The organism is Rhodophyticola sp. SM2404 (assembly GCF_053570515.1).
The window spans coordinates 1-55,825 of the sequence record NZ_JBSEDL010000010.1; the positions used below are offsets into that span (position 1 = coordinate 1).

Genomic DNA, 55,825 nt, shown 5'->3' on the forward strand with positions numbered 1-55,825 from the left:
GCCTGTCAGCACCTCAACTTGCCTCAGCTTAACAACAATCTCTTCAGGCTTCGGTCTCGTAATTCCCATCTTCGATTCTCCGTTTTCCTAACTATAGGGACGGACCAATTCAAAGGGGGAGGCTCAGTTTTTGGCGCCCTATCGGCAGGCGGTGGTATCGGGGCGATGCAGCTTGGCGCTGATGGTAGCTTTCAATCGGCACAACGGGTCAGCGGGACAACCTCGGGCGATTATGCGGCTTTGGCGCATCTCGAAACAGGTGCGGTACAGCATCTTTATGCGGCGCGCAGCGATACGGATGAGATTGAACATTTCACATTGTCTTCTGTGGGCGAATTAAGCCTGCAGGCCACATACGGACCAGACGCTTCCGTCTTTCTGGGCCAAGCCAGCCAGATGACCACCGCTGAGATCGCGGGCGAGGAGTATCTGATTGTTGCAGATGCCGGTGCCTCCAGCTTGACGGTTCTCGCGGTTCAACCCAATGGCGCGTTGTCTGTCGCGGATCATTTGCGCGATGATGGTGTGACCACACGCTTCCAGAATGTGACTGAGATCGAGGTCGTGTCGCATGGGGATCAGGTATTTGTTGTCGCGGCCGGCTCGGATGATGGGGTGAGTGTGTTTCAGGCTTTGCCCAGTGGTCGGCTTGTGCATATGGCCAGCCGTGGGGATGATTTTTCATCAGGGCTGCAGAATATCTCGGCGGTTGAGGCCGTATCGACGGCCACTGGCGTCAGGATTTTCGCGGCCAGCAGTGTTGAATCGGGGCTGACCGTTCTTGAGTTCGATTCGGGCCCTGCAGGGCAGTTGTTATTTGCGCCGCAAACGGGCGGGCAGGTCACGGGGGGCAGCACCGCTGATACCTTGATCGGGCGCGATCAGAACGATGTTTTATCGGGTGCGGGCGGCGATGATGTTTTGATTGATGGCGCAGGGTCCGACGTGATGACGGGCGGCGCGGGACGCGATATTTTCGTGATGTCTTGGGATCAACAATCCGACAGGATCACGGATTTCACTTTGGGCGAGGATGTCATCGACTTGAGCGGTTGGGTCTATCTCTATTGGCTCAATAATGTTGATATGACGCCAACTGCACTAGGGATCACCCTATCTTATCAGGGTGAAACCCTTGTGATCGAGACGGCCAATCAAACATCCCTGACGGTTGAGGATATCACCCCATCGCTGGTGTTAAGCCCGAACCGCCTTCTGCCTGATTGGGATGAGATTTTGCTCAACGGGTTCACAAGCGCGGATGAATTTCCGATGGCAGATACCTTTCAGGGCGCTCTGGGAAATGACCGCTACCGCATTGACCACCCCGAAGACGAAATTGTTGGCGAGATCGGATATTCCCTTGGCGGCGGGATCGACACGGTCGAGGCGTGGATCAGTTGGAACCTGATCCCCAATGTCGAGATTTTGCGGCTGCAAGGTACAGATGATCTCAACGGAGGCGGCACTTGGGCCCCTGAGGCTTTGGTGGGGCAAGCGGGCAATAACATCCTTGATGGGTCCCGTGGGAATGACGCCATCACGGCCAAGGCAGGTGATGACACGTTGATCGGCGGGCGCGGGGCCGACAAGCTGGTGGGCGATGCAGGGGCGGATGTTTTCCTTTTTCGCGAGGTTGAGGATAGCCCTGCAGGCCCCGCGACCCGCGATTTTATCAACGGGTTTGAAAATGGCACCGACCTGATCGATCTGTCCGCCATCGATGCCGATATCACCACCGCAAGCGATGACAGCTTTGTCTTTATCGACAATGCGGCTTTTTCGGGTACAGCGGGTGAGCTGCGGCATTTCACTTGGGGTGGAAATAATTTCAATATCGTCGAGGCGGATATTGATGGCGATGCTGCCGCCGATTTCCAAGTTTTTGTGAACCTGACGCCTGCCATGACGGCGGATGATTTCATCTTCTAAGGAGAAGACAAAAACCATCAAGCAGGAGGGGGAGGATGGTGAGCCGTGCAGGATTCGAACCTGCGACCCACTGATTAAAAGTCAGTTGCTCTACCAACTGAGCTAACGGCCCATCTTCCACGCCGAACCGAACATGTTCAGTTCTAATCCGATCTATCCCAAGAAGATGTCTCAAGTCTATCGGATATCAACAAATTTACGGGCAACCGCGTGCGGCCACTCGTGGCGCGCTACCTATAAACGACGGTCACAGCCGTCAAGCGAAAAACCCGACCGTTTGGATAAAAAGAAAAGAGTCTCGAATTGCTCATGGTCCGATCACGATCTGGCGGGTGTTTCCTCGGAAGATGCGACCATCGGTGGTGTCAGCACCGACACGTGCAAAATGTCGCTTGGTCTGAGCATGTCCTTCTAATCCAGTCGGATTATTTGGTAAGGAGAGAGCGGGCTTTGTGCCCGCTCTTTTCGTTTTGGAGGGTTCATGCCCCTAAGTGATATTCTCGATGCGGTCGCCAAGGCCGAACAGGATGCAGGACGCGACCGTGGGTCTGTGCGGTTGATTGCCGTCTCGAAGGTGCAACCGCTTGAGCGGGTTGAGGCCGTGCTGGAACTAGGCCACCGCGTTTTTGGTGAGAACAGGGTTCAGGAAGCCTTGGGCAAATGGCCCGATTTCAAAGAGCGCTATGCAGGTATTGAGTTACACCTGATCGGCCCGCTGCAATCCAATAAGGCGCGCGTAGCTATGGAGTTGTTTGATGCAATCCATTCCGTTGATCGCCCCAAGCTTGCAAGCAAACTGGCAACCGTCGCGCAAGAGATCGGCGCATGCCCTGATCTGATGATCCAAGTGAATACAGGCGAGGAGCCGCAAAAGGCGGGTATTTTGCCAGCTGATGCCGATGCCTTTATCGCCGAGGCCCGCGCCATGGATTTGCCCGTCAAAGGCTTGATGTGCATTCCGCCTGTGGATGAGGAACCAAGCCTGCATTTCGCGCTGTTGGCCAAGATTGCCGAGCGCAACGGATTGCCTGAATTGTCGATGGGGATGAGTTCGGATTTCAAAAGCGCGATTGCGCTTGGGGCCAGCTATATTCGGGTCGGCTCGGCCATTTTCGGTGAGCGTGTGCCCCCTCAGGCCAACTGAGGCGAGACAATCAGGCGTGTTCCGAAGCGGATGCGCGCCACGATCCAGCGCAAATCCTCAGGCGCGAAGGCAACACAGCCTTCGGTCGGGTATCCGGGCCGTCTCCAGCGATGCAGGAAAATGGCCGAACCGCGCCCGTGCTCGGCGCGGGGCCAGTTCCAATCGGTTAGCAAAACGATGTCATAGAGCGGGTCGGCGCGGCTGAGCCGCTCATGGCTATGCGGGTAGGGCGCGCGCACCATCAGGTTGTAATCCTCATCACGCGGATCATCGGACCACAGATCGCTAGGGCCAATGGGAACCGCCCAGTCACATGGTTTCGCAAGACGGTCGGGGCGGTAAAGGCAGCCGACCAATCCGTGAATGCCAGCGGGCGTGGCACCATCGCCCTCGCGCTTGTCGCAGGTGATGCCGCCCTTGCCCAAGCTGCAGGGAAAATGCCGCCCCCTGAACCGCGCCCCCATCGGCGTGATGACAATATCATTGGGGGTCACAGGAAATGTCCTGATTTCTTGCGTTTTACGTCGAGGTAATGGGCATTATGGCGGTTGGTGCCCGTGACCAAGGGCACGCGCTCGGTCACGTGGACGCCCTCTTTCTCCATCATCTCGACCTTGCGGGGATTGTTTGTCATCAGCTTGACCGAGGAAAAGCCCATCTGTTTCAGCAGATCGGCGCCAAGGCGGAAATCACGCTCGTCATCCTCAAAACCCAAGCGATGATTGGCCTCAACCGTATCAAAGCCCTGATCCTGAAGAGAATAGGCGCGCATTTTATTGGCAAGCCCGATGCCGCGTCCCTCTTGGTTCATATAGAGCAGCACGCCCGCCCCCGCTTTGCCCATCTCGGACAGGGCGGTTCGCAATTGCGGGCCGCAATCACATTTCAGGCTTCCCAATACATCGCCTGTGAAACAGGCCGAGTGCAGCCTTGCCAAAACGGGCGCGTCCCGATCTGGCCTGCCGACCTCAATCGCATAATGCTCGACCCCGCCATTTTCGGGGCGGAAGATATGCAGGCGTCCAGCCTCGGCGGCCTCCATCGGCAGACGGGCTGCTGCGACAGGGTGAAGGTCGTGATGCGCGGCAAGATCAGCCTCGGCCTCATGCTCGGAGATCACAGCGAGTTGGCTTTCTGCGGCAAACCCCGCAGCGTCCCTCAACTCTACCCCCAGAACCGCTGGCAAAAGCTGCGCCGATTTCGCCAAGGAAAGCGCAAGGCTGAGCAAACGCGCATCACCGCCCCGCGATGTTTGCAACGGGCCCTTCATCGGGGCCGAGAGGTCATCTTGCGGGTTGGCCACGGCCTTGATCCAAGCCAGATCGGCGTGATCAGGCAATTGGATCGCGGCAAGGCCCGCATGATAGGCCCGCGCTTTAAGGGTTTCGGCCCGCCTTGCGGTGATCGCCAGCTCAATGGGCAAATCGAGGGCGCGCAATGCCGTCAAACGCGCCTGAGTTGTGGTTTCTGCGGCCAATACCAGAAGCCCTTTCCCAACCCCATCTGCAATCACCACAGGCAAACCCATTCGCAAATCTGCGCGGGCGCGGGCGACGCGTTCGGTTGAGGTGGGCAGCAGGCTCATAGAGAATTCCAAATCGAGTTCAGTGTTGATGTAGACCTTGGCAAAGAAATTTGAAACATTCGCCCCTAATCCGACACGGCTGCGTGAAGATTTTTTCAAAACCTTGCCAAACAAGGCCTTACGCTACACTTCGTCCTGTAAGACTTGCTCAGGAGGCATGCAAATGGCGACGTTAAAGAAAATTCTTCTTGTGGATGATGATGAGGACCTGCGCGAGGCGCTGTCCGAACAATTGGTCCTGACCGAAGATTTCGACGTGTTCGAGGCTGGGAACGGCCAAGAAGCGATGGAGAAGGCTAAGGCCGCGATCTATGATCTCGTGATCCTTGATGTCGGCCTGCCCGATACGGATGGGCGTGAGCTTTGCCGCCTGATGCGCAAGCAAGGCGTCAAATGCCCGATCTTGATGCTGACGGGCCATGACAGCGACGCCGATACCATTCTGGGCCTTGATGCAGGTGCCAATGATTATGTCACCAAGCCTTTCAAATTCCCCGTTCTTTTGGCCCGTATCCGCGCACAGCTGCGCACGCATGAACAATCCGAGGATGCGGTATTCCAGCTGGGGCATTACACTTTCAAGCCTGCGATGAAGTTGCTGGAGACCGAAGATAGTAAGAAAATCCGCCTCACCGAGAAAGAGACGAATATCCTGAAATTCCTCTACCGCGCGCAGGAAGGGGTCGTGGCCCGTGATGTGCTGTTGCACGAGGTCTGGGGTTACAATGCAGGCGTCACCACCCATACGCTCGAAACCCATATCTACAGACTACGCCAGAAGATCGAGCCTGATCCCTCGAATGCACGGCTTTTGGTGACTGAAAGCGGGGGCTATCGCCTCGTGGCATAGTCTTTGCAGCTATAGCTTTAGTTCAGGTTCTTCCCTCGTTCCTGAACCGAAGCAACTCATTGCTTCCTCCCTGTTGGACTGGCCCTCACTTCGGTGAGGGCCTTTTTTTATCCACTCGCATTGTATGACTGCGCCGAGGGGCTTAGAGATTGGCGGCATTGATGAAACGGAGCCCCAAATGCCCTTCACACTCGCCACTTGGAATATCAACTCGGTCCGCCTTCGGGCGCAAACTGTGGCGAAGCTGTTGCAGCAGGAAGCCCCTGATGTGCTTTGCCTTCAGGAGTGCAAAAGCCCCGTCGACAAGATCCCTCTCGAGGTGTTCGCCGAGCTTGGCTATGGCCATATGGTTGCGCGCGGGCAGAAGGGTTACAACGGCGTTGCGATCCTGTCCAAGCACCCGCTGGAAGATGTGGGCCACCGTGATTTCGTGGGCAAGGGCGATGCGCGCCATGTGGCAGCGCGGCTCGAGAATGGCGTGACCATCCATAATTGCTATATCCCCGCAGGCGGCGATGTGGCCGACCGTGAGGTGAACGAGAAATTCGGCCATAAACTGGATTACCTGACCGAAATGCGCGACTGGTTCCGTGATGAGGCCCCGAAAAAGTCGATCCTTGTGGGGGATCTCAATATTGCTCCGCGCGAAGATGACGTTTGGTCCCATAAGCAACTGCTCAAGGTGGTCAGCCACACCCCGATCGAGGTGGAGCATTTTGAGGCGGCGCGCGAGGCTGGCAATTGGGTGGATATCACCCGTCAGGACATCCCCGAAGGGCTGCTCTATAGCTGGTGGTCCTATCGCGCGAAGGATTGGGATGCCGCAGATAAGGGCCGCCGCCTCGATCATATCTGGGGGACATCCGATATTTCGAATTCTGCCCATAGCAGCCGTATTTTGCGGGATGTGCGCGGTTGGGAACAGCCTTCAGACCATGTTCCTGTCTTTGCGACATTCGACCTCTGACCTCTAAAAACTTGGCTGTGTTATACTCATATACGGCTCAACACCCGATTTTTGACGGAGATACCCATGCTCGAGTTTGGACAAGCCCAAGACAGCGCCGCCGCTGATCTGATCAAGGACACCACCGATCAGGCCTTTATGCAGGATGTGGTTGAAACCAGCCGCGAAGTGCCTGTGATTGTGGATTTCTGGGCGCCTTGGTGTGGCCCCTGCAAAACCCTTGGCCCCCAGCTGGAAGCGGCCGTGACGGCCGCGCGTGGCAAGGTGCGCATGGTCAAGATTAATGTTGATGAAAACCCCGCCATCGCGGGCCAATTGCAGGTGCAATCTATCCCCACGGTCTATGCCTTTTCGCAAGGCCAGCCCGTGGATGGGTTCCAAGGCGCGGTTTCGCAGGGCGATGTGCAGCGTTTCGTTGAAAAGATCGCCGCTTTGGGCGGGGATGGTGGCCTTGGAGAGGCTTTGGAGGCCGCCGAAGAAATGCTGGCGCAGGGCGCTGTCGATGATGCGGCGCAAACCTTTGCCGCGATTGTTGGTGAGGAGCCCGAAAACGCGGCTGCCAATGGCGGTTTGGCACGCGCCCATATTGCATTGGGTGATCTCGACACAGCCGAGGCACTTTTGAACAATGTCGCCCCAAGCATCGCAAACGCGCCCGAGATCGAAGTTGCGCGGGCCCAGATCGAGCTTGCCCGTCAGGCGGCTGACGCTGGTCCATTGGCCGAGCTTCATGCGGCGGTCGAGGCGAATGCCGATGATCATCAGGCGCGGTTTGACTATGCGCAGGCCTTGCACGCGGCAGGCAATGCAGAAGACGCGGTCGAGCAATTGCTGGAACTCTTCCGCCGAGACCGCGAGTGGAATGACGCGGCCGCCAAAACGCAGTTGTTTACGATTTTCGACGCGCTGACAGCCACTGACCCGATTGCCCAAAAAGGTCGGCGGCGTCTAAGCTCGATGATATTTGCCTGATTGGCTTTGCCCGCTACATAGGTGGTTATGATCCAACAGATTGACCTTCCCGATACAATTCCGGTTTTCCCTTTGCCGGGCGCGCTGCTTCTGCCGCGCGCGCAATTGCCTTTGCATTTGTTCGAGCCTCGTTATCTGGCCATGCTTGATGACGCGCTGAAAACATCGCATCGCCTGATCGGTATGATCCAGCCACGTGAAACCCCGTCGGGGAGTGAGCGGAAATTGCAGATGATCGGCTGTGCGGGTCGCGTCACCCAATTCTCCGAAACCGAGGATGGCCGCTATATGGTCACCCTGTCTGGCGTGTCGCGGTTCCGTATCCAGCGTGAGGTGTCAGGCTTCACCCCCTATCTCAAGGCGGATGTGTCATGGGACGGGTTTGATGTTGATCTGGGCTCGGTCGAGACGGATCGCGGCTTTGATCGCCCCGCCTTCCTTGATCTTTTGTCGCGCTATTTCAACGCTTTGTCCCTATCGACGGATTGGGACAGCTTAAAAGATGCCGAAGATGAAATGCTGATCAATTCCCTCTCCATGCTTTGCCCGTTCGAGCCTGAGGAAAAGCAGGCTTTGCTGGAAGCGCCATCGCTGTCCACACGGCGCGAGACCTTGATCACCCTGATCGAGATTGCTCTGCATAGCGGCGGGAGCGAGGACGTCTTGCAATGAGCGCAGATACGATCATTGACCGTCGTATGCTTGAGGCGCTTGTCTGCCCGCTGACCCAAGGGCCATTGGTTTATGATGCCCAGAAGCAGGAACTGGTCTCGAAATCGGCGGGGCTGGCCTTCCCGATCAGGGGCGGCATTCCCATCATGCTCGAAGAAGAAGCGCGGTCCATGAAAGACTAGAGCCGCTTGCCCTGCATCAGTTTTGGCAGATCACCCGTAAGCCCCGCGGCTTCGCGCATGAAACGGCGGCGCAAAGTTGGCATGGATGAAACGGCCCCCATGCCCAAATCCCGCATAAACCGCAGCGCCGGATTATCGTTTGAAAACAGTTTATTGACGGCATCCATGCCAAGCGCCAAGGCTGTCGTGTCGAATTTCCGCCAGGATTGATATCGCGCCAAAACATCCCGTGCCGCGATATCCTCGCCGCGCCGTTTTGCATCTGTCAGCACCTCGGCCAAAGCGCCGATATCCCGAAACCCGAGGTTCAACCCTTGCCCCGCAATCGGGTGCACGCCATGTGCGGCATCCCCGACCAAAGCCAGGCGCGGTGCGACATAGCTTTGCGCCAGCGTCAGGGTAAGCGGGTAGGTAAACCGCGTGCCTGTGAGTTTGATCTCGCCAAGGAAATCCCCGAAGGCGGGCCTGAGGGCTTCGAGATAGGCGGCGTCATCAAGGGCCGCGATCTGCGCGGCATTCTCGGAGGTTTCGCTCCAGACAATAGAGGAGCGGTTTTCAGGCAAAGGCAGGATGGCCAATGGGCCATTCGGCATGAAGAACTGATGGGCGATTGCGTTATGGGGGCGCTCATGTTCAATCGCGCAGACAAGCGCTGTCTGGCCATAATCCCACCCGCTGCGCTTGATGCCTGCACGTTCCGCCACACCAGATTGGCGACCATCGGCCCCAATTAGTAAACGCGCTGTCAGGCTTGTGCCATCGCTGAGCGTAACCTGTGCTGCCGCGCTGGTATCTTGTGCCGTGACGGTCACATTCGCGCGGTGGGTGATCAGTGGCTCGGCCTCGATCGCGGCCAGAAGGGTGCGCCGCAAGAAGCGATCCTCCAGCAAATACCCCATCGGGCCATCTTCCAACTCGGCGTGGTCGAAATGCAGGAAATAAGGGGCCGCCCCTTCGCCTGCACGCCCGTCCGAGGCTTTGACCTCGAGAATGGGTTGGGCGTTGTCCTCCACCTCAGGCCAGATATCGATCGCGGCCAGCAGGTTCTTTGAGGCCAGTGCCAGCGAATAGGCGCGGCCATCAAAGGCGTCTGCTTTGCGTTTAGGGGTTGGCAATGCGTCCAGCACAACGCTTGAAAACCCCGCCTGCGCCAGTGCCAAAGCAAGGCAGGAGCCGTTCAGCCCGCCGCCGACAATCAAGATATCTGCATCATAATCCATGTCTGGCAATATGCGCCTGTGTAAAGGATTGTCCACGCGTCATGGGGCCGTTAGCGTCATGCGCGACACTTTATCAAAGGATGTGCCCCGATGGATCAGCGGTATTTGGCAAGCGCGAGCGATCTTGGCCGTGCAATCGGCAAAGGCGAGATTGACCCTGTCGAATTGACCGAAACCTATCTGGAGGCCGCCACTGGCCATGAGCATGGCGCGCGTATCTACACCGCTTTGACCAAAGATCGCGCCATCGCCGAAGCAAAAGCCGCGGCTGAAAGGGCCCGCAATGGCGTGCGGCGCGGTTTGCTGGATGGCGTTCCCGTCTCGTGGAAGGATTTGTTCGACAGCGCAGATGTCGTGACCGAAGCGGGGTCGAAATTGCTGGAAGGTCGCGTGCCGAGCCGCGATGCCGAGGTTTTGGGCAAGGCCACGCAGGCGGGGCTGGTCTGTCTGGGCAAAACCCATATGTCGGAATTGGCCTTCTCGGGCCTTGGCCTGAACCCTGCCTATGGGGGAAATACCGATCCGAAACCTGCAACCCCGCCCAATGTGAACAACCCCGATCTGGTTCCTGGCGGATCCTCTTCGGGGGCGGCGGCCTCGGTGGCTTTCGGGCTGGCACCTGCTGCGATTGGGTCTGATACAGGGGGATCCGTGCGCGTGCCTGCGGCCTATAATGATCTGGTTGGGCTGAAAACCTCCCATGGGCGATTGAGCCTTAAAGGGGTTGTGCCACTGGCCGAGAGTTTTGATACGGTCGGGCCGCTATGCAAAACCGTGGAAGATTGCGCGCAGCTTTTGGCCGTGATGGAAAGTGGTAAGCCCGCCGATTTGCGTGGCGCGAGTTGCGAGGGCAAACGTTTCCTTGTGCTGGAGCCTTATGCATCCGATGTCCGCGCCGAGCCGTTGGAGGCCTTTAAATCCGCCCTTGACCGCCTGAAGGCTGCGGGGGCTGAGGTTGAGGCGAAATCTTTGCCCTCAATCGAAGCTGCAATGGATTTATCGCCTGTCCTGTTTGCGGTTGAGGCATACGGAACGTGGCGCGATGTGATCGAGACCGCCCCCGACAAGATGTTCCCGCGTATTCTGGAAAGGTTCCGTGGCGGGGCTGATTTCTCGGGCCCTGATTTTGTGGCGGCATGGCAGCAGCTGCACCGATTGCGGGCGCAATGGCAGGCCGAGACCGCCGCCTATGATGCCGTTGTCTTGCCAACAGTTGCGAATATGCCCGCCGATATGGCGCGTTTGATGAGCGATCAGGATTATTACGTCACCGAAAACCTTCTGACCCTGCGCAATACTCGCGTTGGCAACCTCATGGGGTTATGCGGTTTGACCCTGCCAACGGGTATTCCGTCGACTGGTATCATGTTCCTTTGCCCCGCGATGCAGGATGAACGCCTGCTCAGGATCGGCGCCGCCGTTGAGGCTGTCTTGGCCTGAAGGCCACAGGTTCGGGGTTTTGGCCAAGTTGCGCGCCTTTTGCTGGACCGCTGCCGCGTTATTCGGGTAAGGTCAGGAAAACGGGGCGAAAACAGATCCCGAACTTGAGGCAGACATGGTGTTCCCAGAGCGGTTTTCGAACCTGCCAGATTACGCCTTTCCGCGTTTGCGGAAATTACTCGACGTCCATGAAGCGGGCGGCGCTCCTATAAACATGACCATCGGTGAGCCGCGCCACCCTTTCCCCGATTGGGTGGCCCAGACCATCACCGATCATATCGACGGCTTTGGCCGCTACCCCGCAAATGATGGCACAGCTGATTTGCAAACTGCAATCGCGGATTGGGTGCAGCGCCGCTATGGCGTGACCATCGAGGCCGCCGCGCAGGTTCTGCCGCTCAATGGCACGCGGGAAGGGCTGTTCAATGCGGCACTGGCCCTGTGTCCTGAGCAAAAAAACGGCCAAAAGCCCGCGATCCTGACGCCCAATCCCTTTTACCAAGTCTATGCTGTGGCTGCTTTGGCTGTCGGGGCTGAACCGATTTACGTGCCTGCAACGGATGAAACCGGAAATCTGCCTGATTACGCATCTCTGCCCGAAGATGTTCTGAACCGCGTCTCGATTGCTTATATCTGCTCGCCCGCGAACCCGCAGGGCGCCGTGGCCAGCCGCAGCTATTGGCGGGATCTGATCACTCTGGCCGAGCGTTATGATTTCCGCATCTTTGCTGATGAATGCTATTCCGAGATCTACCGTGACACGCCCCCCGTAGGTGCGCTGGAAGTCGCGGCCGAGATGGGTGCTGATCCTGATCGCGTGGTGATTTTCCATTCACTTTCGAAACGTTCGAACTTGCCTGGTTTGCGGTCGGGCTTTGCGGTCTCGGGCAAGGGTAATATCGCGGCGATGAAGCAGCTTCGCAATTACGCGGGCGCACCTTTGCCTGCGCCTTTGCAGGCGGTTGCTGCGCGCGCTTGGCGGGATGAAACCCATGTCGAGGCGAGCCGCGCGCTCTATCAAACCAAATTCCGCTTGGCGGATGAAATTTTCGGGGATGTGCCCGGTTATCACCCGCCCGAAGCGGGGTTCTTTCTGTGGTTGCCTGTTCCAGATGCGGAAGCGGCAGCCCTCAAACTATGGCGTGAGGTCGGGGTGCGGGTTTTGCCCGGCCATTACCTTGCGCGAGACATAAATGGCATCACGCCAGGCGCGGACAGACTCCGCGTGGCGTTGGTGGCTGAACAAGAAGAAATGCAGCGCGGGCTCATCTTGCTCCGTGACTGCCTCTATCGGTGAGGTTGAAGGGTATGGCGTATCAAACACGGCAGCGGGATCCGCTTCTAGACAGCAATATGCAAGAAGCGCTTGAGCGGCGGGGCAAGGAAATCCTCGGGATTGTATTGACCTGTATGGGTTTGGCGATTGGTTTGATGCTGGTCTCCTATTCGCCCGATGATCCGAACTGGATGGTGGCCACGGATGCCCTTCCACAGAATTATCTCGGTCGCTTTGGCGCGTCCTTCTCGGCAATCCTGATGATGATCGTGGGCTATGGGGCCTATCTGCTGGCCATCGGGGCTGTGGTTTGGGGCTTGCGTTTTACCTTCCATCAAGGCTCGGAGCGCGCGATCTCGCGTGCGATTTTCCTTCCTATCGCCGTGGCACTTGCCTCGATCTATTGCGTGAGCCTTGTACCGGGTGAGGGCTGGGTTCACAGCTTTGGCTTGGGCGGTTTGTTCGGCGATACGATCATGGGTGCCTTGGTCAATATTTTGCCCGTAAGTGCCTCGGTTGGTCTGAAGATACTCGCGGCTACAAGTTTCTTTGCGATGATCGGGTTTTCCTTGTTTGTCTTGGGGGCAGATCGGGCTGAGCTTCGCATTGCGTTCCGCTTCCTCGCCATCGGTATGGTCACCACAATTGGTGCGATCGCGGCCCTTTTCGGCCATGCAGGTCGCGGAGCAGGTGGAGCCGCGATGAACCTTCGCGCCCGTCAGGCCGAACGCCGCGAAGCGCGCCTGCATGCTGCGGCGCAAGCAACACAAGATGACGGTGTTTATTTCGAGGAATATACCGAAGAGCCTGTGTATGACCCACAGCCTGCCCCATCGATGCGGGCCGCAGGTGGGCTGTTTGACAAGGTGCCGCTTCTGCGGGCTTTGACCCCGTCTGAGCCAGAAACCACGGATACCCCCGCCATTGGCCAAACGCAGGCCGTTGACCCCGATCAAGGGGATGACCGCATTCGTGGAAAAATCTCGGAAGTGATCAAGAACCGTGTCCGCCGCCAGCCAAGCGCTGTTGAAACGGCTGTTGCGGCCCGCCGTGGGCCCGAGCCATTGGTCGCCACCACAACCCGCGTGGAGCCGCCTTTGACCTCTGCCATGGCCCCACGCGTGCAAGCGCCACAGGCCAGCCCGATACCTGCGCCCGCGCCGCAGCCCTCAGCGATTGAGGACAATATGTTCCTTGATGAATTCGATGATGATTTTGCGCGCGAGGCCAATCAGGAACCAGCACCAAGCCCTGCGCCTGCTGCGTCCGTTATGCCGCGTCTTCAGCCGCAAGCGAGTGAGCCGCGCAAGGTTGTGCAACATACGCAGCGCAAACCTGCGGCCCCGTCACGCCAAGCGCTGGCCGATGCGCAACCATCGCTGCCTTTGGAGGCCAAAGCATCGGATTATGAGTTCCCGCCGCTGAACCTGTTGACCAGTGCAATCGGGATTGAGCGCCATCATCTTTCGGATGAGGCGCTGGAAGAAAATGCGCGCATGTTGGAAAACGTGCTCGATGATTATGGCGTGAAAGGCGAGATTGTCAGTGTCCGCCCCGGCCCTGTTGTCACCATGTATGAGCTGGAACCCGCGCCGGGCCTCAAGGCAAGCCGCGTGATCGGTTTGGCCGATGATATCGCGCGTTCAATGTCAGCCCTTTCGGCACGTGTTTCGACCGTTCCGGGCCGTTCAGTGATTGGTATTGAATTGCCCAATGTGCATCGCGAGAAAGTTGTTCTGCGCGAAATCCTGTCCAGCCGTGATTTCGGGGATGGCAACCAGCGCCTGCCTTTGGCTTTGGGCAAGGATATTGGTGGTGAGCCTGTCGTGGCCAACCTCGCCAAGATGCCGCATTTGCTGATCGCGGGGACCACGGGTTCGGGTAAATCGGTGGCGATCAATACGATGATCCTGTCGCTGCTTTACAAGCTGAAGCCCGAAGAATGCCGCATGATCATGATCGACCCCAAGATGCTGGAACTCAGCGTTTATGACGGAATTCCGCATTTGCTCAGCCCTGTTGTGACCGACCCGAAAAAGGCGGTTGTGGCGCTGAAATGGGTCGTGGGCGAGATGGAAGAACGTTACCGCAAAATGTCGCGAATGGGTGTGCGCAATATTGATGGCTATAATGGCCGTGTGCGTGACGCACTTGCCAAGAACGAGATGTTCTCGCGGACATTCCAAACGGGCTTTGACGACATCACAGGCGAACCCGTATTCGAGACTGAGGAATTCAAACCCGAAGTTATGCCTTTCATCGTTGTCGTCGTGGATGAAATGGCTGATTTGATGATGGTGGCTGGCAAAGAGATCGAGGCGTGTATTCAACGCCTTGCGCAGATGGCGCGTGCCAGTGGTATCCACCTGATCATGGCCACGCAGCGTCCATCGGTTGATGTGATTACCGGCACGATCAAGGCCAACTTCCCGACGCGGATTTCCTTCCACGTTACTTCTAAAATCGATAGCCGCACCATTCTGGGTGAGATGGGCGCCGAGCAACTGCTTGGTATGGGCGATATGCTTTACATGGCGGGGGGGGCAAAAATCACCCGCGTCCACGGGCCTTTTGTCAGCGATGAAGAGGTCGAGGAAATTGTCCGCCACCTCAAGAGCTTCGGACCACCATCCTATGCCGCAAGCGTTCTGGACGGGCCTGATGAAGACAAGGAAAGCGATATCGACCTTGTGCTTGGTCTTGGTGGCAATACCGATGGCGAAGATGCGCTATATGATCAGGCGGTGCAGATCGTCATCAAGGACCGCAAATGCTCCACCTCCTATATCCAGCGCAAACTGGCGATTGGCTATAACAAGGCTGCGCGTCTTGTGGAGCAGATGGAGGAGAGCGGTCTGGTCTCGGCGGCCAATCATGTCGGCAAACGCGAGATTTTGGTGCCTGAACAAGGATGATTTTCGCCGATCACGCGGTGTTGTTATTCAATGTCAGGCATGGATGACATAGATTGAGGTCATGAAAAAACTTCTCCTCTCCCTTGCTTTGTCGGCTGTCACGGCCTTTCCCGTCTTGGCCGAGCCGATCCCGCTGGCCCGCCTGTCGCAATATCTTAATGAATTGCAAACAGCCGAGGGCCGTTTCACGCATATCAATGCTGATGGCTCGGCCTCGGAAGGTACGATCTATATCCACCGTCCCGGTCGGATGCGTTTTGAATATGACGCCGATGATCTGCTTGTGATTGCCGGTGGCGGTCAGGTGGCGATCTTTGATGGCCGTTCCAACCAGCGGCCCGAGCAATACCCGCTTCGCCGTACGCCCCTAAACCTCATTCTGCGCCGCAATGTTGATCTTGCAGGCTCTGGCATGGTGACCGCGCTTGAGCAGAATGGAGACTTCACCCTTGTGACGGCTCTTGACCCTGACACGCCTGAAGCAGGGACAATCACATTGGTCTTCTCGGATAACCCTGTGCAATTGCGCAGTTGGATGATCACGGATCAAGCGGGTGGGCAGACCCAACTGGAACTGGGCGCATTTGAACAGGGCGTTCAAATCGGTGCGCGCCTGTTCAACATCCCGCAAGAAATTGAAGAGCGCAGTTTGGACTAAACGCCTTGCCCGCTGCAATTGAGCGCGCAGATGCTTTAGCGACAGCTTGCCAATTGTAATTGATAGGTCTGCGCGCGGGTGGCGACTTCGCCCGCGATGCGGATAAGCCATGGCTTGGAATTATAGCTGCCCCGCGCATAGCCTGTATGGCCTTCGTGATAGGCCAAATACTGGTTGCGTGCGTCATGCAAGGGGATGCCGTTCCTCTCGAGGGTATTGGTCATATACCACCCCATGAAATCGGTCGCATCGCGGATATTCTGGCGTCTTGCGCCAAAGCTTCTGGTGGCGCGCTGATATTCTTCCCAAGTGCCGTCAAGCGCCTGCGAATAGCCAAAGGCCGAGCTTTGCCGCCCGAGCGGGATCACGCCAAGCGCGTAGCGATGCGGGGTGCGGGCATTTCCGACAAAGCGGCTTTCTTGATAGATGGTCGCCATCTGAACATGGACGGGAACGCCCCATTCCCGCTCAGCCGCGCGCAGGGCACGGTAATATTGCGGACGCTCGTCAATGATAGCGCATGCATTGTCCAGATTGCGCGGTGCGGAATAATTCCCACCACAGCCGACAAGAAAAAAGGCCATTAAAAAAAGGGCTGCCCGAACCATTATTCAACTCTGCTCTATTGTTTTTATGCAATCGGTTATAGCGGATTACGGCAGGTTTGGGAATGGGTGGAAACCGCAAGGCGGGGTCTTGCCGTCACAAAGCTGTTATTCGAAGAGACCGCGCTATTGCGCAAATCTTTCGGTGTCGTTGTTGCAACTTCTGTTCACAGACTGTTTCCCAAATTCGGCTCTGTGACAATTTACAACCGCCAATCAGACGCGCTAGGAAAGCGCTGGGGGTATCACTGAATGCTACAAAGCCGTGCTAAATATAATCTTGGGGATGTTGTGAAACATCGCAAGCATCCGTTTCGCGGCGTGGTATTTGATATCGATCCCGAATTTTCGAACACGGAGGAGTGGTATAACTCCATTCCCGAAGGCAGCCGCCCTAAGAAAAAGCAGCCCTTTTACCATCTCTTGGCTGAGAACGATAATTCCTATTATGTCGCCTATGTCTCTGAGCAGAACCTGCTGCCTGATGAAACAGGCGAGCCGATTGATCACCCCGATCTGTCAGACTTGTTTGGTGAGTTTACCAATGGTCGCTACCCGTTAGAGTATCAGCTTAACTGATCTACTCGGTCGGTAGCCCCTCGGCTTTCCATTTCCCAAAACCGCCTTCAATCTCGGCAATCGCCTCGACACCCATATCCTGCAATTGCTTAACAGAAAGTGCCGAGCGCCACGCGCTGGCGCAAAACAGGACCAGTGTCTTATTGGTGGCAAGTTCCTGCTTGTGATAGGGGCTTGCAGGGTCGATCCAAAACTCCAGCATGCCGCGCGGCGCGTGAAATGCCGCGGGAATGCGGCCTTCACGGTCCAATTCACGCGGATCACGAATATCGACCAGAAGGGCTGTGCCTGCCTCAACCGCCGCGAGAGCGTCTTGAGGGGAAAGCGATGTGATCTCGGATTTGGCTTTTTCAACCAAGGATTTCACAGGTGTGATTGGCATGGGCTTTCCCCCTCAATTAACGAAAATACGGCGCGCGCATGGGTTAATACCCAAGCGCTATCCCGTCCTTGCGCGGGTCCGACCCGCCTTCAAGAAGACCATCGGGATGGATGCGGATGGCTTGGGCACCGCCAATGGCTTTCTCGGGGATGATCACATCATGCCCCATGGCTTGCAATTCGGCGCGAACCTCCTCTGAATAGCCACGCTCAACCTGCAACTGGCCTTGGTCAAAGAAGCATCTTGGCCCGTCGATGGCCTCCTGCGGGGACATTCCGAAATCCACAATATTGGTCAGGAAACGCCCATGGCCTGCGGCTTGGTAAGCGCCGCCCATCACGCCAAAGGGCATGAGCGAACCATCACCCAGTTTCAGGAAACCGGGGATGATTGTATGCATCGGGCGTTTACCGCCTGCCGCTTCATTCGGGTGGCCTTCTTCAAGGGTGAAGCCCGCGCCGCGATTGTGGAACAAAATGCCAAACTTGTCGGAGGCAAAGCCCGAGCCGAAGCTGTGATAGATCGAATAGATCATCGAAACAGCCATGCCATCCGCATCGACCACGCTCAGATACACCGTGTCCTTATGGACGGCCTCAGACAGTTTATGCGCATCCGGCGCGGCCTTGCTTGGATCAATGAGATCAGCCAAGGCTTTGGCGGTGTCCATCGAGGTCATATGCTCAAGGCGGGTCATATGGTCGGGGTCAGCGATGAAACGGTTGCGCGCGTCATAGCCGAGTTTGACGGCCTCGGTTTCGATATGGGCGCGCTCGGTCCCGAAGGGGTCCATATTGGCGATGTCGAAATGCGACAGGATATTCGCGATCAAAATCGCGGTGGCCCCTTGGCCGTTTGGTGGCAGCTCAATCAGCTCGGCATCGCGGTAAGGGCTTCGCAATGGGGTGACATAATCGCAGGCGGTTGCGGCGAAATCTTCCAATGTATGGGTGCCGCCAAGTGCATTGAGGCTGGCGACCATGTCTTCGGCAACCTCGCCCTCATAAAAGCCAGCGCGGCCCTCCTTGGCGATGCGGCGCAGCACTTCGGCCTGTTTTGGTGCGCGGAAGATGTGCCCCAGCGGCAGAGGTTTGCCTTGATCAAGGAAGTAGGATGACCCCTCGCCTGAAAGTATTTCCCCCTCGGCGGCATAGTCAAAGGCAACGCGCGGCGCGATTGGAATGCCCTCATCAGCGTAATGGATCGCGGGGGCCAGAACATCGGCCAGCGGGAGCTTCCCATGATCGGCATGAAGGCGACAGAACCCGTCAACCGCACCGGGTACAGTGACGGCGGCGGCGTCATAAAGGGGAACGGTCTTATGGCCTTTGGCGCGCAAATCGGCGGCATTCAACCCAGCAGGCGCGCGACCCGACGCATTCAGCCCGATGATCTCATCAGATCCGGGTTTGGAGACCATGGCAAAAAGATCGCCGCCGATCCCTGTGGATTGTGGTTCGCAAAATCCCAAAAGGATGGCCGCCGCGATCGCGGCATCGACTGCATTGGCGCCATCTTCCAGCAAGGACACGGCGACGCGTGCTGCCAAAGGGTGCGATGTGGCGCACATGCCTTTGGTGGAAAATGCGGCCGAACGGCCAGGCTTTTGGAAATCACGCATATCTGCCTCCCTGCAGGTTTTGCGCGAAGGTAAGCTGATTGCGGGCGATGGCAAGGAGGAAGGTGAAGAACCTCGGCGTCGCTTACTGGGTGGGGGCTTGTAAAAACGCGACGCCGAGGGAAGCTTAGGCAGCTACAAGACCGAGATTGACGGTGTCGGGCGGCGTTGATTGGGAATGATCGGGGTTTCTTTGCGTCACAGTTTCCCATTTTGGAACAGTTTTTCTATTCTGCGGGATTGTTTCGGGGCCCAAGATCAAGGGTAAGGGTCGTGCGGTTTTGGGTGCCGATCCGTTGATAGCTGACCCCAGAGCACAAGCTCCGAATTAAACCCCAGCCGAATCCCCCTTCAGGTAGATCATCCAAAGCCATATTGGGATCGAAACCGTTGGCGGATGATGGGGGGCCATGTGGCATCGCCTTGCCATGATCGAGGCAGTCCGCTTGCAGGAAGCCGTTATGCAGCGAGAGTGAGACGGTAATATCGCCATCGGTATCACGATAGGCATGTTCAACAATATTATTGAAAACTTCGGCCAGAACCAGTTCCATGTTCTGGCTGTTATCTACATCAATGCATTGGCCTGCCATCCAGAGTGTCATGTCTGATAACAATGCGCGCACGTGTTCCGCATGGCCCCGACAGGTCCAGACATGTTTTTCGATGAGCCGACCCTGATCTTCTACCATGGGCGGTGAATACCTTTCCAAAATGCAGCTATCCTGCTGACGTGACCCCATGTGCTGCAAGCGCTGTGTCGCAAGTGCTGTGAATGGTGAAAACACTGTCCATATGCGTAAGCCGCATCACCTTGGCGACGATCGGCCTGAGCTGAGCCAGATCAAGGGCGCGATCCGTGCCCATGAGTTTGCGCGCAGCAACCAACGCGCCGAGGCCGCTTGAATCAAGAAAATCCACCTTCCCAAGGTCCAGCAGCACATCGCCCGTGTTTTCGCTTATCAAGCTGCGAAACCCTTCCTTGAAGGCAAGTGCGACCGAAGCATCGATCCGATCCTCGTCTACAGTGATGACCAAAAGGCCTGCATAGGCTTGCACATCCAGTTTCATAGGTGTTGTCTCTTCCTAAAGGTAAGGAGACACCTAATCTTAAATCCTTTAGAAAAGGTGACCCTGAGGACTAAGGGGAGGGTTCTGATATGGCTGATGATGTTGTGATATGCGGCGCTGCGCGCACGCCAATGGGCGGGTTCCAAGGTGCGTTTTCGACGCTTGCCGCGGCTGAATTGGGTGGCGCGGCGATCAAGGCGGCGCTGGAGCAATCAGGGGCGTCCCCGCAGGCAATCAGCGAAGTGATCATGGGCTGTGTTCTGGGCGCGGGTCAGGGCCAAGCGCCTGCGCGGCAGGCGGGTTTCAAGGCAGGGCTCGGGCAAGAGATACCCGCCACAACGCTGAACAAGATGTGTGGCTCGGGCATGCGAGCAGCCATGATGGCGTCGGATCAATTGGCCTTGGGTCAGGCGGACCTTATGATCGCGGGCGGCATGGAGAGCATGACCAACGCGCCCTATCTTCTGCCAAAAATGCGGGGCGGTGCCCGTATCGGGCATGGGCAGGTGATTGACCATATGTTCCTTGATGGGCTGGAAGATGCCTATGACAAGGGCCGCCTGATGGGCAGTTTCGCCGAGGATTGCGCCGAGGCCTTCCAATTCACCCGCGAGGCGCAGGATGCTTATGCAATCGGGTCGCTGACCAATGCGCTGGCCGCCATTGAGACAGGGGCGTTTGAAGGCGAGGTTGCCCCAGTCACCCTCAAGAGCCGCAAAGGCGAGAGCGTGATTGCCACCGATGAACAACCCGCTAATTCGCGGCCCGAAAAAATCCCGCATCTCAAACCCGCTTTCCGCGATGGCGGTACGGTGACGGCGGCAAACTCCTCCTCCATTTCCGATGGCGCGGCGGCGCTGGTTCTGGCGCGTGCAGATTATGCCGAAGCACAGGGTTTGAACCCGCTTGCACGCATCGTCGGCCATGCCTCGCATGCGCAGGAGCCGGGCTGGTTCACAACAGCGCCTGTGCCTGCCACGCGCAAGCTGCTCGACCGGATCGGCTGGAGCGTTGATGACGTGGACCTTTGGGAGGTGAATGAGGCCTTTGCCGTGGTGCCCATGGCCTTCATGCACGAGATGGATATCCCGCGCGAGAAGATGAATGTGAATGGCGGGGCCTGTGCCCTTGGGCATCCGATTGGGGCTTCAGGGGCGCGGATCATGGTGACGCTTCTTAATGCATTGGAAAAGCGCGGCCTCAAGCGCGGAATTGCCGCGATCTGTATCGGTGGTGGCGAAGGCACGGCCATCGCGGTTGAGCGGTTTTGAACGGATAGCCTTGGCCCAATGCGCGTTAACTATGATGACTTGAGCAAAACCGTCGAGAGCCTCACCTATGGAGAACGTGACGAGGTCGCTTTGATGGCCACTTTGGCCTGCGAGGTTTTTCATAGTGATGCGCGGTTCGATTGGGTCGGGTTTTACCGCGTGACCGAGCCGAACCTGCTCAAGATCGGGCCCTATCAAGGCGGTCATGGGTGTCTGGTGATACCCTTTGACAAGGGGGTTTGTGGGGCTGCGGCCCGCAGCCAAGAAGTGCAATTGGTCGCCGATGTGGAGGCTTTTCCCGGCCATATCGCCTGTGCATCTTCCACCCGTTCCGAGATTGTTTTGCCCGTCTGGAATGCTGCGGGCGATTTGATCGGGGTGTTTGATATCGACAGCGATCAGCCCGATGCCTTCACGCAAGACGATGCCGAAGGACTGACAAAAATCCTGCGCGCGGTCTTTGGCGCTTAGGTTTTCGGCAGCGGCACCACATTGGCGGTCTCGGTTTGGGCGATTTCCTCAAAGTCGAAATTATCGAGCTTGGTGGCCCTTTTGCCCGCGCGTTCGGCGGCGGTATTGATCTCGTCGATATCTTTGCGGGCTTGGCCGAAATGAGTGTTCAGCTTGCCCACGCGCTCAACCACCAGTTCCACATCGCGATGAAGCATGGCCAATTGCTTGCGAATGGCCCCTGCCTGTTCGCGCATTCTGGCGTCTTTCAACACGGCGCGCATGGTGTTCAGGGTTGCCATGCAGGTTGTGGGCGAAACGATCCAGACCCTTGCGGCAAACCCCTCGCGGACGATCTCGGGGAAATTGGCGTGCAACTCGGCATAGACGGCCTCGGAGGGCAGGAACATCAAGGCACCATCGGCGGTTTCACCTTCGATGATATAGCGCTCGGAGATGGCCTTGATATGGGCCTTGACCGAGGCGCGCATCTGCTTGGAGGCCTCGTTGACCTCATAGGGGCTTTTGGCGTTGCGCAGGGCCTCATAAGCCTCGAGCGGAAACTTCGAGTCGATCACAATCGGCCCCGGAGGATTGGGAAGATGGACCAGACAATCGGCGCGTTTGCCATTGGTCAGCGTGGCCTGAAAGGAATAGGCATCCGAGGGCAGGGCCTTGGACACGATATCATTGAGCTGGATTTCCCCGAAGGCCCCGCGAGTTTGCTTGTTTGACAGAATATCCTGCAAGCCAAGTACATCGCCCGACAGTTTTTCGATATTGGCCTGCGCCTTGTCGATCTGTTCCAGTTTCTGCTGCAATTCCCCAAGGCTGCGCGCCGTGCGTGTCGAGGTGCCATGCAGCGTATCGGTCATGCCCTTTTGCACTTCTTCCAAGCGCCGCTCCATGGCTTCGAGCATTTGGGTCTGGGCCTTGGCGTTCATCTCGGCGACATGGTTGAGACCGCCCGAGAGTTGATGCTGCCCATCCGAGAGCGATTGCACCCGCTGGCCCAAACCGCCGATATGCTGCGCCAACGGGGCCACGATCTGCGCCGAGCGATTGGCCGCGCGCATGGCGATCACGATCAACACAAACATGATCAGCACAAGGACACCCGCAATGATCACCAGAAGCGTCAAAGGGTCGGAAAGATTGATCAATGTGTCGCCAAACTGGATCATGTGCGCCCAAACAGTTTCTCGATATCCGAGAGTTTCAATTCAACATAAGTCGGCCGCCCGTGGTTGCATTGGCCCGAATGAGGGGTGGCCTCCATTTCGCGTAGAAGCGCATTCATTTCCTCGGCGCGCATCATACGGCCCGAACGGATCGACCCATGGCAGGCCACGCGGCTGAGAATGGCCTCGATACGGGCCTGAAGGTTCTGACTTTCGCCCAGATCATCCAGTTCATCAAGGATATCCTTCAAGATCGCCTCGGCATTGATTTCACCCAAAATCGCAGGCGTTTCCCGCACCGCGATGGTGCCCGCCCCGAAAGCCTCGATCACAAGGCCAAAGCGCGCAAATTCATCGGCCAGTTCCAGCAGCCTGTCCGCATCGCCACCAAGCGAGACGATCTCGGGGATCAAGAGCGCCTGCGAGGCCACACCGTTTTCCGCCATTTGATGTTTGAGCTTTTCATAGACCAAACGCTCATGCGCGGCGTGCTGATCCACGATCACCACACCATCAGCGGTTTGCGCGATGACATAGTTTTCATGCACCTGCGCGCGGGCCGCCCCCAAGGGAAGATCGGTGGCCGCAGTCGCGCCTTGCGGGTCATAGGCAGGTTCGACCCGTGCCGAGGTAGGAGCGAAAGGGGCAGTCGCGTCTTCAAAACCGGGGGCTTGCCAATCGCGCGCGGCGGTGAGGGCCGATTGAGACGGGCGATCCATCTGATAGATGCGCGGTGGTTGCGGCCCGCTCAAAGCATCGCCAGTGGGCTCGGGCCTGAAGGCACCAAGCGTGGCGGAGGCGACAGTGCTTGAGGCGCGGTGGCCCGCCTCGGCCAAGGCATGACGCAGCGCCGAGACAATCAGCCCGCGCACCACGCCTGGTTCGCGAAAGCGGACCTCGGATTTGGCAGGATGCACATTCACATCGACGCGTTCAGGTGGGCAATCCACAAAGAGCGCCGCAGCGGGATGACGCTCGCGGCTCAGGAAATCGGAATAGGCCCCCCGCAAGGCCCCGATCAAAAGCTTGTCACGCACAGGACGGCCATTGACGAAAAGGAACTGCGCCACAGCCGAGCCACGCGAATAGGTGGGCAGAGCCGCAAAACCGATCAGGCGCAGCCCTTCGCGTTCGGCCTCGATGGGGACAGCGTTTTCGACAAACTCGCGCCCCATGACCGCCCCGAGCCGCGCCCCGAGGGCATCGAATAGATCGCCCTGTTCGGGGTCGGCGCGGAACAGATCGCGCGGGGCGTCGGTGACATCCTTGAGGGTGAACCCCACGGCAGGTTCGGCCATGGCAAGACGTTTGACCACATCAGATATCGCCTGCATCTCAGCGCGGTCGGTGCGCAGGAATTTCAGACGCGCAGGGGTGGCGTAAAACAGATCGCGCAACTCAACAACGGTGCCTTGGGATTGCGCGGCGGGGCGCACAGGGTCTGCACGTCCACCGCTCACGGCAATGCGGTGTCCTTCGGCCCCATCGGCGCGGCTGGTGATCGTGAGGCGCCCAACCGCCCCAAGCGATGGCAAAGCCTCGCCTCGGAACCCGAAAGACCGGATGTTCAAAAGATCTGTGCCATCGATCTTGGAGGTTGCATGACGGGACAGGGCAAGGGGCAGATCATCTGGCCCCATACCGCAGCCATCATCAATCACGCGGATCAGGCTTTTGCCGCCATGCGCAACCTCAATGGTGATCCTGCGTGCGCCCGCATCAATGGCATTTTCAACCAGTTCCTTGACCGCAGAGGAGGGCCGTTCAACCACTTCACCTGCCGCAATCCTGTTGATGGCGGCATCATCCAATTGACGGATAATGGGGCGATTTTCGCTTATATTGGGGTTGGGTGCGGCCATACCACCAGAACTAGCATGGCCGCCGCGATTCTGGAATATACCGCTTCATTCGGTCGGGGTGAGGCCCTCGGGCTGGCCCACCACCACAAACCGCAAGCCATCGGGCTGGAGCAGGCGGGCTGCGACGCGCCTGATATCTTCCATGGTGACGGCATTCACACGGTCATTTCGGGTGTTGATATATTCGGTCGGCATACCGTCTTGCTGCATGCCTGCAAGGATGCCCGCAATGGTGCCATTGCCGTCAAACCGCAAAGGATATGCGCCCGTCATATAAAGCTTGGCGGCTTCCAGTTCTTCCTCGGTCACGCCGTTCTCGGCCATGTCCTGCCAGATGCTGCGGGTGACCTCGATGGCCTCGGCCACTAGATTATTGGAGGATGAAAACTGCCCCAGCAGCATGGGCTGCCAATCGGCAAGGCTGAGATAGGAATAGATGCCATAGGTCAGGCCGCGATTGACCCGCACCTCATTCATCAAGCGCGATTGAAAACCGCCACCGCCAAGGATTTGGTTCAGAACAAAGGCAGGAAAGAAGTCCTCATCTGTGCGTTCAATCCCTTCATGGCCGAAAATGGTGACGGATTGTGGCGTGGGATAATCGACAACCGTTATCCCGCCTTCAAGCGCATACTCGGCAGGTCCTGGCAAAGCTGGGCCTTCCGCAGGAAGATCGCCAATCAGCCTGTCGATCAAGACACCCAGTTCCTCTGCTGTGATATCGCCAGCCGCCCCAATGAAAACCCGATCCCGCGTGAGGGCGGCACGATGGGCCGCGACCAGATTATCACGGGTCATCGTGGTGATCGTCTCCAAAGTACCTTGTTCAGGGCTGGCATAGGGGTGGTTGCCATAGGCTTGCGCATTGAAAGCTTGGGCGCCCAGTTCATCGGGGTCTTGTTGATGGCTTTCGATGATCGACAGAATTTGCGTGCGCACACGTTCGATCGCGCTTTCATCAAAACGGGGCGAGACCAGCGCATCCCGCAGCAAATCGGCTGCTTCATCGCGGTTCTGGCTGAGGAATTGCGCCGAAATCGCAACCGAGTCGCGATAGGAGGAGAAAGAGATTTGTGCGGCCAAGGCCTCGGCCTGCTGTGCATAGGCTTGCGCATCAAGATCACCTGCACCTTCTTCCAGAAGGCCCGTCATGAAATACACTGCCCCGCGTTTGCCTTCGGGATCAATCGAGGTGCCGCCCTGAAACCGGATATCAAGCGCCACAAAGGGGATCGTGTGATCCTCAACCAGCCAAGCCGATGTCCCTTGGGGTGAGGTTATTTCCTGAATGTCGATATCCGCCGCAGCGGGCAGAGCCAGCATCATGGCGGCAGCGATCGTCGAAAGACCGCGCAGGATCATACTCATTGGGAGGCCTCCTCGGTGGTCGCGACGGTTTGGGGCGGGCTGATATAGCCCGTGACAGATGGGGTTTGGGTAAAGATACGCTCGGCCATTGCCATGATATCTTCGGCGGTTGTTGCGGCGATGACCTCGGGCCATGCCTGCACATCCACCACCGTCAGCCCCGAGGTGAGCGCCATGCCATATTCCCGTGCAAGAGATTGCACGCTGTCTTGCTGATAGATATCGGCGGCGCTGTATTGGAATTTGATCCTGTCCAGTTGCGCGGGGTCGATACCCGTTTCAAGGAAATCTGCGATCACGCGGTCCAGATCAGCCTCGGCCTGTTCCAAGGACACGCCTGGTACGGGCACATTCACGACCGAAAAAGAGGAATCGTCATAGCTTGTGCTGGTGTAATAGGCCCCTGCAAAAAGCGATGCTTCGTCTTCGATCTGCAAGCTGCGGCTGAGCACAGCCGTAACGCCACTTCCCCCCAGAATTTCCGCAAGAAGGGAAAGCGCTGCGGCCTCTTCTTGCTGGCCTGTGTCGCGTTCAGGCGCGAGATAGGCGCGGCTTACATAGGGGCGCGCCACGCGCTGATCCTCAAAATAGATGCGTCTATCGGCCAGATGGGGTGGTTCTTGCGGGCGGCTGCGCGGCTCAAGGCCAAGGGTTGGCTCAAGCCCGCCATAATGTTCCTCGGCCAAGGCGCGAACCTCATCTGGGCTCACATCGCCCGCGACAATCAGGATGGCATTATTGGGTGCATAGAAACGGTCGTAGAAGGCCAGTGCGTCTTCGCGGCTCAACTGCTCCATCTCATGTCGCCAGCCAACGATCGGGATGCCGTAAGGGTGGTTCATGTAAAGCGCGGCGCGCAGTTCCTCGGAAAAGAGCGCACCGGGGTTTGAATCGGTGCGCTGCGCGCGTTCCTCGATGATGACACTGCGTTCGGTCACGATGTCGTCTTCGGTGATGCGCAAATTGCGCATACGGTCGGCTTCCATCTGCATCATCAGCCCCAATCGATCGGCTGCGACGCGTTGGAAATAACCCGTATAATCCCAAGAGGTGAACGCATTATCCGAGCCGCCATTGGCCTCAACCGTGGCGGAAAACTCGCCGCTTTCCAGCGTTTCAGTCGCTTTGAACAGCAGATGCTCAAGGAAATGCGCAATGCCTGAACTGCCCGCAGGCTCATCGGCGGCACCTGCGCGGTACCACAGCATATGCACCACAACGGGGCTGCGATGGTCTTCGATGACAACAGCTTCAAGGCCGTTATCAAGGGTGAATTCGGTCACTTCTCCAGCAGCAAAGGCCAAATTGGGCAGGCTGAGAGATAAGGTCAGACAAAGAACGGCAAGGCGCACAGGCGGCCCTCCTGAAACGAGGTAGTTATATCAGACAAGATAAGCGCGTGACCCCAAGCATCAAGCGGGCCTGACGCGGCTGTGATGAAGGCAGCTTATTCTGCTTCTGGGTTTGGAGGTGCTGCCACCGTGCGAATGCCTGCGCGGCGCATCCGTTCAAGCTCGGCATATCTGTCGAGCGAGACGTCCTCATAGGCATTGAAATAGGTGGTAATCGCAAAAATACGTTCTAGGAGCAGCGGATTATTGTCGCGGCGGAATTGCTCGTCTTCGCTGGCCAGAACGCCGCGAATATCTGGGGCAACGCCAAAGCGGGAAACATAAGTGACCACATCCCCTGCGCGGTTGCCGCGTTCCACATTGCCACCAAGGGCCGCAATTGCATCGGCTTCGGGGTCAGGATCGGCGCGGTTCATGCCGCCAAGCGTGGGCGGTGGTAGTTCTGCAAATGTCTCGGGCATTTCCAAGGGGCGCGTGGGAAGGATGGCAAATTCATCCGGCCCTTCCCCTGTTTGGCGAAGGTTCATCAAGGAGGGTGTTTCACCACGGCTACAGGCCGCAACGGACGCTGCCACTAACAAGATGCAAAAACTACTGCCTAGATGCTTCATTCGCCCCTCCATGCCACGGGTTTAGCGTAACTCATTCCCGCCGTCACGGGGTGATCTTCTTCGTATCTGCAAAGAGGATCAAGCCAAAGGCACCCGCAAAGATGCCGATATCAGCAATATTAAAGGTAAATGGGTTCTGGATGCCGCAACATGACATATTGAGAAAGTCGGCAACGGCCCCGTAAATCACCCGATCCAAAGCATTTCCAAGCGCGCCGCCAACAATCGCACCAGCACTGAGCAGCGCGATTGGCCGCTCCAATGAGCGCGCCCACCAGAACACCCACGCCGATATTCCCAAAGCCAGCACGATCAGGAACCAGCGCGAGGCCTCATGCGCCTCGGCGAATAGGCCGAAATTGATGCCTGTGTTCCAGCCCATAATGAAGGTCAAATAGGGCGGGAACACTTCGATCACGCGGACCGTCTCGAGGTTTAATCCATGCACCACGCCCCATTTGCTGCCCTGATCAAGCAGGAACCAGAAAACCGCTGAGATGTAGAACAGGCGCATGGATCAATACTCAGTGACGGAAATGGCGCATGCCAGTGAAGACCATCGCAAGACCCGCCTCATCGGCGGCGGCGATGACCTCATCATCCCGCATGGACCCGCCAGGCTGGATCACGGCGCGCGCGCCTGCTTCGGCGGCAGCCAGCAGACCGTCAGGGAAGGGGAAGAACGCATCTGAGGCCAGCACAGCACCAAGGGCGGGGCTTTGCGGCAGGCCAAGCACTTCGGCCATATCCTGCGCCTTGCGCGCGGCGATGCGCGAGCTGTCAACGCGGCTCATCTGGCCTGCGCCCACACCCACCGTGGCGCCGTCTTTCACATAGACAATCGCGTTGGATTTGACATGTTTGGCAACTTTCCAAGCAAAGAGTAGATCATCAAGCTGCGCTTCGGTCGGGGCGAGCTTGGTCACCACCTTCAGATCATCGCGGGTGATATGGCCGCTGTCTTTGTCCTGCATCAGATATCCGCCCGAGACCTGACGAATGGTCATCGCGGCCTGTTGCGGGTTGGGCAGGGTGTCGGTGGTCAAGAGGCGGAGATTTTTCTTGGCGGCAAAGATCGCCTTGGCATCCGCATCTGCACCCGGTGCAATCACGACCTCGGTGAAAATCTTGACGATTTCTTCCGCAGTGGCTCCGTCAAGCGGTTGGTTCAATGCAATGATCCCTCCGAAAGCCGAGGTCTGATCACATTGGAACGCGCTTTTATAGGCCTCCACCAAGCTGCTGCCTTGGGCTACACCGCAGGGATTGGCATGTTTGATAATCGCGCAGGCGGGGCCGTTTGCGGGGTCAAACTCGGCAACCAATTCAAAGGCGGCATCGGTGTCGTTGATATTGTTGTAGCTCAGTTCCTTGCCCTGATGCTGCATGGCAGTCGCCACGCCGGGGCGGTTGGAGCCATCAAGATAGAAAGCGGCGGCCTGATGCGGGTTCTCGCCATAGCGCAGGGTCTGGGCAAGTGTGCCTGCAACCGCGCGGCGGCGCGGCGCGGGCTCGTCTATTGCTGCGGCCATCCAAGTAGATACGGCCGCATCATAGGCACCCGTGCGGGCATAAGCGCGCTGTGCAAGGGTTTGTCGGAAGGCATAGCTTGTCGCACCATCATTGCTGTCCAGCTCGGCCAAAAGGGCTGCGTAATCCTCGACATCGGTTACGACGGACACAAAGCTGTGGTTTTTTGCGGCAGCACGGATCATGGCGGGGCCGCCGATATCGATATTCTCGATACAGGTGTCGTATTCCGCGCCCTTGGCGACCGTTTCTTCAAACGGGTAGAGGTTCACGACCAACAGATCGATCCCGCCGATGCCATGCTCTTCCATCGAGGCGACATGTTCAGGGTTGTCGCGCAGCGCCAGAAGGCCGCCATGCACCATCGGGTGCAGGGTTTTGACGCGCCCGTCCATCATCTCGGGGAAACCCGTGACCTCGGCCACATCCCGAACAGCCAGACCCGCATCGCGCAATGCTTTTGCCGTGCCGCCAGTCGAGAGCAACTCCACCCCGCGATCCGAGAGAGATTTGGCAAAGTCCAGAAGGCCTGTCTTGTCAGAGACGGAAATCAGGGCACGCGAGAGGGGGAGGTGATCGGTCATATTGGGTCCTAAACAGTTCCAGTGTCACAGTCGGAGAGGATCAGGCGCATAGTCACGATGCGCCAAAGGGGCATCGCTCGGCTTGGCCAAGCTCCAACTTATGGCGCTCCCATACTCCGTGAGGCGGGTAAAGAGAACAATCTGTTTTGTCGCGCGGGGCTTTATCCGCCCATTTTCGAGGTAAAATGACGGCTCGATCCGCAATTCGGCCTCACCGCCATGGCGAAAGACCCAAACCTCACCGCCCCTGAGGGTCAGCGAGGCCGCATGCCCGCCCAGACCAATCTCGGCCTCGACCTCGGGATGAAGATGGAAGCGAAGGGAAAAACCGATGCCGTTTCCGCCTGCATTGGCAAGCATATGGTCCAGAACTTCGCGGTCGGTATCCTCCATCGCGGCCAGACCATCTTCGCCTTGCAAGAACCTGCCGTCATTATCGAGGGTGAGCGAGCGAATATGCGTCAGACCATGGCTGGTGACATAGCCGTCATGGCTCAGCGTGATCTGGCGGCCGTTCTCAGACGGGAAATCCTGCATCTCCACCTTCTCTGGCCCCTCAACCACGTCTTGCCTCAGAATGCCGTCATCATTGATGCCAGCACCAAGCCGTGCAGAGGAATACCCGTCAATATTCAGCGTGGAATGCGAGAGGGTCGCGCGCCCTGCGCGCCGCCATTCGGGCCCGAAGCTCACGCCTGATCCGCAGCTTACAATCACGGGCCGCCGCCCTGATGTCATCTCCATAGCCAGTGTGGAGGCGTGGGCATTATAGCTTTTTGGCCCTTTATGTGGAGGGGCGGCATCCACGATAACGCTTACCCGTCCCGCCGACATCCGCGCATAGCCCATGGCCAGCCCGTTCATCACCGAGGGACGCACGCCTGATTGTGATAGCGCCTGATCCAGCCGCCCCGACACGCCGCGCCCGCCGCCATGGAAACGGGCAAGCCCACCATCGCTGTGGCGCAGATTGCGCAAGGTGGGTGCGATGCGCATGATGGCGGTTTGAACGGCAGGGGCCGGTTCGCGCCCTGTTTCCGCAAGGATCGCCGAGACCCAAGTCAGCAGCGTAAAGACCTCCAGCAATTCTTCGGGGTTGCGGGTTATGATCCCGCCTGAGGCATCTACCTCGCGGCTGCATTCGCGGGCCAAGGCGCGCATCGCGCGATCCAGATGGCGCTCCATTCCTGTCAATGTGCAGGCCGAATAGATAAGCCCCGTGAGGGCTTCAAAGCGGGGCAGGCCATGGCTGGTGACATGCCAGCGTCGGGCAAGGAACTGGGTTTGGCGCGCCAAGGCGGAGGTAAAGGCGCGGCTTTGCGCGGGTGCCTGCCCGCTGAGAAGAAAGAAGGCATGGCTGATCCAACGGATTTGCCTGCGCCCTGCCAAATCGGGCTCCCATCCCGGACCTCTGCCTTTGCCAAAGCGCGTGAGCCAATCGGCCAGCCATGCTTGCGCGCGTTTCTGGCCCGAGCCATCGGTGATCGCGGCGAGGTGGTCCATCCAACCAAAACCGTGCAATTCGTGCAGGAAAGCATCATTGGGCGGGTCGATATCCCAAGGCAGGGTGTCGGGGGCTTCAACCAGAACACCGCCAAACATGAAATTCCCCGCCAAAAGCTGGCGACCGCGCGGATCAAGCCCGATTGTTTTGGGCTCGGGCTTCCATGTGAAGCCCTTGGCCGATCCCGAAAAGCCCGCGCGCCACGCGGCCCATCTATTGGCCGAACTGCTCTGCCCTATGCGCGGTTTCTGCGCGGGGGAGGCGTTTGATGATTGGGGTTCGGACATTGCTCGGGGCCTGCTCTGGCGTCTTTTATGCAGCAGTCTTACCGTCCGAAGGCCACGGTGTCACCGCCTTTGCAGGCGCGCCATGTAAAAGCCGTCTATCCCACCCTTGTCCGCCCAAAAGGAGGGTAGGATACGCAGGCCACCCTCAGGGCTGGCCCATTCCGCATCACCGCCGACCTCTTCTGGGTCGATCGGCAGTATTTCCAGATTGGAATGGCGTTTCAACGCGGCCTTGATCTGGTTTTCACCCTCATTCGGCAGGATGGAGCAGGTGCAATAGACCATCACACCGCCCACGGTCAGCAAGCTGGAGGCATGGTCGATCATTTGCATTTGGAGCCGCGTCAGATCCTCGACCTCGCGGGCGGATTTGACGAAAGGCAGGTCGGGATGGCGGCGGATTGTGCCAGTGGCCGAACAGGGCGCATCCAACAAAATGGCATCGAACCCCTCGGCCTCAAAACTGAGGGCGTCATCAATGACCAGATTGGCCGTCAGCCCCGTTCGGGACAGGTTATCGCGGACGCGGTGCATGCGCTTGTTGGAGATATCGAGCGCCGTCACATCGGCCCCCATCGCCGCCAATTGCATGGTCTTGCCGCCCGGAGCTGCGCATAAATCCAGCACGCGTTTGCCCGCAACCTCGCCAAGCAGGCGCGCGGGCAGGGCGGCGGCTGCGTCTTGCACCCAGAACTGGCCTTCGGAAAATCCGGCCAAGGTCGAGACTTGGCCCTGTGCAAGGCGGTAGCTGCCGGTTGGCAGGCGGCTTGCCCCTTCAATCGTCAAGTCACCATCACGCGCGGTCAGATCAATCAGTGCGCCATTTTCATGTGCGGCCTCAATCGCGCGTGTGATGTCTTCGCCCCATTTGCCGCCAATGGTTTTGCGCATCCAGACGGGGATGCGTTGTGGCGGCAGCTCTTCCCAACGGTCGCGCGCTTCAGTGTCGATTTTGCGCAAAACGGCATTGATCATCCCCGCCCCGCGGGATGTGGCATGGCTGTATTTGGCGATGGTGACAGCGGCATTGACCACGCCATGCGCCTCGGCCCCGTCGATCAGCAATTCAGCGGCACCCAGACGCAGAATATTCAAGGTCGGCGGGTTTGGTCGGCGTTCGAAATAGGGGGCCAGCAATTGGTCGATACGCCCCAGATGGCGCAAGACGGTCGCGGCCAGCCGCGTGGCGCGGGCGCGGTCTTCGGGGGGCAGGTAATCGGGTTCGGGCAGATGGGCCAGCATGCGCTGTTCTTGCAGTACCGCTTTGAGTGCTGCCAGCGCGGCACGGCGCGGCTCTAGTCCTTCGCTCGACATGTTCAGCTTACCCTTGTTTGGCAGAGGCTGCGGCGTATATCACAGGGTAGGAAGTTGCAAGGAGGCGTGCCCGTGGCCGATACATCCAAACCAGAATTGCCCGAAGCCGCCAAGCGCGCTTTGGCCGAGGCCGAAGAGCGGCGCCAGAAGCAAAAGGATTTGGAGCTTCCCACTGAGCTTGGAGGCCGCAATGGCCCTGAACCCGTTCGCTATGGCGATTGGGAGAAAAAGGGCATCGCCATCGATTTCTAGGGTGCTGTCCTATTGCAGGGACAGATCAGCATAATTCCCTGCGCCACGATCCGAGGTGAAGCGGATGGTGCTTTCACGGATCTGCACCATCTGGCAATTGAACCCCAGATCGGTATCGCCCCAGAAAAGATCGCGGCAGAAATAGCCGCCATTCCAGTCCCAAGCCCCTGTGACGGGGGTGCCGAAGGCCCGCCCGTTGATTGCTCCGTCTGGGGAGACGGTTAGGCGAATGCCAAATCGGGTCAGTTCGCGTTGACTTATCAAGCCCACGAAACTTTCGCGCGATTGCACAATATCGAATTCTTCGGCTTTGGCGTGGTTTGCTTGCACTGAAATCAGCGCGGCTGCCACCATAACGATCCACCGCATCTTTTTGCCCCCATGACTCGATGATCACGAAGTATTACGCGGCAAAATCAGATATGGATCAAGAAAGCCCTAGAACATCGAGCATATCAAACTCGCCGGGGCCTTTATTCTGACCCCAAAGGGCGGCTTTCAGCGCACCGCGGGCGAAAATGGCACGATCCGTGGCGAGGTGGCGCAGAACAATCCGTTCGCCCGCTGCGGCAAACATCACGTCATGCTCCCCCACGATATCCCCGCCCCTGATGGCCGAAAATCCAATCTCGCCACGCTTGCGCGCGCCTGTGATCCCGTCACGGCCGCTTTCCATGGCATCCTTGAGGGAGATACCGCGCCCTGCGGCGGCTGCTTCACCCAGCATCAGGGCGGTGCCTGAGGGGGCATCCACCTTTTGGTTATGATGGGCCTCGATCACTTCAATGTCGAAATCCTCATCCAATGCGGCGGCAACCTTGCGGGTGAGTTGCACCAAGAGATTGACGCCAAGGCTCATATTGCCCGCGCGAATGATCGTTGCATGACGGGCCGCCGCTGCAATTTTTGCCAGATGCGTATCATCAAAGCCGGTTGTGCCAATCACATGCACACAGCGTGCCTGTGCCGTCAGTTGCGCATGGGCGATTGTGGCCTCGGGCGAGGTGAAATCGATCACGGCTTGGGCTTTGACAATCACGTCGAGCGGATCATCGTAAACAGGCACACCGCTTGGCATGCCGCCCATGACCTCGCCCAAATCCTTGCCGACCCAGTCATGCCCGCTGCGCTCGGTCACGCCGACCAGATGCGCCTTGTCGCTTGCGGTGATCGTATTGATCAACATTTGGCCCATGCGCCCCGAGGCGCCCATGATGGCGATGCCTGTGCTATCGGTCATGTCTTTTCTCCGGTAAACTCAGGTTTCTCCTAGCCCAAGGGCGCGGATTACGAAAGCGTTGCTTGCGAGAAGGCGGGTGTTCCCCTAGATGCTGGGGAAAGGATGGTGTGATGGCAAAGAACAAGTTTCATGATGGGCCCGGCCCCTCGCAGCGGCAATTAAGGGTCGGTGAATCGCTTCGCCGGACCTTGTCGGATGTTCTCAACCGAGGGGATATCCACGACCCCGACCTCAACCGTATGTCGATCACGATCGGCGAAGTGCGCACCTCGACGGATCTCAAAATTGCGACCGTCTTCGTGATGCCCTTGGGTGGCGGTGACCGCAAGGAGGCGATTGAGGCGCTCAAGCGCAACAAGCACGAGCTGCGGCGGATGGTCGGGCGCGAGATGAGCCTGAAATACGCCCCCGATCTGCGTTTCCTGATCGACGAGACCTTTGACCGCATGGATGAGACACGCCGTCTTTTCGCGGATGAACGGGTTGCACGTGATATAGCATCAGGCGGCGAGGGAGAGGACGCATGATCAGAAGCGCCATTCTGGCGTTATTTGGTTTGGTCGTTTCCAACGCGGCTTTTGCGTCATGCACAAGTTTCGAATTTGACGGGGCAGATTTTTCGGCCTGCGAGGTTGATGTGCCTGCGGCTGATCTGCGCCTTTGGCTGCGCAATGAAGAGGGTGAGGTTTTTGGCAGCTTCACCCGTCTGAACAGCAGTTTGCCTGACGGGCAATCCATCGCATTCGCGATGAATGCAGGCATGTTCCACGATGATCGCAGGCCCGTTGGCCTCTATATTGAGGATGGGGCGCAGGAGATGCGGGTTGTCACCTCTGAGGGGCCCGGGAATTTCGGTTTGCTGCCCAATGGGGTGCTTTGCGTAAATGATGACCGCGCACAAGTGATCGAAAGCCGCAATTATGCGAGCGCTTTGCCTGAATGCCGCTTTGCCACCCAATCGGGGCCAATGCTGGTGATTGATGGCGAATTGCATCCGCGTTTTCTGGAAGACAGTAGCTCGTTGAATTTCCGCAATGGCGTTGGTGTGGATGAAACAGGTACGCGGCTTGTGGCTGTGATCTCGGATCAGGCGGTGAATTTCCATCACTTCGCGCGCGTCTTTCGGGACCATTTTGACCTGCCCAATGCCTTGTTTCTAGATGGTCGTGTCTCGCGGCTTTATGCGCCTGAGCTGGGGCGCTCGGATTTCGGTTTTCCAATCGGACCGATCCTTGGGGTCGTGGTTGACGAGGACGCCTTGGGCGGGTAGCAGCTCGGCCTTCCGATAAAGGGCAAAGCGCATATGGCACGCAGGAAAAAAGGTCGTGATATTTCGGGGTGGCTGGTGGTGGATAAACCCGCTGGGCCGACATCGACCGCTGTTGTGAATAAGGTAAAATGGGCCTTGAACGCCAATAAGGCGGGCCATGCAGGCACGCTTGATCCTGAGGCGACGGGTGTTCTGGCCATTGCCCTTGGTGAGGCGACAAAAACCGTTCCCTATATCACCGATGCGATGAAGGCCTATGTTTTCACGATCCGCTTTGGGCAAGCCACCAATACCGATGATGCCGAGGGCGAAGTGATCGCGACAAGTGAGACCCGCCCAAGCGATGCGGATATCACAGCCGCGCTTGGCCAGTTCACGGGCGATATCCAGCAGGTGCCACCGCAATTCTCGGCTGTGAAGATCGACGGGGAGCGCGCTTATAAACTGGCGCGCGATGGCGAAGACCTTGAGCTGGCCGCCCGCCCGCTCTTTGTCGAAAGCCTCAGCCTGCTGGCGCGTCTGGATGATGAGCATGCGGAATTGGAACTGGTCTGCGGCAAAGGCGGCTATGTCCGCTCTATCGCGCGGGATCTGGGCGAGGCGCTTGGCTGCTATGGCCATGTCCTCAAGTTGCGGCGCATCTGGTCGGGCCCATTCGAAGTGGAAGACGGGGTTAGCCTTGAGACAGTCGAAGAACACGCCCGAACCGAAGGGCTGGACGAGTTTCTGCTGCCTGTTGCCACTGCCTTGGACGAGTTGACTGAATTGCAATGCACTGACCAAGGTTTCGCTCGCCTGAAAAACGGCAATCCGGGGCAGGTGGTTCCAACCGCTGATCTGCCCGAATATGGCGAAGAGGCTTGGGCCTCGTATCAGGGTAAACCCGTGGCCGTGGGCATCTACCGCTCGGGTGAATTGCACCCCGCACGGGTGTTTAATCTGTGATTACGCGCAGTCATCAAAAGGGGGATGCCGATAGTGTGGCGGTTTATTCTCCTTGCGAGAAATACCGCTACTCGCTGACCCGTATCTGGGAGGGGGAGGGCGCGCGTGCGCTGTTCATTATGCTCAACCCCTCTACTGCGACCGAAGTACAAAACGACCCGACTGTCGAGCGATGTGAGCGCCGTGCGCGCGCGCTTGGATTTGGTGGGTTTCGTGTGCTCAACATCTTTGCATGGCGCGATACCGATCCGCGATTGATGCGCAAAGCGGTTGATCCTATTGGCCCCGCGAATGACGCCGCGATTATTGAAGGCGTGGCTTGGGCCGATCAGGTGATCTGCGCTTGGGGCACCCATGGGGCGCATCTTGGGCGTGGCCCCGAGGTAGAGGCGCTGCTGCGAAAAACAGGCGCGCCCTTGTTCCATTTGGGCCTGTCGAAAGACGGCCACCCCAAACATCCGCTTTATATCGGATATGCCGTTCAGCCCGAGATTTGGCCCACCAGCGATTGACCCGCCGCGCCCCGCAGGCTTTGATCGGGCGAATTGGCAATCATATCGAGGAGCGGCCTATGTCTGATACCGAGGGTTTTACCCACAGCATGATTGCGACAAACGGCACCCGCTTATCGGTGCATCAGGGCGGGCAGGGCGCGCCCTTGATCCTGATCCATGGCTATCCGCAAAACCATATGTGCTGGTCCAAGATAGCACCTGAACTGGCTAAGCATTTCCATTGCATCATCCCTGATCTGCGCGGTTATGGCGATAGCGATATCCCCGAGAATACGGCGGATAACCAAGCCTATTCCAAACGCGAAATGGCCAAGGATATTTTGGGTATCATGGATGCGCTCGGGATTGAGCGCGCGCATATCCTCGGCCATGATCGGGGTGGGCGCGTCTCCTATCGCTTTGCGCTTGATCATCCAGACAGACTGGCGCGGCTTGGGATTATCGAGATCGTCCCCACAGGTGATTTCTGGGAATCTTGGACGGCCGATCTGGCGCTGAAAGCCTATCACTGGACCTTTCTTGCCCAACCCGCGCCCTTGCCCGAGCGGATGATCAGCGCCGATGGCGTGGCCTATATGGATTGGACCTTGGCGTCTTGGACCCATGTCAAAAGCCTCCAGCCCTTCTCGGATCAGGCTTTGGCCAGCTATCGCAAACAAGCCGCTGATCCTGCCCGAATTGCGGCCATGTGCAATGATTACAGGGCAGGGGCGAGTTTTGATCGTGCTTTGGACAATGCCGATAAGGCCGAGGGCCGCAAGATTGCAGCGCCTTTGCTATTTGTCTGGGCGCAAAACGGGTTTCCCGCCAATACGGGCGATCCGCTTGGGCTTTGGCGGGAATGGGCCGATGATTTGCATGGGATCGAAGTGGTCGAGACAGGGCATTTCGCCATGGAGGAGGTGCCCGATGCGGTGCTGGCAGCCGTGCTGCCCCATTTTGAGGGCTATCCTGCGGGTTGATCTTCAGGCGGCGTTGTCGATGCTGCGCAAGGTGATGGTTTCGGGATCAAGGCCTTGGCCACCCGTCACCCGCAGCACGATCTGACCATTCAACAGGATATTGGCCCCAGACCCATCGGGGAAATCCTGCACCGAGAGGGTCGGGTCGGGGCTTTCACTGGGATTATAGAGCAATTCGATCCTGTCCTCGCTTGGGTTGAAATCAAGGATATGGCTGGCTTGTTCGGCCTGTTCGATATGGCTGCCTGATATAAAGTGATCGGCCCCCTCGCCGCCAGTAACGGTGTCATCGGCGCCTGCCAGAATGGTGTCATTGCCCGCACCGCCATCCAGTGTATCGCCCGTGTCCAGATCAGGGCCGCCATCGGGTGCGACGCTTCCATCGATCAGGTCATCGCCCGCGCCGCCTGCAATATTGTCAGCCCCCAGCCCGCCTTGCAGGATATCGCCGCCATCGCCCCCATCCAGGCTGTCATTCCCCTCGCCGCCAAAAAGCGCGTCTTGGCCCGTATTGCCGCTAAGCTGGTCATTGCCTTCGCCGCCTGCAAGAAAATCATGCCCCGCACCGCCGCTTAGGCTGTCATCGCCCTGATCGGCGTAAATCTCGTCATTTCCGCCAAGGCCTGACAAGGTATCATCGCCCTCATCCCCAAAGATCGCGTCATTGCCGCTGCCGCCGATGATGACATCTTCCGAGGCCGAGCCTGTCAGGGCATCGCCTTGGTCAGGATCAAGCACAGGGGCCATCGCATCGCGGATGTTCAACGCATCCGAGGAATAGGTGTTCTCGACCTGCCCTTCGAAAATCGAGGCTTCGGGCGCGTCAGAAAAGCGTAGTTCGACATCATCAACGGTCAGCCCCGATACGCCTTCCAGAAAGGCAGTGGCGACCCCTTCGGCCATGACAAGCGTGTTCCCAGGCTGGCTTGAGTCATCAAAGCTGATCTCGGGCGGGGCGGTTCCATCGCCGTCGAATTTCAGAACCAGCATGTCCTCGCCCTGTTGAAAGTCGAAAATCTGCGGAATGGCCGCGCCCTGATCCGGCGTGCCGCTGGTTTCGAACTGGTCGGCCCCCTCACCGCCAAAGGCAAGGTCGCCGTCTTCAAGGCGCAGGATATCATCGCCTGCCCCGCCATTCATCAGATCACGGCCAAGCCCGCCATCAAGTGTATCATTGCCATCGCCGCCAAACATATCGTCATCGAGAAAACTGCCCTGAAGGGCGTCGCCATCTTGGGTGCCGATGATGGTAGTTTGAACGGATTGGGTGCTGCCCGCATCGAATTCATTATTGCGGATGGGCGGGTCGTCCTCCGTATCTTCTTCACTGATCAGAAAGCTGGTCAGCGCGAAGCCTGCCATCAAGCTGGAGAATAGCCCTGTCAAAAGAAGCATCGCGCCCTCCGGCATCGAAACAAGTGAAATTCGGGGATGTTCCGAGGCGGGTAGAGCCCTCGCCGTGATGGCGATACCGCTGTATCAGGACAGATCGCGCGGCGCGTTGTGACACGGGCTTGTGCCGAATCTGTCGGCTCAGCAAACCAGATACCCCTCAATCTACGAGAAGCGGCGGCAATCTGAGAGAGGAAATTTCCCCAATGGTTAACGAAACATCCCCAAAAACCCTTGGAAATCGGGGATTGGGGGCGGGTTTCGAAGGAAACCTCTTTTCTTTGTCGATGTTTTCTCCTACATGCGCGCATCTGCATCGGAGTCATCTGGTGTAGCACTCCAAGGGCCTTGCTGGACGACATCCCGGCCTGCGCCATGACCCTTAACCCTTAAAGGAGCCCACGATGTCGATTACTGCTGAAGAAAAAGCACGCTTGATGAAAGAATTCGCGACCAAAGAAGGCGATACTGGTTCGCCCGAAGTACAGGTTGCTATCCTGACATCGCGTATCTCGACGCTGACCGAGCACTTCAAGTCGCACAAGAAAGACAACCACTCCCGTCGTGGTCTTTTGATGATGGTTGCACAGCGCCGTAAGCTGCTCGACTATGTCAAAGGCAAGGATGTGTCCCGTTACCAATCCTTGATCGAGCGTCTCGGCATCCGCCGCTAAACGCCGACAAACCGGATTTCTGGAAGGCCCGCTCATCTCGAGCGGGCCTTTCTTTTTGGCTCTGGTGCCAAGTTGCTTTCCAAATAGGGCAATCCAGTGTATGTGCCGCGCATCTGAGACGTGACGCTCTAGACCCCGGCGTTGTGCGAAGGATTGGGGTCGGTGGCAATGGGGCCACCCATGAAACGGGAGACCCGACAGGGGTCGGGAGTGCTCCCATACAGGAAACGATAATGTTCAACGTTACGACGAAATCTATTCAGTGGGGGGAAGAAAGCCTCACCCTCGAAACGGGCAAGGTTGCCCGTCAGGCCGATGGTTCTGTGATTGCGACCCTCGGCGAAACATCGGTCATGGCAAACGTGACCTTTGCAAAAGCACCTAAGCCGGGTCAGGACTTCTTCCCGCTTACGGTCCATTACCAAGAGAAATACTATGCGGCCGGTAAAGTTCCCGGTGGCTTTTTCAAACGCGAAGCGCGTCCGACCGAAAAAGAGACGCTGACTGCGCGTCTTATCGACCGTCCGATCCGCCCACTCTTCGTTCCCGGCTTCAAGCATGAAGTTCTGGTGATGTGTACGGTTCTGAGCCACGATCTGGTCAATGACCCCGATGTGGTTGCGATGATCGCGGCTTCGGCGGCCCTGACTATTTCCGGCGCGCCTTTCCGTGGCCCGATCGCATGTTGCCGCGTTGGTTTTGAGGATGGCGAATACATCCTGAACCCGACCGTCGATGACATGCATGACCTGCGCAACAACCCCGATCAGCGTCTGGATCTCGTGGTTGCAGGCACCAAAGAAGCCGTGATGATGGTTGAATCCGAGGCCTATGAGCTGTCAGAGGAGGAAATGCTGGGTGCGGTAACCTTCGCGCATGAGCAAATCCAGCCTGTGATCGACCTGATCATCTCGCTGGCAGAAGATGCCGCGAAAGAGCCGTTTGACTTCCAAGCGCCTGATTACTCCGATCTCTATGAGCGGGTAAAAGCCTTGGGTGAAGCCAAAATGCGCGAAGCCTATGCTCTGACAGACAAGCAGGAGCGCACCGCCGCTGTTGCCGCCGTCAAAGAGGCGATCAAGGCTGAATTGAGCGAGGAAGACCTTGAAGATGAAAATCTGGGCTCCGCACTCAAGAAGCTTGAATCGGGCGTTCTGCGTGGCGCAGTTGTAAAAGACGGCAAGCGGATTGATGGCCGTGCACTTGATAAAGTGCGTGACATCGTCAGCGAAACCGGCCTTCTGCCACGGACCCACGGCTCGGCTTTGTTCACCCGTGGTGAAACGCAAGGTCTGGTTGTGACCACGCTTGGCACAGGCGATGATGAACAGTTCATCGACGCTCTGCATGGCAATTTCAAGTCGAACTTCCTGCTGCATTATAACTTCCCTCCCTATTCGGTGGGTGAAGTTGGTCGTGTCGGCTCGGCGGGTCGTCGCGAGATTGGCCATGGCAAGCTTGCATGGCGTGCGCTTCAGGCGGTTCTGCCATCGGCCACTGATTTCCCCTACACAATTCGCGTTGTGTCTGAGATCACGGAATCGAACGGTTCCTCCTCGATGGCCTCTGTCTGCGGCGGTTCGCTGTCGATGATGGATGCGGGCGTTCCTCTCAAGGCTCCTGTCGCAGGTGTTGCGATGGGCCTTATCCTTGAAGATGACGGCTCCTATGCGGTTCTGACCGATATTCTTGGCGACGAGGATCACCTCGGCGACATGGATTTCAAAGTGGCTGGTACCGCCGATGGCATCACCTCGCTGCAGATGGACATCAAGGTTGCAGGCATCACGCCTGAAATCATGAAGAAAGCTCTGGAGCAGGCCAAGCAAGGCCGTTTGCACATCCTCGAAGAGATGAGCAACGCGTTGACCGAAGCTGGCGATTTCTCGGTGCATGCACCGCGTATTGAGACCATGCAGATCCCAACCGACAAGATCCGTGAAGTGATCGGCTCGGGCGGTAAGGTCATTCGTGAAATCGTTGAAGTGTCGGGCGCTAAGGTCGACATCAATGATGAAGGCATCATCAAGATCGCATCGCCAAATGGCGAAGCCATCCAGAAAGCCTATGAGATGATCCACTCGATCGTCGCCGAGCCTGAAGAGGGCAAGATCTATAAAGGTAAGGTCGTGAAGATCGTTGATTTCGGCGCCTTCGTGAACTTCTTTGGCAAGCGTGATGGTCTGGTACATGTGTCCCAGATCGAAAACCGCCGCCTGAACCATCCGTCGGACGTTCTGAAAGAAGGTCAGGAAGTCTGGGTCAAGCTCTTGGGCTTTGATGATCGTGGCAAGGTTCGTTTGGCTATGAAAATGGTCAATCAGGAAACTGGCGAAGACCTTCCGAAAGAAGAAGCAGAAGAGTAATCTTTGCTTTCGATGCAACACTGGAAACCCCGTGCCTTGGCGCGGGGTTTTCCTTTTGGATGCTGACCTTATTGTGACCGAGATGATCTTGCGTCAGCAGAGATTCTTGGGGATTATTCGCGGGAAATTATACTGGGCCCGTTGTATTTGAAGGATGATATAATGCTAACCCGCCGCCATTTCATAGCCACTGGGGCTGCTCTTATATCGACACCGGTATTTGGTCAGGATGATGTGGGCTTTGATGACGCAATCGAACGCCCCGATCCGCTCGGGGATAACCCTTGGGGTTTGCACCCACGTTTCATGCCGACGCGGGTGGTCCATAATCCGGGCCTCAACCCGGGTGATCTGCATGTCGACCCGATTGCCAAATATATCTACCATATCGGAACAGATGGCACCGCGATGCGCTACGGGGTGGCTGTTGGCCGCTCGGGTCTGCAATCGCCAGGCCGCTATACGATCCGCCGCAAGGTTGAATGGCCAAGCTGGACCCCTACTGCCGCGATGATCGCGCGTGAGCCTGAGGTTTACGCCGAATTTGCAGATGGTGTTCCTGGTGGCCCCGAGAACCCTTTGGGCGCGCGGGCGATGTATCTCTATGATGGCAACCGCGATACCTATTTGCGTGTGCATGGCACCCCGCAGCCATGGTCGATAGGCACCGCCGCATCCTCAGGCTGTGTGCGGATGGTCAATGCCCATGTGACCGAGCTCTATGATCAGGTCGAGATGGGTTCTTCGATCTATTTGCATGCTCCGAATTACGCGATCTCGGGGCCGTCGGCCGCCTGAAGCGGTTTACAAGCAAAGAAAAAGCCCCCGAAATCGGGGGCTTTTGTGTTTGAACAACCAGTCTTTTACGACTTGAGCGAAGCCATGCGAAGATAGGGCAGCTTCTTGTCGATCGAGCCGTATTTCGCGATTGCGTCTTCGTCCGAGACAGCCATCGGAACCACAACATCCTGACCGACAGTCCAGTTTGCAGGCGTCGCGATGTTCTCTTTCGTGGCGGTTTGCAGCGCATCCAAGGCGCGCAGCACTTCTGCGAAGTTGCGACCAACATTCATCGGGTAGGTCATCGACAGTTTCAGCTTCTTATCTGGCCCGATGATGAAGACAACGCGCACAGTTGCGGTGTCATTCGGTGTGCGACCATCAGGCAGATAGGCATCGGCGGGCAGCATGTCGAAGGCTTTAGCCAAGGCCAGATCGGTATCGGCAACGATTGGAAAGCCTGCTTTGGCACCGCCTACGGCTTCGATATCGCCTTTCCATTTGACGTGCTCTTCGGCGCTGTCCACGGAAATACCCAGAACCTTCGTGCCACGGGCGTCCCACTCATCGGCAAGCTGCGCGACGGCGCCGAATTCTGTGGTGCAAACAGGCGTGAAATCCTTGGGGTGGCTGAACAGAATTGCCCAATTGTCTCCGATGAAATCATGCAAGGCAAAGCTGCCTTGATCAGTTTCTACCGTGAGGTTTGGAATGATGTCGTTGATGCGAAGTCCCATATTCATCTCCATTTTGTCTTCGGTGCCGTTCTACCTGACATAAGAAGAGAGAGAAGCCGTTACATCCCGCCCAAAGTCGGGTTTCACGCAAAAAGGGAAGGTTATACCGCCGCACCCCTATAGGGCGAACGGCTGTCTGCTCAGCTTGGCCGGTTCCGAATGATGGTAGGGATTTCCGCCTAGAACGGGACGGGCGCACGGAACAGCATGCTTTTGCCGCCATCGGGGTGCCGCACCTTGAGGCTTTCGGCATGCAGCATAAGCCGCGGGAAATCCCGCGCCGCCTCCGTTGCATAAAACGGATCGCCAAGGATCGGGTGGCCGATCTCGCGCATATGGACCCGCAATTGATGCGAGCGGCCTGTCTTGGGGTAAAGGCGCATGCGGGTTGTCTCGCCCTCGATGCGGACACGCCGCCAATCGGTTTGGGCGGATTTGCCTGTCTCGAAATTCACATGCTGCAACGGGCGGTTTGGCCAATCGACGATCAAGGGCAGATCAATATGACCTTCCTTCTCGGTCACATGGCCCCAGACGCGTGCAATATAGGTTTTCTTGGTCTGCCGCTTTTCGAATTGCAGCCCCAAGTGACGTTGCGCATGCGGGGTGCGTGCAAAGATCATCACGCCAGAGGTGTCCATATCCAGACGATGAACCAGAAGGGCCTCGGGAAATGCAGTGGTGAGCCGCGCGATCAGGCAATCGGCAAGATGCTCGCCCTTTCCCGGAACCGAGAGGAGGCCCGCAGGTTTGTTCACAAGGATCAATTCGTGATCCTCATGGATGATATCCAGCGGATCATCAGGGGGGGAATATATGAAAGCTTCCGTCATGGCAGCACCGCTCTAGCGCCAATGCGCGCCCGCGTCGAATGCAAAAGCCGTGAAATCAGCTGTCTTGAGGATGATCGCGCTTGACCAGCTTCAAAATTGTCCAGATCGCGCTTCCGCCAAAAAAGCCGCCAGCGATGATCAGAACCTCAACCATAGCAGGCCCCGCTTGAAAGCCGCGATAGATCAAGGCCCCCAACAGTGCCGCGAGGCCCACAAAGCTGAAGGCCAAGCGGAATTTCAATTCACCGCGTGTCGGGCCGAAATGTTTCATGCCCGACCCAAAGGAGTAAAGCGGCTCATATGCCCAAGAAGGGTTGCGCCAATCTTGGCAGGAAGCTTTCAAAACGCAGCTTCGCATTGGTGGCGACAAGGCAGATGCAATCCTCGCCCGCTTCGGCAACGGGGGTGTGGTGCATATCCTGATCGCCAACCTCTACATCGCCGCGCGCGAAACGGTCGGTTTCATCGCGATAGGCGCCTTGCAAGACAAGCGTCATTTCCGTTCCACGGTGGCTGTGCTTGGGCATGGCCTGACCTGCGGGAATGAACAAAAGCCGCGCGGTGGCGTCCTTGTCGGAATGGATAACGGCCTGTTTGCAGCCCATCCCGATGGAACGCCACTTCACAGCTTCCGTGCCGCCCCCGATCGCATCGCGCAAAGGGGCGGGAAAAACATCATCGACTGGCGCAGGGTTTGGCTCTGCCACAGGTGCCGCGCCGGTGATCATGGCAAGCGTCTTCTCAAGGCTATCTTCGCCGATCTCGGCATCATCCATGCCCTCAAGGACACCGCCGCCAAGGGCTTCAAAGCTTTCCATCCGCGCACGCGATTCATCGCTAATCGATACATGTGCGGCCACCACAAGATCAAAAGCTTGCGGAAGATATCCAGCGGCGTAGCCCATCAGGAACTCGTCGCCGATATGGTGTTTCACGTCGTTCATTAATTATTCAACCCATCTTGTGGCGAAGTCTGTCTAACGCCAACCTAATCCGAGACTTGATCGTGCCAAGGGGGAGACCGGTTTCAGCGGCAATTTCGCTGTGGCTCAGGTCACCGTAATAGGCCCGTTCGATTAATTCCCGCTGCTTTGCGGGCAAAGAATTAAGCGCCTCAACCAAGCGGGCGCTGTCTTGTTGCAGGCCAAGAACATCTTCTTGGTCTGGTTCTTCCTCTGGCCCCCAAGGCAGATCCTCGGGTTGGGGGCGTGCATATTTCCGCAAGAGGTCGATCTTGCGGTTTCTGGCAATCGTGAAGATCCAAGTCGCCACCGAGGCGCGGGCTGGATCGTATTGTTCTGCTTTGCGCCAGACCGTTCCCATCACGTCTTGCATGACTTCTTCGGCAAGGCTCTCATCCGCGCCCGATTTCAGCAAAAACGCTTTCACCTTCGGCGCAAAGTTCCGAAACAAAGCCGAAAAGGCTTCCTGATCCTGATCTCGCGCAATTGCGGTCAGAACGACCACCCAATCTGGGCCGTCAGTCGTTTTGCTGGAGTTGGTCATGAAAGCCTTTCGCTTCTGCAAAAGCCTTTCAGCCCCAATATTGCGGGCAGTGGCACTGACACTAGAAGTCTCGATATGATCTCTTTCCAACAGCATAAAAGGTATACGCGCGATTCCAAGTGTTGGATCACTCTAAAATAATTAATCCGTTGTGATTTTTCGGGCGTAGTATCAATAACAAACAGAACATCATCAGGAGTGCCCGCGTGCCATTTGAAACCACCTTTGCCAGCCCCCGTCGTATCGCAGTTATCGGCGCTGGCATTTCCGGAATGGGCGCGGCCTATCATCTTTCCAAGGATCATTCGGTTACCTTGTTCGAGGCAGAGCATCGCCTCGGCGGGCATGCCCGTACCATCGTTGCAGGTAAGAACGGCGATCAGCCTGTCGATACAGGCTTTATCGTGTTCAACTATGCGAATTACCCGCATATGGCCAAGCTGTTTGACGCGCTGGATGTGCCTGTCACCCCAAGCGATATGAGCTTTGCCGCCTCAATCAATGATGGCGCGATGGAATACGGGTTGCACCATCTGGGCGCGCTATTTGCGCAGAAGCGCAATATCGTGAACCCGAATTTCCTGCGCATGGTCCGCGATATTATGAAGTTCAACGCCAAGGCCACAAAGCTGGCCACGGATTCCGATATCACTTTGGGTGAGTTCATGTCCCAGATGGGGCTGAGCCAATGGTTCAAGGATTATTACCTGACCCCGATTTCAGGCGCGATCTGGTCGACGCCGAAAGAGGAGATCATGGATTTTCCAGCGCAAGCACTCGTGCGCTTTTTCCGCAATCACAACCTGTTGCAGGCCACGGGCCAGCATCAATGGTGGACGGTGAAAGGCGGGTCGATCGAATATGTCCGTAGGCTTGAAGCCGCAATGCGAGCGCAGGGGGTTGATATCCAGACCAATGCAGGCCTCCAATCAGTACGGCGCAGCGCGGGCGGTGTCGAAATAAAACGTGGCGGCCATGTCGAGATGTTCGATGAGGTGGTGTTCGCCACGCATTCTGATGACAGCCTTGCCTTGCTGGCCGACCCCAGCGAAGCAGAGAAATCCGCCCTTGGCGATGTGCGTTATCAACCCAATGACGCAGTGCTGCATGCAGATGCGCGCGCCATGCCGCAACGGCGGGTCACTTGGGCCAGCTGGAACTATACCGAGCGCGCGGGCCATGAAGGCGGGCCGATTGACCTGACCTATTGGATGAACCGCCTGCAACCCATTCCAGAAAGCGACCCGCTATTTGTAACGCTGAACAGCCGTGGGCCGATTGATGACAAGCTGATCTATGACACCGTCACCTTCAGGCACCCCGTATATGATTTGGCAGCACTCGCCGCGCAGGGAAAAATCCGTGAGATCAATGGGACGCAAAATACTTGGTTCTGCGGCGCATGGATGAAAAACGGCTTCCATGAGGATGGCTATTCCAGCGCGATTGATGTTGTCGAAGCGATGGCAGAGCGGGATCGTTTGGCATTGGCCGCAGCGTGAGCGAGACCGTCGATCATATCTCGGGCCAGACCTTCCATGGTCGGCGCGGCAGGATCGAGAATGCCTTCAAATACAGCATCGATTACGTGATGTTGAATGCCGAGGCCGAGGCGCTGGCCACGCCCGCCTTGTTTGGCCGGAACCGTGCAAACCTGACCTCCCTTTGGGACGGTGATCATGGCGGCCCGCCAAAACAAGGTATGGGTGCACCATGGGCGCGGGCCGTTTTTGAAGCGCATGGATTGACCCAGAGCCTTGATGGCGCGCTGATGCTTTTGGCGCAGCCGCGGATGCTTGGCCATGTATTCAACCCCGTAAGCTTTTGGTTGGCATATGATCGGGACAAGCGCCTGCGCGCCGTTATCGCCGAGGTTTCCAATACCTTCGGGGATCGCCATTCCTATCTGTGCTTTCACCCCGATCACCGTGAAATCCTGCCTGAGGATGTTTTGACCGCGCAGAAGATCTTCCATGTTTCGCCGTTTCAGCCTGTCGATGGGGGATATAAGTTCCGCTTTGATATCTCTGCCGAAAGGATCGGCATTTTTATTGATTACTCCACTGGAAATGAGGGGTTGATTGCGACCCTCGTGGGCAAGCGGAAACCACTGGCAAACACGGCTATTCTGAAGGCGGTGATCCGCCGTCCTTTCGGGTCACGGTGTGTGCTTGGGTTGATCCATTGGCAGGCGCTCAAGCTGTGGTGGAAAGGCGCGGAATACAGGCCGCGCCCGATGCCGCCCTCGGATGAGGTGTCGTGATGCCACAGCGCCCTGCAAGGCTTGCGGGCTATTCGGTTTTTGCGGCGATGCTCGCCTCGGCGGGCCTTCCCATCTATATCCACGCGCCGAAATTCTACCTTGATGAATACGGGCTTGGATTGACGGCGCTGGCAGGTGTTCTGTTTGTGTTGCGCCTGTTTGATTTGGTGCAAGATCCGATCTTGGGCTGGCTGGCGCAGGTCGCCCGCACATGGCGCAGGCCAATGGTTGGTGGGGCGGTGCTTCTCCTTGGGGCATCGATGATCGGGCTTTTCGCTGTAACCCCGCCGATTGCACCGATCTGGTGGTTTGCGCTGACATTGACGGGGCTGTTCTCAAGCTTTTCTTTCCTGACCATCTGCTTTTATGCCGAAGGGGTTCAGACGGCGGCAGGCTTGGGCAAAGATGGCCATTTCCGACTTGCGGCATGGCGTGAAACAGGGGCTTTGATCGGGGTATGCGTGGCCTCGGTCGCGCCTGTGGCTTTGGCCTTCACAGGCTATCCCTTTGCTGCCTTCGCGCTTGGTTTTGCCGTGCTATGCGGTTTTGGCTGGTGGCTCATGCGGGCCGAATGGGGGCAGGGCGATATTGGTGCATCCGGCGGTTTTGGCGTGGTCTTGCGGGATTTTGTTGCGCTGCGGCTTTTGCTGATTGCTTTGGTGAACGCAGCGCCAGTTGCGGTCTCCTCTACCTTGTTCCTGTTTTATGTCGAAAGCGTGCTTGGCGCGGCAGGGTGGGAGGGGCCATTGCTGCTGCTCTTCTTTCTTGCCGCCGCCGCATCCGCACCGCTTTGGTCAAAGGTCGCGGCGCGCTTCGGCGCAAGGCCTACATTGCTTGGGGCCATGGCCTCAGCGATCCTGAGTTTTGGATATGTCCTGACCCTTGGCGCGGGCGACACGGCAGCTTTCGCGCTTGTCTGTCTGATCTCGGGCATGGCTTTGGGGGCAGACCTGACCTTGCTACCTGCAATTTTCGCGCGGCGCATGGCGCAGATCGCGCCGCAAGCCAGTGAGGCGTTCGGGCTGTGGAACTTCGTTTCAAAATTCACCTTGGCCTTTGCGGCGGTCACCCTTTTGCCTGCCCTTGATGCGGTCGGGTTTGAAGCAGGGGGCACAAACACCGATGAAGCATTGAACCGGCTGACCTATCTTTACGCGCTTGTGCCTTGCCTGCTGAAACTGGTGGCAATCGCTTTGCTGATCGCGACGCCTTTGCCCGAAAATCGCGGTGAAGCTTTGGATTAATCTTTCTGGGGACCTATCTTAAACCTACTGGTGTGAACGGAGTAAGACATGCGGGAATGGGCCGGAAAACGGTATTGGCTGATCGGCGCCTCGGAGGGGTTGGGACGCGCGGTTGCAGAACTGATGAGCCGCGCAGGCGTTGAAGTGATTGTCTCGGCGCGCTCTGAGGAACGCTTGCAGGAATTGGTCGCCGTCTTGTCTGGTCGGGCGTCCTATGTGCCGATGGATGTCTCGGACCCCGTATCTGTCGAAAAGGCGGTCAAGGAAGTCGGCGAGGTGGATGGTGTGGTCTATCTGGCGGGTGTCTATTGGCCCCAGCCCGCGACCGAGTGGAAGGCCGATGAGGTCAACACCATGTTCGACATCAATCTTGTTGGGGCCTCCCGTGTGCTGGGGCATATCGTTCCGCAATTCGTGGCGCGTGATCGCGGGCATATTGTTCTGACAGGTAGCCTTTCGGGGTTCCGCGGCCTGCCTGGTGCGACGGGCTACGGGGCTTCCAAAGCAGGGCTGATGTATCTGGCGGAGTCGATGTATTGCGATCTGCGCAAGACAGGCGTCGATGTCCAGATCATCAATCCAGGCTTTATCCGCACGCGTCTGACTGACAAGAATGATTTCAAGATGCCCTTCATCATGGAGCCTGATGCAGCCGCCGCCGAGTTCTTTGAGCATATGAACACGGACCGCTTCAAAAAGAGCTTTCCGGGCCTTTTCGGGATGATGTTCCGCATCAGCCAGCTCCTGCCTGATTGGCTCTATTACCGCATCTTCAGCTGATCGCCTCTCGGGCAACAATATAGCGCGCGAGGAAGACGGGCTTCGCTGAAGTGTGGGTCAGGCCAAATGGTCGACCACTTCGACATGCTGTGCCAATGTCGAGACAACCGCCATCCAGCCCGACACCATTTCAAGTTCAGACGGGGCGGCCTGAACACCTGGCTCCAGCAGGCCTGCTTGAACCGCTTGAACCGCAAGCGAGACGGGCACCGAAACCAGCCGCGCCATTGCAGTGCCGCGTTCATCGCCCCATGCATCCATTGTATAGGTCTCATGCCAGAGGGTTTCGCCATCACGCTCGACCTTGAGAGAGACACACATCACAACGCGGTCAGGCTCATCGTCTTCATAGGCATTCTCGGCCCAGAATTGATCCGACATCTCTTTGAGGCGGGCATCGCCCTCAGGGCCTGACAGGGTTTCGATTTCGCGGAACACATCAGCCCAAGCCTCAGACCAGCCGTTCAGACGCAAGGTGCCGCGCACGAATTGCTGAACATTCCAATCCTCGCCAAGCCCGTATTCCTCCATGAAGGGCAGGCTGTCGCGATTGGGGTAGACTTCAAAGCTCTCAGGCGTGGGGAGCGGGGCTTCATAGGAGGAAATCGCATCCCAAGGCCTGTCCACGGTCAGTTCCTCACCCTCGGAAATCGAGCGCGAGGGGGAACGCAGCGCGGTTAAAACCCCAAGCGGCGACCAAGAGAATTTATATTTGAAAGGGTTCTCGTATTTCGGAATGCCACCGCAATAGGAGGTAAAACTATGGCTGTTCTCGGGGTCGAACACATCCGACAATGAATAGTTGAGCATCAAGGCATGGGCCATGAGGTGATCGATGCCGGGATCAAGACCAACCTCATTGACCAGCGAGACACCGAGTTCCTGCGCACGATCATCCAAGGCGCGCATTTCGGGCGCGATATAGGAGGAGGACACAAATTGCGCGCCCGCATCAAGACAGGCCGTTGCGATGGCAACATGCTCGGTGGCGGGCAACATGGATACGGCAACATCGCCCGGGGCAAGCGCTTCGGACAGGGTCTTTAAATCATAGGGGCGGATATCATCGGTCAGGTCGCCAACCGCGTCTTGCGCCTTGGCAATTGTGCGGTTCCAAACCACCACATCTTCGCCAGCCTCCAGCAACCGTCTCAAACCAGGGACTGCCGAAAGCCCTGTGCCGCACCAATGAATTGTCATTACAAATCTCCCTCAGAGCGCTGCACTATGGCGATCAAACTCTATTTTTGCACGGCCCCAAACGCCTTGGTCCAAATTGTCGAGTGTCAGCAGCGAGGGCAAGAGTTGCTCTGCATAATCTTGCGAACTTTCTACGGGCAACATTGATGGCAGATTATCAATCGCCATCACATCAAGCGGGGGGGTGTCATGAACCCGCAAAGCAGGCGCATCCCATGTGGTTGTCTGGTCATAGACCTTGATCGGAGAAAAATCCGAGGTTGGATCACAGGCGATATCGCCGATAACGCTGAGCTTGCGCGCATCGTTGGGGGTAGAGGCCGGAACGAAAACCGGCGCACCGGGATGGGCGAGAATGCAGTTGAGGAAAATCTCGTGCTGCAACACTTCCGCGAAGGGGCCGCCATGGGCGGTCTCGGCCATATCCCATTTGGTGACCGAAATCCCCAATTCCTCGCAAAGGTCTGACCCACCTGTTCCAACACGGCCAAGCGCGCCGATGACAATGGCCCGAGGTGGCGTGATGTCACCCAACTGCGCCTTAAGCTCTGTGACCAGCGCATCTTTGGACGGGTAGACGCCCACGGGCGCGCAGATGCCGCCGTTTTGCTGCGCGATCCAGCATTTGAGGGAAACAGCCGCGCCTGCAAATCCCGCCCAATAGCCGAATGCCGCCACACGGCGGCCCGTTTCATCCACCAGATATTCAAGGTCAAACAAGGTGCCGCCACCTGCCTTGAAGCGTTTAAGCAGCTCTTGCCCTGCGGGCTGCCCCTTATAGGCATGGCCGAACATGATATGGCGGTGGGGCAGCGGCGTTCCGTCCTCGGGCAACTCTTTCAGCCCAAAGATGATCGCGTCAGAGGGGGCGTCAGGCCAGCTGTTCTCGGCGGCAATCTCGACGCCTGCATCCAGATAGCCCTGCATCGAAATCGCACGGACCGAGCTTTCCTCGATTGTGACGCGCATGCCCGCATCCATCAGGGCGCGCGAACCTTCAGGGGTCAGGCCCACACGGTCTTCATTCGGGCGCTGTTCGGCGCGGACCCATAGATGTGTCATGCTGTCTCCGTTGCTATTGGGCATGATATCTAAGCGAGAGCGCGAGGCGCGGCAACGATGTGTTTATAAAGGCGCTAATCCCAAGACACATCGCCCAAGAAGATATAGCCCGCGCCATAAATCGTCTTGATCAGTCTTGGGTTTTTCGGGTCTTCATTCAGCTTGGTGCGCAGCCGTGAGATGCGCACATCCATCGCGCGGTCAAAGCTTTCGCCTGCGGCACCGCCCAGATGTTCCTGCATCTGCTGGCGCGAAATCAGGCGTTTGGGAGCTTCAAGAAACATGCGCAGCACTTCGCCCTCGGCATGGGAAAAGGTAATCTCGGCCCCGCTTTCCTCGACCAGCATGTAGCTGTCGAAATAGGCGGTCCAGCCATTGAAACGCGCTGTTTGCAAGGCTGTATCACGGGCTTTGGGCTGGCGGAGCCTTGCGCGGACGCGGGCGACAACCTCGGCTGGATCGAAAGGTTTGATGATATAATCATCGGCTCCAAGCTCGAGCCCTGTGACCTTGTCCTGTACTTGCGAGCGCCCCGAAATGATGATGATCGCGGCCCCGCTTTCCAGAGCTAGGCGATGCACAACTGCAAGCCCGTCACGGTCGGGCAGGCCCAGATCGACAAGGCAGAGATCGGGTGTGGCTGTGCGCAAGGCCGCCTCGAATTCGGTCGCGCGGGAATAGGCTGCCGTGCGGAACCCTGCCTCGGATAACGCATCCGATAACATGGTTCGAATTTGGGGCTCATCGTCGAGGATCGCTACAAGGGGACCATTCATGACGCATGTTCTGCATGGAAAAGCTGTGTGAGCGCAACAGCATCGATCGGTTTTGACAAAACGGGCCAGCGCACGGCGCCCTCTTGGCGAAGGGGGGCGTCACTTGGAAGCGAGGTCATCAAGGCAAGCCGCGTGTCGGGCTGCGCTTTGGATATCGCATCAAGCAGATCAACCCCCGTGACCTCACCGCCCAGTTTTATGTCGGACAATACCCAATCAAGCCCGGGAAGATCGATCAGCGCGAGGGCGTCTTCTGCGGATGCCGCCTCAATGACCTGATGGCCGAAATCGATCAGCATATTGCGGATATGGGCGCGCAGATCGGGCAAATCCTCGACCACCATAACAAGCATGGGGCGGGCCTCAGCGGATGCAGGCCGCAAGGGCAGGCGTATGGTCACCTTTGCCCCATCACCTGTGTTGGCCAAACGGACCGTTCCGCCCGATAGTTGCGCGTGGTCATACACCATCGACAAACCAAGCCCCGAGCCTGAATCGCCCTTGGTTGTGAAAAACGGGTTGAGTGCTTCTTCAATCGCGGATTGTGAAAAGCCCAAGCCTTGATCCTCAACGCTCAGATCAAGCCATGTATCGCGCACAGCACTTGCCTTGAGGGTGATTTTACCCGCTTTGCCCGCCATCGCATCGCGTGCATTCAAAACGATGTTCAACAGCGAATCCTGCAGCGAGCCTGCATCCAGCATCAAGGTGGTATGATCCAGTGTCGAGATGATCTCGAGGGTGATTTCGGGGGGCAGCGGCGCGCGGGCCAGTGGTGCGAAGGCTGCAAAAAAATCATCCATATTGATCGGGGCAGGGCGCATTTCGCGCGGGCCAGAAATACGCGCGATTTTATCCAGCAGCATCCCGCCACGGCGTGCGGCGGTTTTTGTGGCTTGGGTCAATTCCTGCGCTTGCGGCGGCAAATCGAATTTATCCAGCCGCCCCTGAAGCCCGAGGATAATCGTGAGAAGATTGGCGAAATCATGCGCCAACCCGCTGGTCAGATGGGCGGCCAATTCACGCTTATGGGTTTGGGATAAAGCAGCGCGGGCCTGCGCCTCTTCGGTGACATTGGTCGAGAGGAGATAGACCCCGTTCACTTCGCCCGCGCTGTCGGTATCGGGGGTGAAAGCCGTGCGGATGCGATTTGCGCTGCTGTCATCGGTGAATTCGATCACGGAGGACTCACCCAGCAGGGCGCGGTCGAGATTGCTGCGCAGACGGGTGGCCGTCTCGGCGCCCAAGGCTTCTGCGAAACTCAACCCCACGATATCGCGCGGACGCCCCGGCAGAACCGTTGAGAGGCGGCGGTTGGTATAGGTATAGACCTCGTCGCGGCTGAGATGCGCAATATGGGCGGGCATCATCTCGGTGGTGAGGCGGATGCGCGCCTCCATCTCGGTCAATTGGCGCTTGGTTTCCTCCAATTGAGCATTGGTGGCGGCAAGTTCGCGATTGGTCTGGGCCAATTGCTCATTCTGGGTGATCACCTGATCTGACAGCTCTTCGGACCGTCCGCGCAACAGCGCCTCTTGGCGCTTGATCGAGGTGATATCGGTATAAACAGTAACCCAACCGCCTTCGGGCAAAGGGCTGCCTTCCACACAGATCATGCGGCCATTGGCGCGGGTGCGTTCCATGTA

57 protein-coding genes and 1 tRNA gene (1 of these 58 cut by a window edge) are annotated in these 55,825 nt (G+C 57.7%); 28 read left to right on the forward strand and 30 right to left on the reverse strand.

All coding sequences use genetic code 11. The features are described from left to right. The first annotated feature begins 165 nt into the window (after positions 1-165). Positions 166-1,932, forward strand: coding sequence for a calcium-binding protein (locus tag ACTYEO_RS13375; protein WP_449324251.1), 1,767 nt, complete (start codon positions 166-168; stop codon positions 1,930-1,932). A 36-nt stretch (positions 1,933-1,968) separates the two neighbouring features. Here the strand turns inward: ACTYEO_RS13375 and ACTYEO_RS13380 are convergent. Continuing rightward, a tRNA-Lys gene (locus ACTYEO_RS13380) sits at positions 1,969-2,044 on the reverse strand. 165 nt (positions 2,045-2,209) lie between these two features. Between ACTYEO_RS13380 and ACTYEO_RS13385 the strand changes: the two genes are divergently transcribed. Together ACTYEO_RS13385 and ACTYEO_RS13390 are read left to right on the forward strand one after the other, a co-directional pair. Further along, positions 2,210-2,347 (forward strand): hypothetical protein, encoded by a 138-nt coding sequence (locus ACTYEO_RS13385; protein WP_449324252.1) that lies wholly within the window; start codon positions 2,210-2,212, stop codon positions 2,345-2,347. A 66-nt stretch (positions 2,348-2,413) separates the two neighbouring features. Then, the gene (locus ACTYEO_RS13390; RefSeq protein ID WP_449324253.1) at positions 2,414-3,076 is read left to right on the forward strand and encodes a YggS family pyridoxal phosphate-dependent enzyme; all 663 of its coding nucleotides are present in this window, start codon (positions 2,414-2,416) and stop codon (positions 3,074-3,076) included. On the opposite strand, the gene ACTYEO_RS13395 is transcribed toward ACTYEO_RS13390, so the two are convergent. Both ACTYEO_RS13395 and ribA read right to left on the reverse strand, forming a co-directional pair. Next, complete coding sequence (locus tag ACTYEO_RS13395; protein ID WP_449324254.1) at positions 3,064-3,570, reverse strand: L,D-transpeptidase family protein; 507 nt, start codon at positions 3,568-3,570, stop codon at positions 3,064-3,066. The genes ACTYEO_RS13390 and ACTYEO_RS13395 overlap by 13 nt on opposite strands. Then, entirely contained in the window at positions 3,567-4,661 is a 1,095-nt protein-coding gene (gene ribA, locus ACTYEO_RS13400) for a GTP cyclohydrolase II (protein ID WP_449324255.1), read from the reverse strand. The genes ACTYEO_RS13395 and ribA overlap by 4 nt, the downstream gene beginning before the upstream one ends. A 163-nt stretch (positions 4,662-4,824) precedes the next feature. Between ribA and ACTYEO_RS13405 the strand changes: the two genes are divergently transcribed. From ACTYEO_RS13405 to ACTYEO_RS13425, 5 genes are all read left to right on the forward strand, one after another. Then, entirely contained in the window at positions 4,825-5,511 is a 687-nt protein-coding gene (locus tag ACTYEO_RS13405; RefSeq protein ID WP_449324256.1) for a response regulator transcription factor, read from the forward strand. A 178-nt stretch (positions 5,512-5,689) separates the two neighbouring features. Continuing rightward, the gene (locus tag ACTYEO_RS13410) at positions 5,690-6,478 is read left to right on the forward strand and encodes an exodeoxyribonuclease III (RefSeq protein ID WP_449324257.1); all 789 of its coding nucleotides are present in this window, start codon (positions 5,690-5,692) and stop codon (positions 6,476-6,478) included. A 66-nt stretch (positions 6,479-6,544) separates the two neighbouring features. Continuing rightward, complete coding sequence (gene trxA / locus ACTYEO_RS13415; RefSeq protein WP_449324258.1) at positions 6,545-7,450, forward strand: thioredoxin; 906 nt, start codon at positions 6,545-6,547, stop codon at positions 7,448-7,450. A gap of 27 nt (positions 7,451-7,477) precedes the next feature. Beyond that, a complete protein-coding gene (locus tag ACTYEO_RS13420; RefSeq protein WP_449324259.1) occupies positions 7,478-8,122 on the forward strand; it encodes an LON peptidase substrate-binding domain-containing protein in 645 nt (214 codons plus the stop codon). After that, positions 8,119-8,304 carry a Trm112 family protein gene (locus ACTYEO_RS13425; protein ID WP_449324260.1) on the forward strand — a complete coding sequence of 62 codons (186 nt, stop codon included), beginning with the start codon at positions 8,119-8,121 and terminating at the stop codon, positions 8,302-8,304. Before ACTYEO_RS13420 ends, ACTYEO_RS13425 begins: the two co-directional genes overlap by 4 nt. Here the strand turns inward: ACTYEO_RS13425 and ACTYEO_RS13430 are convergent. Continuing rightward, positions 8,301-9,524, reverse strand: a complete 1,224-nt coding sequence (locus ACTYEO_RS13430; protein WP_449324261.1) for a UbiH/UbiF/VisC/COQ6 family ubiquinone biosynthesis hydroxylase — start codon at positions 9,522-9,524, stop codon at positions 8,301-8,303. The genes ACTYEO_RS13425 and ACTYEO_RS13430 overlap by 4 nt on opposite strands. A 90-nt stretch (positions 9,525-9,614) precedes the next feature. Here ACTYEO_RS13430 and ACTYEO_RS13435 point away from each other — a divergent pair, with 90 nt between their 5' ends. From ACTYEO_RS13435 to ACTYEO_RS13450, 4 genes are all read left to right on the forward strand, one after another. Further along, complete coding sequence (locus tag ACTYEO_RS13435; protein WP_449324262.1) at positions 9,615-10,964, forward strand: amidase; 1,350 nt, start codon at positions 9,615-9,617, stop codon at positions 10,962-10,964. Positions 10,965-11,082: 118 nt separating this feature from the next. Next, positions 11,083-12,261: an aminotransferase class I/II-fold pyridoxal phosphate-dependent enzyme gene (locus ACTYEO_RS13440; protein WP_449324325.1), complete on the forward strand. Its 1,179-nt coding sequence runs from the start codon at positions 11,083-11,085 to the stop codon at positions 12,259-12,261. Between the two features lie 11 nt (positions 12,262-12,272). Then, the gene (locus tag ACTYEO_RS13445) at positions 12,273-15,155 is read left to right on the forward strand and encodes a DNA translocase FtsK 4TM domain-containing protein (RefSeq protein ID WP_449324263.1); all 2,883 of its coding nucleotides are present in this window, start codon (positions 12,273-12,275) and stop codon (positions 15,153-15,155) included. Between the two features lie 61 nt (positions 15,156-15,216). Next, the gene (locus ACTYEO_RS13450) at positions 15,217-15,813 is read left to right on the forward strand and encodes a LolA family protein (RefSeq protein ID WP_449324264.1); all 597 of its coding nucleotides are present in this window, start codon (positions 15,217-15,219) and stop codon (positions 15,811-15,813) included. Between the two features lie 35 nt (positions 15,814-15,848). Here the strand turns inward: ACTYEO_RS13450 and ACTYEO_RS13455 are convergent, their stop codons facing one another. Further along, positions 15,849-16,421, reverse strand: coding sequence for a transglycosylase SLT domain-containing protein (locus tag ACTYEO_RS13455; protein ID WP_449324265.1), 573 nt, complete (start codon positions 16,419-16,421; stop codon positions 15,849-15,851). A gap of 249 nt (positions 16,422-16,670) precedes the next feature. Here ACTYEO_RS13455 and hspQ point away from each other — a divergent pair, with 249 nt between their 5' ends. Beyond that, the gene (hspQ, locus tag ACTYEO_RS13460; RefSeq protein WP_449324266.1) at positions 16,671-16,997 is read left to right on the forward strand and encodes a heat shock protein HspQ; all 327 of its coding nucleotides are present in this window, start codon (positions 16,671-16,673) and stop codon (positions 16,995-16,997) included. Position 16,998: 1 nt separating this feature from the next. Here the strand turns inward: hspQ and ACTYEO_RS13465 are convergent, their stop codons facing one another. The 4 genes from ACTYEO_RS13465 to ACTYEO_RS13480 form a co-directional block, all read right to left on the reverse strand. After that, positions 16,999-17,379 (reverse strand): rhodanese-like domain-containing protein, encoded by a 381-nt coding sequence (locus ACTYEO_RS13465; RefSeq protein WP_449324267.1) that lies wholly within the window; start codon positions 17,377-17,379, stop codon positions 16,999-17,001. 43 nt (positions 17,380-17,422) lie between these two features. Next, positions 17,423-19,000, reverse strand: coding sequence for a gamma-glutamyltransferase family protein (locus tag ACTYEO_RS13470; RefSeq protein WP_449324268.1), 1,578 nt, complete (start codon positions 18,998-19,000; stop codon positions 17,423-17,425). A gap of 224 nt (positions 19,001-19,224) precedes the next feature. Continuing rightward, on the reverse strand, positions 19,225-19,689 hold the full coding sequence (locus ACTYEO_RS13475; RefSeq protein WP_449324269.1) for an ATP-binding protein: 465 nt from the start codon (positions 19,687-19,689) through the stop codon (positions 19,225-19,227). A 28-nt stretch (positions 19,690-19,717) separates the two neighbouring features. Then, a complete protein-coding gene (locus ACTYEO_RS13480) occupies positions 19,718-20,068 on the reverse strand; it encodes an STAS domain-containing protein (protein ID WP_449324270.1) in 351 nt (116 codons plus the stop codon). Positions 20,069-20,157: 89 nt separating this feature from the next. Between ACTYEO_RS13480 and ACTYEO_RS13485 the strand changes: the two genes are divergently transcribed. Beyond that, the gene (locus tag ACTYEO_RS13485) at positions 20,158-21,339 is read left to right on the forward strand and encodes an acetyl-CoA C-acyltransferase (protein WP_449324271.1); all 1,182 of its coding nucleotides are present in this window, start codon (positions 20,158-20,160) and stop codon (positions 21,337-21,339) included. Positions 21,340-21,357: 18 nt separating this feature from the next. Further along, positions 21,358-21,810 (forward strand): GAF domain-containing protein, encoded by a 453-nt coding sequence (locus ACTYEO_RS13490; RefSeq protein ID WP_449324272.1) that lies wholly within the window; start codon positions 21,358-21,360, stop codon positions 21,808-21,810. On the opposite strand, the gene ACTYEO_RS13495 is transcribed toward ACTYEO_RS13490, so the two are convergent. The 9 genes from ACTYEO_RS13495 to ACTYEO_RS13535 form a co-directional block, all read right to left on the reverse strand. Continuing rightward, positions 21,807-22,973: a DNA recombination protein RmuC gene (locus ACTYEO_RS13495; RefSeq protein ID WP_449324273.1), complete on the reverse strand. Its 1,167-nt coding sequence runs from the start codon at positions 22,971-22,973 to the stop codon at positions 21,807-21,809. The genes ACTYEO_RS13490 and ACTYEO_RS13495 overlap by 4 nt on opposite strands. Beyond that, positions 22,970-24,832: a DNA mismatch repair endonuclease MutL gene (mutL, locus tag ACTYEO_RS13500; protein ID WP_449324274.1), complete on the reverse strand. Its 1,863-nt coding sequence runs from the start codon at positions 24,830-24,832 to the stop codon at positions 22,970-22,972. Before mutL ends, ACTYEO_RS13495 begins: the two co-directional genes overlap by 4 nt. A 45-nt stretch (positions 24,833-24,877) precedes the next feature. Further along, positions 24,878-26,200, reverse strand: coding sequence for a M16 family metallopeptidase (locus ACTYEO_RS13505; protein WP_449324275.1), 1,323 nt, complete (start codon positions 26,198-26,200; stop codon positions 24,878-24,880). Further along, positions 26,197-27,552: a M16 family metallopeptidase gene (locus ACTYEO_RS13510; RefSeq protein WP_449324276.1), complete on the reverse strand. Its 1,356-nt coding sequence runs from the start codon at positions 27,550-27,552 to the stop codon at positions 26,197-26,199. Before ACTYEO_RS13510 ends, ACTYEO_RS13505 begins: the two co-directional genes overlap by 4 nt. A 95-nt stretch (positions 27,553-27,647) precedes the next feature. After that, positions 27,648-28,175, reverse strand: a complete 528-nt coding sequence (locus tag ACTYEO_RS13515) for a DUF3035 domain-containing protein (RefSeq protein WP_449324277.1) — start codon at positions 28,173-28,175, stop codon at positions 27,648-27,650. A gap of 31 nt (positions 28,176-28,206) precedes the next feature. Further along, entirely contained in the window at positions 28,207-28,677 is a 471-nt protein-coding gene (lspA, locus tag ACTYEO_RS13520; protein ID WP_449324278.1) for a signal peptidase II, read from the reverse strand. Positions 28,678-28,687: 10 nt separating this feature from the next. Beyond that, on the reverse strand, positions 28,688-30,277 hold the full coding sequence (purH, locus tag ACTYEO_RS13525; RefSeq protein ID WP_449324279.1) for a bifunctional phosphoribosylaminoimidazolecarboxamide formyltransferase/IMP cyclohydrolase: 1,590 nt from the start codon (positions 30,275-30,277) through the stop codon (positions 28,688-28,690). 24 nt (positions 30,278-30,301) lie between these two features. Beyond that, on the reverse strand, positions 30,302-32,068 hold the full coding sequence (locus ACTYEO_RS13530) for a heparinase II/III family protein (RefSeq protein WP_449324280.1): 1,767 nt from the start codon (positions 32,066-32,068) through the stop codon (positions 30,302-30,304). 60 nt (positions 32,069-32,128) lie between these two features. Continuing rightward, the gene (locus ACTYEO_RS13535) at positions 32,129-33,382 is read right to left on the reverse strand and encodes an RsmB/NOP family class I SAM-dependent RNA methyltransferase (RefSeq protein WP_449324281.1); all 1,254 of its coding nucleotides are present in this window, start codon (positions 33,380-33,382) and stop codon (positions 32,129-32,131) included. A gap of 72 nt (positions 33,383-33,454) precedes the next feature. On the opposite strand from ACTYEO_RS13535, the gene ACTYEO_RS13540 reads away from it, so the two are divergent. Continuing rightward, positions 33,455-33,634 carry a DUF1674 domain-containing protein gene (locus ACTYEO_RS13540; RefSeq protein WP_375282387.1) on the forward strand — a complete coding sequence of 60 codons (180 nt, stop codon included), beginning with the start codon at positions 33,455-33,457 and terminating at the stop codon, positions 33,632-33,634. Between the two features lie 9 nt (positions 33,635-33,643). Here the strand turns inward: ACTYEO_RS13540 and ACTYEO_RS13545 are convergent, their stop codons facing one another. Next, complete coding sequence (locus ACTYEO_RS13545) at positions 33,644-34,003, reverse strand: dihydrodipicolinate reductase (protein WP_449324282.1); 360 nt, start codon at positions 34,001-34,003, stop codon at positions 33,644-33,646. 58 nt (positions 34,004-34,061) lie between these two features. Continuing rightward, positions 34,062-34,874 (reverse strand): 4-hydroxy-tetrahydrodipicolinate reductase, encoded by an 813-nt coding sequence (dapB, locus tag ACTYEO_RS13550; protein WP_449324283.1) that lies wholly within the window; start codon positions 34,872-34,874, stop codon positions 34,062-34,064. A gap of 110 nt (positions 34,875-34,984) precedes the next feature. Between dapB and rbfA the strand changes: the two genes are divergently transcribed. From rbfA to ACTYEO_RS13575, 5 genes are read left to right on the forward strand one after another with little or no spacing between them, the layout of a single operon-like run. After that, a complete protein-coding gene (rbfA, locus tag ACTYEO_RS13555) occupies positions 34,985-35,401 on the forward strand; it encodes a 30S ribosome-binding factor RbfA (RefSeq protein WP_449324284.1) in 417 nt (138 codons plus the stop codon). Further along, positions 35,398-36,144, forward strand: a complete 747-nt coding sequence (locus ACTYEO_RS13560; protein WP_449324285.1) for a phosphodiester glycosidase family protein — start codon at positions 35,398-35,400, stop codon at positions 36,142-36,144. Before rbfA ends, ACTYEO_RS13560 begins: the two co-directional genes overlap by 4 nt. A gap of 33 nt (positions 36,145-36,177) precedes the next feature. Continuing rightward, complete coding sequence (gene truB / locus ACTYEO_RS13565) at positions 36,178-37,089, forward strand: tRNA pseudouridine(55) synthase TruB (protein WP_449324286.1); 912 nt, start codon at positions 36,178-36,180, stop codon at positions 37,087-37,089. Next, a complete protein-coding gene (locus tag ACTYEO_RS13570) occupies positions 37,086-37,601 on the forward strand; it encodes a DUF1643 domain-containing protein (RefSeq protein ID WP_449324287.1) in 516 nt (171 codons plus the stop codon). The genes truB and ACTYEO_RS13570 overlap by 4 nt, the downstream gene beginning before the upstream one ends. Positions 37,602-37,660: 59 nt before the next feature. Next, complete coding sequence (locus tag ACTYEO_RS13575) at positions 37,661-38,566, forward strand: alpha/beta fold hydrolase (RefSeq protein WP_449324288.1); 906 nt, start codon at positions 37,661-37,663, stop codon at positions 38,564-38,566. Between the two features lie 3 nt (positions 38,567-38,569). On the opposite strand, the gene ACTYEO_RS13580 is transcribed toward ACTYEO_RS13575, so the two are convergent. Beyond that, a complete protein-coding gene (locus tag ACTYEO_RS13580; protein WP_449324289.1) occupies positions 38,570-39,961 on the reverse strand; it encodes a calcium-binding protein in 1,392 nt (463 codons plus the stop codon). A gap of 401 nt (positions 39,962-40,362) precedes the next feature. Here ACTYEO_RS13580 and rpsO point away from each other — a divergent pair, with 401 nt between their 5' ends. From rpsO to ACTYEO_RS13595, 3 genes are all read left to right on the forward strand, one after another. Then, positions 40,363-40,632: a 30S ribosomal protein S15 gene (gene rpsO / locus ACTYEO_RS13585; protein ID WP_449324290.1), complete on the forward strand. Its 270-nt coding sequence runs from the start codon at positions 40,363-40,365 to the stop codon at positions 40,630-40,632. A 233-nt stretch (positions 40,633-40,865) separates the two neighbouring features. Continuing rightward, a complete protein-coding gene (gene pnp, locus ACTYEO_RS13590) occupies positions 40,866-42,998 on the forward strand; it encodes a polyribonucleotide nucleotidyltransferase (protein ID WP_449324291.1) in 2,133 nt (710 codons plus the stop codon). 162 nt (positions 42,999-43,160) lie between these two features. Continuing rightward, positions 43,161-43,796 carry a L,D-transpeptidase gene (locus ACTYEO_RS13595; protein ID WP_449324292.1) on the forward strand — a complete coding sequence of 212 codons (636 nt, stop codon included), beginning with the start codon at positions 43,161-43,163 and terminating at the stop codon, positions 43,794-43,796. A gap of 65 nt (positions 43,797-43,861) precedes the next feature. Here the strand turns inward: ACTYEO_RS13595 and ACTYEO_RS13600 are convergent, their stop codons facing one another. From ACTYEO_RS13600 to ACTYEO_RS13620, 5 genes are all read right to left on the reverse strand, one after another. After that, positions 43,862-44,515, reverse strand: coding sequence for a peroxiredoxin (locus ACTYEO_RS13600; RefSeq protein ID WP_449324293.1), 654 nt, complete (start codon positions 44,513-44,515; stop codon positions 43,862-43,864). Between the two features lie 179 nt (positions 44,516-44,694). Continuing rightward, entirely contained in the window at positions 44,695-45,348 is a 654-nt protein-coding gene (locus tag ACTYEO_RS13605; protein ID WP_449324294.1) for an RluA family pseudouridine synthase, read from the reverse strand. A 55-nt stretch (positions 45,349-45,403) separates the two neighbouring features. Further along, a complete protein-coding gene (locus tag ACTYEO_RS13610; RefSeq protein WP_449324295.1) occupies positions 45,404-45,619 on the reverse strand; it encodes a hypothetical protein in 216 nt (71 codons plus the stop codon). A gap of 25 nt (positions 45,620-45,644) precedes the next feature. Next, positions 45,645-46,292, reverse strand: a complete 648-nt coding sequence (locus ACTYEO_RS13615) for a ChrR family anti-sigma-E factor (protein WP_449324296.1) — start codon at positions 46,290-46,292, stop codon at positions 45,645-45,647. A 7-nt stretch (positions 46,293-46,299) separates the two neighbouring features. Beyond that, positions 46,300-46,854, reverse strand: a complete 555-nt coding sequence (locus ACTYEO_RS13620; protein ID WP_449324297.1) for a sigma-70 family RNA polymerase sigma factor — start codon at positions 46,852-46,854, stop codon at positions 46,300-46,302. A gap of 206 nt (positions 46,855-47,060) precedes the next feature. Here ACTYEO_RS13620 and ACTYEO_RS13625 point away from each other — a divergent pair, with 206 nt between their 5' ends. The 4 genes from ACTYEO_RS13625 to ACTYEO_RS13640 are packed head-to-tail and all read left to right on the forward strand — an operon-like array spanning position 47,061 to position 51,141. Further along, on the forward strand, positions 47,061-48,356 hold the full coding sequence (locus ACTYEO_RS13625; RefSeq protein WP_449324298.1) for an NAD(P)/FAD-dependent oxidoreductase: 1,296 nt from the start codon (positions 47,061-47,063) through the stop codon (positions 48,354-48,356). Further along, positions 48,353-49,117, forward strand: coding sequence for a DUF1365 domain-containing protein (locus ACTYEO_RS13630; protein ID WP_449324299.1), 765 nt, complete (start codon positions 48,353-48,355; stop codon positions 49,115-49,117). Before ACTYEO_RS13625 ends, ACTYEO_RS13630 begins: the two co-directional genes overlap by 4 nt. Next, positions 49,117-50,361: an MFS transporter gene (locus ACTYEO_RS13635; RefSeq protein WP_449324300.1), complete on the forward strand. Its 1,245-nt coding sequence runs from the start codon at positions 49,117-49,119 to the stop codon at positions 50,359-50,361. The genes ACTYEO_RS13630 and ACTYEO_RS13635 overlap by 1 nt, the downstream gene beginning before the upstream one ends. A gap of 48 nt (positions 50,362-50,409) precedes the next feature. Beyond that, a complete protein-coding gene (locus ACTYEO_RS13640) occupies positions 50,410-51,141 on the forward strand; it encodes an SDR family NAD(P)-dependent oxidoreductase (RefSeq protein WP_449324301.1) in 732 nt (243 codons plus the stop codon). Between the two features lie 57 nt (positions 51,142-51,198). Here ACTYEO_RS13640 and ACTYEO_RS13645 read toward each other — a convergent pair whose 3' ends face one another. The 4 genes from ACTYEO_RS13645 to ACTYEO_RS13660 form a co-directional block, all read right to left on the reverse strand. Next, positions 51,199-52,341 carry a saccharopine dehydrogenase family protein gene (locus tag ACTYEO_RS13645; protein WP_449324302.1) on the reverse strand — a complete coding sequence of 381 codons (1,143 nt, stop codon included), beginning with the start codon at positions 52,339-52,341 and terminating at the stop codon, positions 51,199-51,201. 12 nt (positions 52,342-52,353) lie between these two features. After that, complete coding sequence (locus ACTYEO_RS13650; protein ID WP_449324303.1) at positions 52,354-53,403, reverse strand: saccharopine dehydrogenase; 1,050 nt, start codon at positions 53,401-53,403, stop codon at positions 52,354-52,356. 74 nt (positions 53,404-53,477) lie between these two features. Continuing rightward, positions 53,478-54,179, reverse strand: a complete 702-nt coding sequence (locus ACTYEO_RS13655) for a response regulator transcription factor (protein WP_449324304.1) — start codon at positions 54,177-54,179, stop codon at positions 53,478-53,480. After that, positions 54,176-55,825, reverse strand: partial view of a PAS-domain containing protein gene (locus ACTYEO_RS13660; RefSeq protein WP_449324305.1) — the 3' portion only. The gene runs 276 nt beyond the window's last position; the window shows 1,650 of its 1,926 coding nt (coding positions 277-1,926); its start codon lies off the right edge, out of view; it ends in the stop codon at positions 54,176-54,178. Before ACTYEO_RS13660 ends, ACTYEO_RS13655 begins: the two co-directional genes overlap by 4 nt.

Bases quoted from the DNA above. Each gene is read 5' to 3' on its own strand.
- rpsO (WP_449324290.1), top strand. From the start codon at position 40,363: ATGTCGATTACTGCTGAAGAAAAAGCACGCTTGATGAAAGAATTCGCG.
- ACTYEO_RS13495 (WP_449324273.1), bottom strand. From the start codon at position 22,973: ATGATCCAGTTTGGCGACACATTGATCAATCTTTCCGACCCTTTGACG.
- ACTYEO_RS13635 (WP_449324300.1), top strand. From the start codon at position 49,117: ATGCCACAGCGCCCTGCAAGGCTTGCGGGCTATTCGGTTTTTGCGGCG.
- ACTYEO_RS13420 (WP_449324259.1), top strand. From the start codon at position 7,478: ATGATCCAACAGATTGACCTTCCCGATACAATTCCGGTTTTCCCTTTG.
- ACTYEO_RS13505 (WP_449324275.1), bottom strand. From the start codon at position 26,200: ATGAGTATGATCCTGCGCGGTCTTTCGACGATCGCTGCCGCCATGATG.
- ACTYEO_RS13475 (WP_449324269.1), bottom strand. From the start codon at position 19,689: ATGGTAGAAGATCAGGGTCGGCTCATCGAAAAACATGTCTGGACCTGT.
- ACTYEO_RS13600 (WP_449324293.1), bottom strand. From the start codon at position 44,515: ATGGGACTTCGCATCAACGACATCATTCCAAACCTCACGGTAGAAACT.
- purH (WP_449324279.1), bottom strand. From the start codon at position 30,277: ATGACCGATCACCTCCCCCTCTCGCGTGCCCTGATTTCCGTCTCTGAC.
- ACTYEO_RS13425 (WP_449324260.1), top strand. From the start codon at position 8,119: ATGAGCGCAGATACGATCATTGACCGTCGTATGCTTGAGGCGCTTGTC.
- ACTYEO_RS13535 (WP_449324281.1), bottom strand. From the start codon at position 33,382: ATGTCGAGCGAAGGACTAGAGCCGCGCCGTGCCGCGCTGGCAGCACTC.
- ACTYEO_RS13595 (WP_449324292.1), top strand. From the start codon at position 43,161: ATGCTAACCCGCCGCCATTTCATAGCCACTGGGGCTGCTCTTATATCG.
- hspQ (WP_449324266.1), top strand. From the start codon at position 16,671: ATGCTACAAAGCCGTGCTAAATATAATCTTGGGGATGTTGTGAAACAT.
- ACTYEO_RS13485 (WP_449324271.1), top strand. From the start codon at position 20,158: ATGGCTGATGATGTTGTGATATGCGGCGCTGCGCGCACGCCAATGGGC.
- ACTYEO_RS13465 (WP_449324267.1), bottom strand. From the start codon at position 17,379: ATGCCAATCACACCTGTGAAATCCTTGGTTGAAAAAGCCAAATCCGAG.
- ACTYEO_RS13410 (WP_449324257.1), top strand. From the start codon at position 5,690: ATGCCCTTCACACTCGCCACTTGGAATATCAACTCGGTCCGCCTTCGG.
- rbfA (WP_449324284.1), top strand. From the start codon at position 34,985: ATGGCAAAGAACAAGTTTCATGATGGGCCCGGCCCCTCGCAGCGGCAA.
- pnp (WP_449324291.1), top strand. From the start codon at position 40,866: ATGTTCAACGTTACGACGAAATCTATTCAGTGGGGGGAAGAAAGCCTC.
- ACTYEO_RS13390 (WP_449324253.1), top strand. From the start codon at position 2,414: ATGCCCCTAAGTGATATTCTCGATGCGGTCGCCAAGGCCGAACAGGAT.
- ACTYEO_RS13430 (WP_449324261.1), bottom strand. From the start codon at position 9,524: ATGGATTATGATGCAGATATCTTGATTGTCGGCGGCGGGCTGAACGGC.
- ACTYEO_RS13655 (WP_449324304.1), bottom strand. From the start codon at position 54,179: ATGAATGGTCCCCTTGTAGCGATCCTCGACGATGAGCCCCAAATTCGA.
- truB (WP_449324286.1), top strand. From the start codon at position 36,178: ATGGCACGCAGGAAAAAAGGTCGTGATATTTCGGGGTGGCTGGTGGTG.
- ACTYEO_RS13640 (WP_449324301.1), top strand. From the start codon at position 50,410: ATGCGGGAATGGGCCGGAAAACGGTATTGGCTGATCGGCGCCTCGGAG.
- mutL (WP_449324274.1), bottom strand. From the start codon at position 24,832: ATGGCCGCACCCAACCCCAATATAAGCGAAAATCGCCCCATTATCCGT.
- lspA (WP_449324278.1), bottom strand. From the start codon at position 28,677: ATGCGCCTGTTCTACATCTCAGCGGTTTTCTGGTTCCTGCTTGATCAG.
- ACTYEO_RS13610 (WP_449324295.1), bottom strand. From the start codon at position 45,619: ATGAAACATTTCGGCCCGACACGCGGTGAATTGAAATTCCGCTTGGCC.
- ACTYEO_RS13580 (WP_449324289.1), bottom strand. From the start codon at position 39,961: ATGCTTCTTTTGACAGGGCTATTCTCCAGCTTGATGGCAGGCTTCGCG.
- ACTYEO_RS13575 (WP_449324288.1), top strand. From the start codon at position 37,661: ATGTCTGATACCGAGGGTTTTACCCACAGCATGATTGCGACAAACGGC.
- ACTYEO_RS13645 (WP_449324302.1), bottom strand. From the start codon at position 52,341: ATGACAATTCATTGGTGCGGCACAGGGCTTTCGGCAGTCCCTGGTTTG.
- ACTYEO_RS13615 (WP_449324296.1), bottom strand. From the start codon at position 46,292: ATGAACGACGTGAAACACCATATCGGCGACGAGTTCCTGATGGGCTAC.
- ACTYEO_RS13560 (WP_449324285.1), top strand. From the start codon at position 35,398: ATGATCAGAAGCGCCATTCTGGCGTTATTTGGTTTGGTCGTTTCCAAC.
- ACTYEO_RS13515 (WP_449324277.1), bottom strand. From the start codon at position 28,175: ATGGAGGGGCGAATGAAGCATCTAGGCAGTAGTTTTTGCATCTTGTTA.
- ACTYEO_RS13545 (WP_449324282.1), bottom strand. From the start codon at position 34,003: ATGCGGTGGATCGTTATGGTGGCAGCCGCGCTGATTTCAGTGCAAGCA.
- ACTYEO_RS13445 (WP_449324263.1), top strand. From the start codon at position 12,273: ATGGCGTATCAAACACGGCAGCGGGATCCGCTTCTAGACAGCAATATG.
- dapB (WP_449324283.1), bottom strand. From the start codon at position 34,874: ATGACCGATAGCACAGGCATCGCCATCATGGGCGCCTCGGGGCGCATG.
- ACTYEO_RS13450 (WP_449324264.1), top strand. From the start codon at position 15,217: ATGAAAAAACTTCTCCTCTCCCTTGCTTTGTCGGCTGTCACGGCCTTT.
- ACTYEO_RS13375 (WP_449324251.1), top strand. From the start codon at position 166: ATGCAGCTTGGCGCTGATGGTAGCTTTCAATCGGCACAACGGGTCAGC.
- ACTYEO_RS13435 (WP_449324262.1), top strand. From the start codon at position 9,615: ATGGATCAGCGGTATTTGGCAAGCGCGAGCGATCTTGGCCGTGCAATC.
- ACTYEO_RS13490 (WP_449324272.1), top strand. From the start codon at position 21,358: ATGCGCGTTAACTATGATGACTTGAGCAAAACCGTCGAGAGCCTCACC.
- ACTYEO_RS13470 (WP_449324268.1), bottom strand. From the start codon at position 19,000: ATGCGTGATTTCCAAAAGCCTGGCCGTTCGGCCGCATTTTCCACCAAA.
- ribA (WP_449324255.1), bottom strand. From the start codon at position 4,661: ATGAGCCTGCTGCCCACCTCAACCGAACGCGTCGCCCGCGCCCGCGCA.
- ACTYEO_RS13650 (WP_449324303.1), bottom strand. From the start codon at position 53,403: ATGACACATCTATGGGTCCGCGCCGAACAGCGCCCGAATGAAGACCGT.
- ACTYEO_RS13455 (WP_449324265.1), bottom strand. From the start codon at position 16,421: ATGGTTCGGGCAGCCCTTTTTTTAATGGCCTTTTTTCTTGTCGGCTGT.
- ACTYEO_RS13480 (WP_449324270.1), bottom strand. From the start codon at position 20,068: ATGAAACTGGATGTGCAAGCCTATGCAGGCCTTTTGGTCATCACTGTA.
- ACTYEO_RS13530 (WP_449324280.1), bottom strand. From the start codon at position 32,068: ATGTCCGAACCCCAATCATCAAACGCCTCCCCCGCGCAGAAACCGCGC.
- ACTYEO_RS13620 (WP_449324297.1), bottom strand. From the start codon at position 46,854: ATGACCAACTCCAGCAAAACGACTGACGGCCCAGATTGGGTGGTCGTT.
- trxA (WP_449324258.1), top strand. From the start codon at position 6,545: ATGCTCGAGTTTGGACAAGCCCAAGACAGCGCCGCCGCTGATCTGATC.
- ACTYEO_RS13605 (WP_449324294.1), bottom strand. From the start codon at position 45,348: ATGACGGAAGCTTTCATATATTCCCCCCCTGATGATCCGCTGGATATC.
- ACTYEO_RS13405 (WP_449324256.1), top strand. From the start codon at position 4,825: ATGGCGACGTTAAAGAAAATTCTTCTTGTGGATGATGATGAGGACCTG.